At 71.5% G+C, this 57,671-nt stretch carries 47 protein-coding genes and 2 riboswitches (2 of these 49 only partly in view); of the genes, 24 read left to right on the top strand and 23 right to left on the bottom strand.

Annotated features, from left to right (window positions below; all coding sequences use genetic code 11):
• Nucleotides 1-484, bottom strand: partial view of a GH92 family glycosyl hydrolase gene (locus BJ971_RS36620; RefSeq protein WP_184997880.1) — the 5' end (the start) only. Its footprint begins 2,375 nt before the window's first position; the window shows 484 of its 2,859 coding nt (coding positions 1-484); it begins with the start codon at nucleotides 482-484; its stop codon lies off the left edge, out of view.
• Nucleotides 485-695: 211 nt separating this feature from the next.
• On the opposite strand from BJ971_RS36620, the gene BJ971_RS36615 reads away from it, so the two are divergent.
• Nucleotides 696-2,516: a sulfatase-like hydrolase/transferase gene (locus BJ971_RS36615; RefSeq protein ID WP_239087662.1), complete on the top strand. Its 1,821-nt coding sequence runs from the start codon at nucleotides 696-698 to the stop codon at nucleotides 2,514-2,516.
• On the opposite strand, the gene BJ971_RS36610 is transcribed toward BJ971_RS36615, so the two are convergent.
• From BJ971_RS36610 to BJ971_RS36600, 3 genes are all read right to left on the bottom strand, one after another.
• Nucleotides 2,485-3,831, bottom strand: coding sequence for an alpha-amylase family protein (locus BJ971_RS36610; protein WP_203709500.1), 1,347 nt, complete (start codon nucleotides 3,829-3,831; stop codon nucleotides 2,485-2,487). The two genes, BJ971_RS36615 and BJ971_RS36610, sit on opposite strands and share 32 nt — an antisense overlap.
• Before the next feature lie 84 nt (nucleotides 3,832-3,915).
• Nucleotides 3,916-4,722, bottom strand: a complete 807-nt coding sequence (locus tag BJ971_RS36605; RefSeq protein WP_184997878.1) for an RNA polymerase sigma factor SigF — start codon at nucleotides 4,720-4,722, stop codon at nucleotides 3,916-3,918.
• A 224-nt stretch (nucleotides 4,723-4,946) separates the two neighbouring features.
• Nucleotides 4,947-5,507: a copper resistance CopC family protein gene (locus BJ971_RS36600; RefSeq protein WP_184997877.1), complete on the bottom strand. Its 561-nt coding sequence runs from the start codon at nucleotides 5,505-5,507 to the stop codon at nucleotides 4,947-4,949.
• A 401-nt stretch (nucleotides 5,508-5,908) separates the two neighbouring features.
• Between BJ971_RS36600 and BJ971_RS36595 the strand changes: the two genes are divergently transcribed.
• The 3 genes from BJ971_RS36595 (at nucleotide 5,909) to BJ971_RS36585 (ending at nucleotide 13,241) form a co-directional block, all read left to right on the top strand.
• A complete protein-coding gene (locus tag BJ971_RS36595; protein ID WP_184997876.1) occupies nucleotides 5,909-8,872 on the top strand; it encodes a discoidin domain-containing protein in 2,964 nt (987 codons plus the stop codon).
• Between the two features lie 87 nt (nucleotides 8,873-8,959).
• A riboswitch (ZMP/ZTP riboswitch) is annotated at nucleotides 8,960-9,068 on the top strand.
• 19 nt (nucleotides 9,069-9,087) lie between these two features.
• Nucleotides 9,088-10,509: a glycine hydroxymethyltransferase gene (locus BJ971_RS36590; RefSeq protein WP_184997875.1), complete on the top strand. Its 1,422-nt coding sequence runs from the start codon at nucleotides 9,088-9,090 to the stop codon at nucleotides 10,507-10,509.
• A gap of 518 nt (nucleotides 10,510-11,027) precedes the next feature.
• Nucleotides 11,028-13,241, top strand: a complete 2,214-nt coding sequence (locus tag BJ971_RS36585) for a discoidin domain-containing protein (RefSeq protein ID WP_184997874.1) — start codon at nucleotides 11,028-11,030, stop codon at nucleotides 13,239-13,241.
• On the opposite strand, the gene BJ971_RS36580 is transcribed toward BJ971_RS36585, so the two are convergent.
• Nucleotides 13,228-14,208 (bottom strand): LacI family DNA-binding transcriptional regulator, encoded by a 981-nt coding sequence (locus BJ971_RS36580; protein ID WP_184997873.1) that lies wholly within the window; start codon nucleotides 14,206-14,208, stop codon nucleotides 13,228-13,230. The genes BJ971_RS36585 and BJ971_RS36580 overlap by 14 nt on opposite strands.
• A 165-nt stretch (nucleotides 14,209-14,373) precedes the next feature.
• Between BJ971_RS36580 and BJ971_RS36575 the strand changes: the two genes are divergently transcribed.
• From BJ971_RS36575 to BJ971_RS36565, 3 genes are read left to right on the top strand one after another with little or no spacing between them, the layout of a single operon-like run.
• A complete protein-coding gene (locus tag BJ971_RS36575) occupies nucleotides 14,374-15,426 on the top strand; it encodes a substrate-binding domain-containing protein (RefSeq protein WP_184997872.1) in 1,053 nt (350 codons plus the stop codon).
• 2 nt (nucleotides 15,427-15,428) lie between these two features.
• Nucleotides 15,429-16,460: an ABC transporter permease gene (locus BJ971_RS36570; RefSeq protein ID WP_184997871.1), complete on the top strand. Its 1,032-nt coding sequence runs from the start codon at nucleotides 15,429-15,431 to the stop codon at nucleotides 16,458-16,460.
• A complete protein-coding gene (locus BJ971_RS36565; protein ID WP_184997870.1) occupies nucleotides 16,457-17,230 on the top strand; it encodes an ATP-binding cassette domain-containing protein in 774 nt (257 codons plus the stop codon). Before BJ971_RS36570 ends, BJ971_RS36565 begins: the two co-directional genes overlap by 4 nt.
• A 52-nt stretch (nucleotides 17,231-17,282) precedes the next feature.
• Here the strand turns inward: BJ971_RS36565 and rhaI are convergent, their stop codons facing one another.
• The 6 genes from rhaI to BJ971_RS36535 all read right to left on the bottom strand — a co-directional run bounded on the left by rhaI (nucleotide 17,283) and on the right by BJ971_RS36535 (nucleotide 23,520).
• Entirely contained in the window at nucleotides 17,283-18,449 is a 1,167-nt protein-coding gene (rhaI, locus tag BJ971_RS36560; protein ID WP_184997869.1) for an L-rhamnose isomerase, read from the bottom strand.
• Between the two features lie 5 nt (nucleotides 18,450-18,454).
• Nucleotides 18,455-18,799 carry an L-rhamnose mutarotase gene (locus tag BJ971_RS36555; RefSeq protein WP_184997868.1) on the bottom strand — a complete coding sequence of 115 codons (345 nt, stop codon included), beginning with the start codon at nucleotides 18,797-18,799 and terminating at the stop codon, nucleotides 18,455-18,457.
• Nucleotides 18,800-18,809: 10 nt separating this feature from the next.
• The gene (gene rhaS / locus BJ971_RS36550) at nucleotides 18,810-19,883 is read right to left on the bottom strand and encodes a rhamnose ABC transporter substrate-binding protein (RefSeq protein ID WP_184997867.1); all 1,074 of its coding nucleotides are present in this window, start codon (nucleotides 19,881-19,883) and stop codon (nucleotides 18,810-18,812) included.
• 23 nt (nucleotides 19,884-19,906) lie between these two features.
• Nucleotides 19,907-20,920, bottom strand: coding sequence for an ABC transporter permease (locus BJ971_RS36545; RefSeq protein WP_184997866.1), 1,014 nt, complete (start codon nucleotides 20,918-20,920; stop codon nucleotides 19,907-19,909).
• Nucleotides 20,913-21,941: an ABC transporter permease gene (locus BJ971_RS36540; RefSeq protein ID WP_184997865.1), complete on the bottom strand. Its 1,029-nt coding sequence runs from the start codon at nucleotides 21,939-21,941 to the stop codon at nucleotides 20,913-20,915. The genes BJ971_RS36545 and BJ971_RS36540 overlap by 8 nt, the downstream gene beginning before the upstream one ends.
• 73 nt (nucleotides 21,942-22,014) lie before the next feature.
• Nucleotides 22,015-23,520, bottom strand: coding sequence for a sugar ABC transporter ATP-binding protein (locus BJ971_RS36535; RefSeq protein WP_184997864.1), 1,506 nt, complete (start codon nucleotides 23,518-23,520; stop codon nucleotides 22,015-22,017).
• A 167-nt stretch (nucleotides 23,521-23,687) separates the two neighbouring features.
• Here BJ971_RS36535 and BJ971_RS36530 point away from each other — a divergent pair, with 167 nt between their 5' ends.
• Complete coding sequence (locus BJ971_RS36530; protein WP_239087691.1) at nucleotides 23,688-24,722, top strand: LacI family DNA-binding transcriptional regulator; 1,035 nt, start codon at nucleotides 23,688-23,690, stop codon at nucleotides 24,720-24,722.
• Nucleotides 24,723-24,761: 39 nt separating this feature from the next.
• Here the strand turns inward: BJ971_RS36530 and BJ971_RS36525 are convergent, their stop codons facing one another.
• A complete protein-coding gene (locus BJ971_RS36525; protein WP_184997862.1) occupies nucleotides 24,762-25,991 on the bottom strand; it encodes a hypothetical protein in 1,230 nt (409 codons plus the stop codon).
• 273 nt (nucleotides 25,992-26,264) lie between these two features.
• On the opposite strand from BJ971_RS36525, the gene BJ971_RS36520 reads away from it, so the two are divergent.
• The 7 genes from BJ971_RS36520 (at nucleotide 26,265) to BJ971_RS36490 (ending at nucleotide 34,622) form a co-directional block, all read left to right on the top strand.
• Nucleotides 26,265-28,295 (top strand): bifunctional aldolase/short-chain dehydrogenase, encoded by a 2,031-nt coding sequence (locus BJ971_RS36520; RefSeq protein ID WP_203709534.1) that lies wholly within the window; start codon nucleotides 26,265-26,267, stop codon nucleotides 28,293-28,295.
• Entirely contained in the window at nucleotides 28,292-29,704 is a 1,413-nt protein-coding gene (locus BJ971_RS42410) for a rhamnulokinase (RefSeq protein WP_184997860.1), read from the top strand. The genes BJ971_RS36520 and BJ971_RS42410 overlap by 4 nt, the downstream gene beginning before the upstream one ends.
• 1 nt (nucleotide 29,705) lies before the next feature.
• Nucleotides 29,706-30,440 (top strand): (Fe-S)-binding protein, encoded by a 735-nt coding sequence (locus BJ971_RS36510; protein WP_184997859.1) that lies wholly within the window; start codon nucleotides 29,706-29,708, stop codon nucleotides 30,438-30,440.
• Nucleotides 30,437-31,867, top strand: a complete 1,431-nt coding sequence (locus tag BJ971_RS36505; protein ID WP_184997858.1) for a LutB/LldF family L-lactate oxidation iron-sulfur protein — start codon at nucleotides 30,437-30,439, stop codon at nucleotides 31,865-31,867. Before BJ971_RS36510 ends, BJ971_RS36505 begins: the two co-directional genes overlap by 4 nt.
• A 73-nt stretch (nucleotides 31,868-31,940) precedes the next feature.
• Nucleotides 31,941-32,543, top strand: a complete 603-nt coding sequence (locus BJ971_RS36500) for a LutC/YkgG family protein (RefSeq protein WP_184997857.1) — start codon at nucleotides 31,941-31,943, stop codon at nucleotides 32,541-32,543.
• A complete protein-coding gene (locus BJ971_RS36495; protein WP_184997856.1) occupies nucleotides 32,540-33,961 on the top strand; it encodes an L-fucose/L-arabinose isomerase family protein in 1,422 nt (473 codons plus the stop codon). Before BJ971_RS36500 ends, BJ971_RS36495 begins: the two co-directional genes overlap by 4 nt.
• Nucleotides 33,962-33,983: 22 nt before the next feature.
• Nucleotides 33,984-34,622: an aspartate/glutamate racemase family protein gene (locus BJ971_RS36490; RefSeq protein WP_184997855.1), complete on the top strand. Its 639-nt coding sequence runs from the start codon at nucleotides 33,984-33,986 to the stop codon at nucleotides 34,620-34,622.
• A 16-nt stretch (nucleotides 34,623-34,638) separates the two neighbouring features.
• On the opposite strand, the gene ahcY is transcribed toward BJ971_RS36490, so the two are convergent.
• Entirely contained in the window at nucleotides 34,639-36,099 is a 1,461-nt protein-coding gene (gene ahcY / locus BJ971_RS36485) for an adenosylhomocysteinase (RefSeq protein WP_184997854.1), read from the bottom strand.
• Nucleotides 36,100-36,116: 17 nt separating this feature from the next.
• Nucleotides 36,117-36,196: riboswitch (S-adenosyl-L-homocysteine riboswitch) on the bottom strand.
• A 148-nt stretch (nucleotides 36,197-36,344) separates the two neighbouring features.
• Here ahcY and BJ971_RS36480 point away from each other — a divergent pair.
• From BJ971_RS36480 to def, 4 genes are all read left to right on the top strand, one after another.
• Nucleotides 36,345-36,668, top strand: a complete 324-nt coding sequence (locus BJ971_RS36480) for a YciI family protein (protein WP_184997853.1) — start codon at nucleotides 36,345-36,347, stop codon at nucleotides 36,666-36,668.
• 4 nt (nucleotides 36,669-36,672) lie between these two features.
• Nucleotides 36,673-37,860, top strand: coding sequence for an RNA polymerase sigma factor (locus BJ971_RS36475; protein WP_184997852.1), 1,188 nt, complete (start codon nucleotides 36,673-36,675; stop codon nucleotides 37,858-37,860).
• 142 nt (nucleotides 37,861-38,002) lie between these two features.
• Complete coding sequence (locus BJ971_RS36470) at nucleotides 38,003-39,178, top strand: M48 family metallopeptidase (protein WP_184997851.1); 1,176 nt, start codon at nucleotides 38,003-38,005, stop codon at nucleotides 39,176-39,178.
• Between the two features lie 81 nt (nucleotides 39,179-39,259).
• The gene (gene def, locus BJ971_RS36465; protein WP_184997850.1) at nucleotides 39,260-39,805 is read left to right on the top strand and encodes a peptide deformylase; all 546 of its coding nucleotides are present in this window, start codon (nucleotides 39,260-39,262) and stop codon (nucleotides 39,803-39,805) included.
• 324 nt (nucleotides 39,806-40,129) lie between these two features.
• Here def and BJ971_RS36460 read toward each other — a convergent pair whose 3' ends face one another.
• The 5 genes from BJ971_RS36460 to BJ971_RS36440 form a co-directional block, all read right to left on the bottom strand.
• Nucleotides 40,130-41,341, bottom strand: coding sequence for a cytochrome P450 (locus BJ971_RS36460; protein ID WP_184997849.1), 1,212 nt, complete (start codon nucleotides 41,339-41,341; stop codon nucleotides 40,130-40,132).
• A gap of 23 nt (nucleotides 41,342-41,364) precedes the next feature.
• Complete coding sequence (gene nhaA / locus BJ971_RS36455) at nucleotides 41,365-42,591, bottom strand: Na+/H+ antiporter NhaA (RefSeq protein ID WP_184997848.1); 1,227 nt, start codon at nucleotides 42,589-42,591, stop codon at nucleotides 41,365-41,367.
• Nucleotides 42,592-42,655: 64 nt separating this feature from the next.
• The gene (locus tag BJ971_RS36450; protein ID WP_184997847.1) at nucleotides 42,656-43,402 is read right to left on the bottom strand and encodes an alanyl-tRNA editing protein; all 747 of its coding nucleotides are present in this window, start codon (nucleotides 43,400-43,402) and stop codon (nucleotides 42,656-42,658) included.
• 24 nt (nucleotides 43,403-43,426) lie between these two features.
• Nucleotides 43,427-44,215 (bottom strand): ABC transporter permease, encoded by a 789-nt coding sequence (locus BJ971_RS36445; protein ID WP_184997846.1) that lies wholly within the window; start codon nucleotides 44,213-44,215, stop codon nucleotides 43,427-43,429.
• The gene (locus BJ971_RS36440; RefSeq protein WP_184997845.1) at nucleotides 44,212-45,126 is read right to left on the bottom strand and encodes an ATP-binding cassette domain-containing protein; all 915 of its coding nucleotides are present in this window, start codon (nucleotides 45,124-45,126) and stop codon (nucleotides 44,212-44,214) included. Before BJ971_RS36440 ends, BJ971_RS36445 begins: the two co-directional genes overlap by 4 nt.
• 115 nt (nucleotides 45,127-45,241) lie before the next feature.
• Here BJ971_RS36440 and BJ971_RS42405 point away from each other — a divergent pair, with 115 nt between their 5' ends.
• The 4 genes from BJ971_RS42405 (at nucleotide 45,242) to BJ971_RS36420 (ending at nucleotide 49,705) form a co-directional block, all read left to right on the top strand.
• Nucleotides 45,242-46,474 (top strand): sensor histidine kinase, encoded by a 1,233-nt coding sequence (locus tag BJ971_RS42405; protein ID WP_184997844.1) that lies wholly within the window; start codon nucleotides 45,242-45,244, stop codon nucleotides 46,472-46,474.
• Nucleotides 46,471-47,148, top strand: coding sequence for a response regulator (locus BJ971_RS36430; RefSeq protein ID WP_184997843.1), 678 nt, complete (start codon nucleotides 46,471-46,473; stop codon nucleotides 47,146-47,148). Before BJ971_RS42405 ends, BJ971_RS36430 begins: the two co-directional genes overlap by 4 nt.
• Nucleotides 47,145-48,017, top strand: a complete 873-nt coding sequence (locus BJ971_RS36425) for a DMT family transporter (protein ID WP_184997842.1) — start codon at nucleotides 47,145-47,147, stop codon at nucleotides 48,015-48,017. The genes BJ971_RS36430 and BJ971_RS36425 overlap by 4 nt, the downstream gene beginning before the upstream one ends.
• Before the next feature lie 155 nt (nucleotides 48,018-48,172).
• Nucleotides 48,173-49,705, top strand: a complete 1,533-nt coding sequence (locus BJ971_RS36420; protein ID WP_184997841.1) for a methyl-accepting chemotaxis protein — start codon at nucleotides 48,173-48,175, stop codon at nucleotides 49,703-49,705.
• On the opposite strand, the gene BJ971_RS36415 is transcribed toward BJ971_RS36420, so the two are convergent.
• From BJ971_RS36415 to BJ971_RS36395, 5 genes are all read right to left on the bottom strand, one after another.
• A complete protein-coding gene (locus tag BJ971_RS36415) occupies nucleotides 49,702-50,826 on the bottom strand; it encodes a citrate synthase 2 (protein ID WP_184997840.1) in 1,125 nt (374 codons plus the stop codon). The two genes, BJ971_RS36420 and BJ971_RS36415, sit on opposite strands and share 4 nt — an antisense overlap.
• A gap of 73 nt (nucleotides 50,827-50,899) precedes the next feature.
• Entirely contained in the window at nucleotides 50,900-51,934 is a 1,035-nt protein-coding gene (locus tag BJ971_RS36410) for a WD40/YVTN/BNR-like repeat-containing protein (RefSeq protein ID WP_184997839.1), read from the bottom strand.
• 2 nt (nucleotides 51,935-51,936) lie between these two features.
• Nucleotides 51,937-55,056: an isoleucine--tRNA ligase gene (gene ileS / locus BJ971_RS36405; protein WP_184997838.1), complete on the bottom strand. Its 3,120-nt coding sequence runs from the start codon at nucleotides 55,054-55,056 to the stop codon at nucleotides 51,937-51,939.
• A 314-nt stretch (nucleotides 55,057-55,370) separates the two neighbouring features.
• Nucleotides 55,371-55,685, bottom strand: a complete 315-nt coding sequence (locus BJ971_RS36400; protein ID WP_184997837.1) for a transcriptional regulator — start codon at nucleotides 55,683-55,685, stop codon at nucleotides 55,371-55,373.
• A 268-nt stretch (nucleotides 55,686-55,953) separates the two neighbouring features.
• A complete protein-coding gene (locus tag BJ971_RS36395; protein WP_184997836.1) occupies nucleotides 55,954-56,574 on the bottom strand; it encodes an L-threonylcarbamoyladenylate synthase in 621 nt (206 codons plus the stop codon).
• 99 nt (nucleotides 56,575-56,673) lie between these two features.
• On the opposite strand from BJ971_RS36395, the gene BJ971_RS36390 reads away from it, so the two are divergent.
• On the top strand, nucleotides 56,674-57,671 hold the 5' portion of the coding sequence (locus tag BJ971_RS36390) for a zinc metalloprotease (RefSeq protein WP_184997835.1). It continues 928 nt past the right edge of the window; the window shows 998 of its 1,926 coding nt (coding positions 1-998); the start codon lies at nucleotides 56,674-56,676; the stop codon falls past the right edge of the window.

The following is a 57,671-nucleotide window of genomic DNA, read 5'->3' as shown; positions in this document are numbered from 1 at the left end:
TCACGGTCAGCTCGGCGCCGGCCCCGCTGTCCAGTCCGACCCGGTACCACCCGGGCTCGGCGGCCTCGTTGGCGTGCGAGAACGTGCTGGCGTAGACGGCGTCGGTGGCGTCAGCGGTCGGGGAGGTCGCGATGTCGCCGACGTGCGGCATGACCGGGATGTCGCCGTTCGCGCCCGAGCAGCCGACCCCGCTGAGGTGGGTCAGGCTGAGCCCGCGGATCCTGGTCGCCGTGTACTGGTAGCCGCCCGGCGCGGGCGTCGCGATCTGGTTGCCGCGCGAGGTCTGCGGGCTCCAGGCCAGCATCCCGAACGGGGTCACCGCGCCCGGGTAGGTGTTGCCCAGGTTCGTGGTGCCGATGAACGGGTTCACGTGCGCCGCGGGGTCCGCGACCAGCTCGGGCGGCGGCGCGGCCCGGGCGGCCGAGCCGATCGGCACGGCCAGGGCGACACCCATGAGCGCGGCAACGGTACGGAATCCGAGCATGCACTTCCCCCTGATGACATCGATGTCATTTCCCTGTCGAGGGGGAGCCTTTATCGACAGCCTCCGATATGTCAACCCTTCCGGCCGGACCTCGGACCGGTGTGGCGGCCCGTTCTTCCCGTTCGTACGGATCCGGCCGGGAGCGCCGATTGAACTACCTGCCGCCGAGATCCGTTCCTCTGTTGGGAATGTCCCGGAGGAGGGCCACGTCTTGTCTGGTTCGGTACGCGAAGCACTTGCCGCCCGGTTCCGCCGCGCTTCGAAAGCGGAGGCGGCGGTCGAGGCTGAGCCGAAAACGGACGCCGAGGCGGCGGCCGAGGCCGAGCCGATGTCGGAAGAGGCCACCCCGCCCGAGGCCGTCGCCGGGCCCGCGCGGGAGCGGGGCCGGGTCCGGCGGATCGCCGGGCACGTGCTCACCGTTTCGGCGGTCGTGCTGGTCTTCGCCGCGCTGATCATGCCGAACGTGATCAGCCGGCTGGAGCGCCCCGGCACCTACCTGCGGCTGCCCATCGAGGGCTTCGTCGCCGTCGGCCTGATCATCCTGCTGCCCGGCCGGTGGAAGCGGATCGTCGCGGGCGTGCTCGGCGCCGGGCTGGGCCTGCTGACCGTCTTGAAGACCATCGACATGGGCTTCTACGAGACCCTGAACCGGCCGTTCGACCTGGTGCTCGACTGGGTGCTGCTGGACGACGCGCAGTCCTTCCTCAAGGACACGGTCGGCGACGCCGGCGCCAAGGGCGCGCTGGTCGGGGTCGTCCTGCTGATCGCCGCCATCCTGGCCCTGACGAGCCTGGCGGCGATGCGGATCACCAAGGTCGCCGCCGCGCACCGCCGGGCCACCACGGGCACGGCCATCACCGGCACCGCGGTCTGGCTGGTCATGCTGATGCTCGGCGTGCAGGTCTTCAACATCCCGGTGGCCGCCCGCAGCTCGGCGCTCTACGTCTACGACCGGGCGGGCGCCGTCAAGGCGGGCCTGCGCGACGAGAAGGACTTCACCCGGGAGGCCGCGGACGACGCCTTCGCGAACACCCCGGGCGACCAGCTGCTGACCGGGCTGCGCGGCAAGGACGTCTTCTTCACCTTCATCGAGAGCTACGGCCGCTCGGCGATCGAGGACCCGAAGCTGGCCCGCGGCACGGTCGACGTGCTCAACGAGGGCACCGAGAGCCTGAAGAAGGCCGGCTTCGCGGCCAAGAGCGGCTTCCTCGCCTCGTCGACGTACGGCGGCAACAGCTGGCTGGCGCACTCGACCTTCCTGTCCGGCGTGTGGATCAACAACCAGCAGCGGTACCGCAACCTCATGGCCAGCGACCGACTGACCATGACCATGGCGTTCAAGAAGGCCGGCTTCGACACCGTTAGCGTGATGCCGGGCGCCACCCGGGCGTTCCCGGAGGGCAGCTTCTACGGCTACAACCGGGTCTACGACTCGCGCAACACCGGCTACGTCGGGCCCAAGTTCAGCTGGGCGCCGCAGCCGGACCAGTACACGATGTCCTGGCTCGAGAAGAACCTGCACGAGCCCGCGCACGCGCCGATGATGGTCGAGATGCCGCTGGTGTCGAGCCACACGCCGTGGGCGCCGATCCCGCAGTTCATCGACTGGGACGACGTCGGCGACGGCTCGGTCTACAAGCAGATCCAGAAGGAAGGCAAGCAGCCGAAGTCGATCTGGAAGGACCCGGCGAAGGTGCAGCGGGAGTACTCGCGGTCCATCCAGTACACGCTCACCACGATCACGAGCTGGCTGGAGCGGTACGGCGACGAGAACACCGTCATGGTCTTCCTCGGCGACCACCAGGCCTCGAAGATCGTGACGGGCGAGGGCGCCAGCCACGACGTGCCGATCACCATCCTCGCCAAGGACAAGACCGTGCTCGACAAGGTCGCCGACTGGGGCTGGACCGACGGACTCAAGCCGGACCCGGGTGCGCCGGTCTGGAAGATGAACGACTTCCGGGACCGGTTCCTGACCGCGTACGGGCCGTCGAGCGACGTCAGCCGGGCGCTCTCGCCGCCGCAGCGCTAGGTGTTCTGTCCAGCACCGCCCAGCCGGCGGCGGGCAGCGCCACCGTCGCGGCGGCGGTGCCGGGCTCGGTCAGCTTCGCCTCGCCGTGCAGGACGTTCTTCCCGTACGGCACGGGGAGCTCGGCGGGGGCGGCGCCGGCGTTCAGGGCCACCAGCAGTCGGTGGTCGCCCGCCGCGGCCTCGTAGGCGAACTGCTCGTTGGTCAGGTGCACGGTGCTCGTCCGGGCGCGGTGCAGCCACGGGTGCCGCCGGCGTAGCCCGATCAACTCCTGGTGCAGGTGATAGAGCGGCCGGCCGTACGGCGCGAGGCCGTCCGGGCGGGCGGGGAACGGCGGCCGGACCGCGTCGTCGCCGTGCTCGCGATCCTCCTTGACGCCGGTGAAGCCCTGCTCGTCGCCCGCGTACACCGACGGCGTGCCGCCGACAGTGAGCAGCAGCGCGAGGGCGTGCGGCAGGTGCCGCGCGTCGATGAGTCTGCTGGCCAGCCGCGTCACGTCGTGATTGCCGAGGAAGGTCTGCGGCACGAACGTGTCCAGGAACGTGTTGTGCCGGTCCAGCGCCCAGGCGAGCTCGAAGAAGTTGCCCTCGTTGAGCGCGCTCCACACGGCCTTCCAGAGCTCGTACTGCGTCACCGAGTCCACCGTGGAGCGCGCGACGAAGTCGCCGTAATCGCCGTGGATGACCTCGCCCACCACGTACGCGTCGGGGAACTCGGCGCGGACCCGCGGCAGCACGCCGGCCCAGAACTCGGCCGGGACCGCGTACGCGGCGTCCAGTCGCCAGCCGTCCGCTCCGCGCCGCAGCCAGTGGGTCATCACGCCGGCGACATAGTCGGCGACGGCCGGCTCGAGGTGGTTGAGCGCGACCAGCGCGTCGTGCCCCTCGAACGTCTCGTACCGCGGCTCTCCGGCCCCGTCGGGGCGGGTGGCCCGGAACCAGCGCGCGGTCGGCGCGTCGGCGCCCTGCGCGAGCACCGCCTGGAAGGCGGCGTGCCCCCGTCCGACGTGGTTGAACACGCCGTCGAGCAGCACCCGCAGCCCGCGGTCGTGCGCCGCGGCGATCAGGGCGTCGAAGTCGGCGTCGTCGCCGAGCCGGGGGTCGATCCGCAAGTGGTCGACCGTGTCGTAGCCGTGCGTCTCGGACGCGAAGACCGGGCCGAGCAGGATCCCCGAGGCGCCCAGCTCGATGGCGTAGTCCAGCCAGTCGGTGATCCGTCCGAGCCCGCCGCCGTCGCCGCCGGCCGGGTACGCGCCGGCGAAGCCGAGCGGGTAGACCTGCCACCACACGGCGTGCTCCACCCAGCCGGGCTCGCTCACAGCATCAACTCGCTTCCTCGCCCTGGAGAGCATACGCAGAACGCCGGCCCGAACCGGGCCGGCGTTCTACGTGTCCGGTGCAGGTCAGAGCAGCTCGCCGGCCAGGTGGCCGCGCAGCTTGGTCAGTGCCTTGGTGAGCAGGCGGCTGACGTGCATCTGGGAGATGCCGATCTGGTCGGCGATCTGGGACTGGGTGAGGTTGCCGTAGAAGCGCAGGGTGAGGATCTTCTGTTCGCGTTCGTCGAGGGTGGCCAGGGCGGGTCCGAGGGCGACGCGGGTCTCGGCGATCTCGAATTCGTGGTCGGTGTCGCCGAGGGTGTCGCCGAGTTCGGTGGTGCCGTCGGCGCTGATGGGGGTGGAGAGGCTGGTGGCGTTGTAGGCGCGGGCGCCTTCGAGGCCTTCCAGGACGTCTTCCTCGGTGACGCCGAGGTGGGTGGCGATGTCGGCGACGGTGGGTGAGCGGCCGAGGGTGTGTGTGAGGGTGCTGTTGGCTTCGGTGATGGCCAGGCGCAGTTCCTGGAGGCGGCGGGGTACGCGTACGGACCAGGTGCGGTCGCGGAAGTGGCGCTTGATCTCGCCGATGATGGTGGGGATGGCGTAGCCGGCGAAGTCGACGCCGCGGTCGGGGTCGAACTTGTCGACGGCTTTGATGAGGCCGACGGTGGCGGTCTGGATGAGGTCGTCGGTGGGTTCGCCGCGGCCGGAGTAGCGGTGGGCGAGGTGGCGGGCGAGTGGGAGCCAGGCCTCGATCGCCCGGTCCCGCAGCGACGCGCGGGAGGGGTGACCAGCCGGCATCGCGGCCATCGCGTTCAAGAGGTCGGCGGCGCTCTCCGGCGGTGCCGTGCTGAGCGCCGGCTTCGTCCTCGTCGCGGTGGACTGAATGACAGTCATCTCGTGTCCTCCTTGTCACCTGTCCGGAGAGCCGGCCCGGCGTTTCGCCGGGCCCGGGTCGGGCAAGGTATCGCTGTCGGTTCGCGCCGGCGACGATCGATGGATCGCCGCCGTCCGAACACGTATGGCCGTTCGGTTATGCAGAGGTTAGCCGAGTGGGCCATAGATGACTAGCCGAAAGTATGAGTCACGTTAAGTAGTCATTCGGTCACAGTAGACCGGGCTCAGGGGCGGCGGCGTCGGAGCAAGGCGGCGCCGACCGCTCCCACCAGGGCAATGACGCCGATTACCGCGACGATCGGCAGCCAGGAAGATCCGCCCTTCTCCTCCTTCTGGGCGACCGGAATCGGAGCCGCGGCCGTCGTCGTCGGCGCCGCGGCCGGCGACGACGGGGCCGCGGGTGCGGTCGACGGCGCGGCCACGTTCACGGTGAACGAGTACTTGCCCTGCACCGGGTGCCCGTCCTGCGAGACCACGCCGTAGGTCACGGTGTAGACCCCGTTCGGCAGGGCCTCCGGGAACGTGATCGAGCCCGTCTTGCCCTCGGCCTTCGGCGCGGAGGCCGGCACCTCGCGTCCACCGGCGTCCGTCACCACGATTGTCGTCCGGTCACCGTCCAGCTTCTGGAGGAACCTCAGCCGGACCTCTTCCGGTGCTGTCGTCAGCTTCGCGGCCTTGCCGGGCGTCGCCTCCACCAACGCGTTGTGTGCCCACGCGGGGCCTGCGGTCAGGACGGCGAGAAGCGCCGCGGCCAGGGCCGCGGCGACGATACGAAGGAGACGCATGCGTACTTCCTAGCCGAGAGGGTGCGCGGCGATCCACCCGCCCGGCCCCGGACACGGCCGTGGCGCCGGCCTCGGGTGGGGCCGGCGCCACGGCGCGGGGGAACGTGCTGCTGGGGACGGTGAAGTTATTCTCATCGATGAATTAGTTAACAAGCAAGCAATCTAAGTTCCGGAACTCACACCGCCGCGCCCGCGACGTGGGCGTATGTGGAGCCGCAGTGACCTGGCTCTCGCCAGGGACGGCCGAAGTGCCCGGTCGGGCATGCTGGACCGCGGGTTTCCGGCGGATCGAAGTACGTCGCGGCCATCGTGGAACAGCGTCGTGCCCAAATGGTGATTTGACAGTCTTTGGGGCGGACGCGAAGGCTGTCATCGGCATTCGGCTCCGCCGAGGAGGTTCCTTGCTCGCACTGTCCCGCCGCCAGCTGCTCGCGCTGGCGGGCGTCGGCGGTATCAGTGGTGCCCTCACCCTGCCCGAACGCGCCTCCGCAGCCACGCCGGACCCGGTCGCCGACCGCTACCGCGAGGTGCTGCACGCGCATACCCGCTGGGTGGAGGAGCAGTGGGACACCGGGATCGGCGCCTACCGCGCCGCCGACTTCTGCTTCGTCTCCGTCCTCGGCAACGCGGTCCTGCTCCGGATGGAGGACTACGACCCGCGGCTCGCCGACGTCGACGCGCCGACCCTGAAGGCCAAGACGCTCGCCACGATCCAGCGCTACGCCGCCACCAACCGGCTGGCCGGCGGCGCCGAGTGGGGCCGCCGCCTCTTCTGGGACTCCACCTTCGAGCTGTACTTCATCCTCGCCGCCCGGCTGCTCTGGGACGACCTGGACGAGCAGACCCGCGTCAACGTCGACAAGATCGCGGCGGGCCAGGCGTCGTACGCGTACGGCCTGGGCTCCGACGACGATCCGCTCAGCGACGGCTGGTCACCGCACGGCACGACCGGCGGCTGGACCGGCGACACCCGGCTGGAGGAGATGGGCGTCTACGCGCAGGCCCTCGCGCCCGGCCTCGCCTGGGCCGCACCCTCCGACGAGGCAGCCGACGGGTGGCGGGAGCGCTTCCTGCTGTGGGCGACGAACGCGAGCGGGCTGCCGGTCGCCGACCGCGCCAACCCCGCCGTCCTCGACGGCGAGCGGATCGACCAGCGGAACACCGCGCACAACCTCCACGACGCCTTCATCGTGGAGAACCACGGGTCGGTCAACCCGCACTACCAGGCCGAACTCTGGCGGATGGCCGGCCGCGCGGCGATCCACTTCCTGGTCGCCGGCCGCCCGCTGCCGCAGGTGCTCACCGCCGCGCCGAACGGCGAGCAGCTGTGGGCGACGCTGCGGCTGCTGGCCAGCGACGCGGGCGAGCCGGTCATGCCGATGGTCGCGGACCGCTACCACCTGTACGGCCGGGACGTCCTCCCGCTCGCGTTCCTCGCACAGGTGCAGGGCGACCGCGACGCCGCCCGCGCCGAGGCGGACCTGGCCGAGCGCCTGATGCCCTACCTGCGGTACGAGCCGAAGTACCGGCTGACGAAGTTCAGCGGCGAGGAGAAGTACGAGCCCGAGGCCCGCGCCGAGCTGGCCATCTCCTACCTGTTCCACCGCCTGCGCACGCGCCCGGTCCAGCCGGTCGGCCGGGCCGAGTTCTTCCGCCGGGCCAGCGGCACCCGGGACTTCGGCAAGGAGATCGGGCTGGTCGCGCACCAGTCCGAGCGCGCGTTCGCGGGCGCGGTCACCAAGGCCGGCTTCGTGAACTTCCTGTGGCAGCCCGGGCACGACAACTGGCTGATCGACACCCGGGCACCGGCCTTCCTGCCGGCCGGCAGCCGGCCGACAGCGAGCTGGACCCGGGCGTACCAGCGCAACCGCGACGGCCTGGACGCGACCGCGACCGTGCTCGCCTTGGACGGTGACCACGCCGCGGGCTTCGTCACCCTGCCCACCGGCACTGTCGTCTACGCGAGCACCGGCCTGCCCGGCGAGGGCCGCCTCACCCTCTTCAACCTCGACATGCCCGGGGTGTCCGGCCTGTCCGGCAAGCGCGGCTTCACCACGCCGGACGGCGCCGCGGTGCTCGGCGACCAGGGCGAGGCGGGCGTCACCTTCAGCCCGCGCGACGCCCGCTGGGTGCGGATGCTCGGCCGCGAGCCCGGCACCGAGTTCGGCTACTCGATCTTCACCTTCGCCGTGCTCGACACCAGGGGCGCCGACCTGGCGCAGGGCGCGATGCCGACGGCCTCCTCCGAGGACATCTGGAATCCGGCGCGCAACGCCACCGACGGCAATCCGGAGACCCGCTGGGCGGTCGCCCGCGAGGAGCGCGGCCGGGTCGACAGCTGGCTCGCGGTCGACCTCGGCTCCGCCGTGAAGGTGGCCGGCGTGCGGATCGACTGGGAGGCCGCGTACGGCAAGGGTTTCGTGATCCAGACCTCGACCGACGGTCTGACCTGGACCGACGCGGCCGCCGTTCCCGAGACCCGGTCCGCATCCGGCTGGGTCGGCATCGACGGCCGGGCCGGCATCGTCACGCACGGCACGTCCCGCGAGATCGTGGTGAGCGCGGGCGCCGTGTCCGCGCCGGCGCCCATCATCGAGGGTTACCCGGGCGGCACGACGAACCTGGCCGCGGCCGCCGCCCGCACCCTGCCCACCGCCGAGGGCCTGCTGATCAGCGACGCCGACGGCTACCTCAGCGTCTTCAACCTCACGCCCGAACGGGTGGAGGCCGTCGTCGGCCTCCCGTCCGGCCGCCGCCTCTACCGCGGCACCCAGATCGCCCGCGGCAAGGGACTCCAGTGGGCGACGAGCCTGGCGGGCGGCACGGCGCTGGTCGAACCGCCGCGCTTCCTGCTCGACGAGCCGGCACCGGACGGCACCCGGTTCGAGGCGCGGGACTCGAACCACCTCAAGATCACCGCGCCGGGCCGGCGCCGGGTCGACCTGACGATCCGGGCCGGTTCCTGGTCCACCCGGGTGCGGCTGCGGGCCGGCCGATCCCGCAGCCTGGTCGTGCCGGGCTTCCCGGTGACGCCGACCGCCGACCTGGCCCGCGGCCGCGTCACCTTCCCGACCTCGCCGCTGCCCGCCGGCATGAACCCGCCCGCCCGCGCGGTCGACGGCGACCCCCGCACGACCTGGCGGCCGGGCGGGTCCGGCCGGATGGTGGTGGACCTCGGCGCGGTCGTCGCGGTCGCCGACACCCGCCTGACCTGGACCAGGGGGCGCCGCAGGAAGTGGCGCATCGAGGCCTCCGAAGACGGCCTGACCTACTCCGCTCTCGGCGAGCGGGCCCGCTATCTGGCGGTGGCGGTCGAGGGCTGGCGCCCCGGCGACGCGGAGCTGATCGAGTTCGCGGCGTTCTGACCGGCCCTCCGCGCCCGAAATGTGGGGCGGCGCACCGAGGCGACCTGGGCAAGCGATCGCGTGGCGCGGACGACGCCGGTATGCTGTTCGGCGGGCCGTGACTGGCGCGTTCGGATGGGCCAACCATCGTGGAGCGGCCCCGTCGTGGTGGAGACCGGTCCGCTGGACGACCCTGCCGTGCGCCTGGGCCTCTTCACCTGTGATAGGGAGGTCCGATGTCCGCACTGAATGCCGAGTCGACCGCTTTCCGTTCCGCCCTCGAGGCGGTACGCGCCGTTGAGCCCCGCATCGCCGACGCGATCGCCAAGGAGCTCACGGACCAGCGCGAGTCCCTCAAACTGATCGCGTCCGAGAACTACGCCTCTCCCGCCGTGCTGCTGGCCATGGGCAACTGGCTCAGCGACAAGTACGCGGAGGGCACCATCGGCCGCCGCTTCTACGCCGGCTGCCAGAACGTCGACACCGTCGAGACCGTCGCGGTCGAGCACGCCAAGGCCCTGTTCAACGCGCCGTACGCGTACGTGCAGCCGCACTCCGGCATCGACGCCAACCTGGTCGCGTACTGGGCGATCCTCGCCGACCGGGTCGAGGCGCCGGCGCTGGCCAAGGTGCAGAAGCGCAACGTCAACGACATGACCGACGCCGAGTGGGCCGAGCTGCGGGCCGCGTTCGGCAACCAGCGCATGCTCGGCATGTCGCTCGACGCCGGCGGGCACCTCACCCACGGCTTCCGACCCAACATCTCGGGCAAGATGTTCGACCAGCGCAGCTACGGCGTCGACCCGGCCACCGGCCAGATCGACTACGCGGCGCTGCGCGCCTCGGCCAAGGAGTTCCGGCCGCTGGTCATCGTCGGCGGCTACTCGGCGTACCCCCGCAAGGTGAACTTCCGCATCATGCGGGAGATCGCCGACGAGGTCGGCGCGACGTTCATGGTCGACATGGCGCACTTCGCGGGCCTGGTCGCCGGCAAGGTCTTCACCGGCGACTTCGACCCGATCCCGAACGCGCACATCGTCACCACGACGACGCACAAGAGCCTGCGCGGGCCCCGCGGCGGCGCGGTCTTCTGCCAGCCGGAGCTCTCCGACCAGGTCGACCGCGGCTGCCCGATGGTCCTCGGCGGCCCGCTCTCGCACGTGATGGCGGCCAAGGCGATCGCGTTCGCCGAGGCCCGCCGCCCCGAGTTCGCCGACTACGCGCAGCGCATCGTCGACAACTCCCAGGCGCTCGCGGCCGGCCTGACCAGCCGTGGCGCCACGGTCGTCAGCGGCGGCACCGACAACCACCTGGTCCTGATCGACGTCGACAAGTACGGCCTGACCGGCCGCCAGGCGGAGCAGGCGCTGCTCGACTCGGGCATCGTCACGAACCGCAACTCGATCCCGCAGGACCCGAACGGCGCCTGGTACACCTCCGGCATCCGCATCGGCACGCCGGCGCTGACCACCCGCGGCCTCGGCACGGCGGAGATGGATCAGATCGCCGAGCTCATGCACACGGTGCTGAGCAGCACGAAGGCCGGCGCGTCGAAGGCGAAGTTCAACCTGGACTCCGCGGTGTCCGACCGCATCTCGAAGCAGGCGACCGAGCTGCTCGCGGACTTCCCGCTCTACCCGAGCGTCGACCTCGGCTGATCTTCGACCATGAGGGGCCGCGTCCGCCGGGCGCGGCCCTTCGTCGTCTGACGGCCACGCGGGGAAGCGCTTCCCCAAATTCTATCGTACTGTCCTATTTGCACAGCATGCCGGTAATGATCGTCTTGCAAGTTCAAGCCTATTCGGGCACGTCGATTTCTCGTCGAACAACCGTTATCGAGACCGGGTCGAGCCCGTCGTGGCTGCCCGTAAGGCCGCTCGGGTGCCCGGTTCCGCCGGGCGCTCCCCGGCCGTCGCCTCAACGTATTCGCAGCTCGGCGCCGGTCCGGGCGACTTATCGGGCGCGCCGGTGACCGAAAGTAGGGCGGTCGTCGCGTTCGGGCGCGACCCGATTCACTTTTGGACACTCCTTTGACACATGAGCGTTACGAACCTAGCGTCCAGGACGCGGGGGAGCGCTCTCTCCGGGTTCCCCCGTCATCCCCATCGGGAGCTTTCCCCGGCTCCCACCCGGACGCGCATCCCCCGCGCCCGTACCGCCGTGTCTAGGAGACGCAATGGTCATCCCCGATCTCTCCGCCGTCCCCGAAAGACGAACCCGCACCGGATGGCGCCTGGCCGCCACCGGCGCCCTGGTCGCCGTCGTCGTCGCGGGCTTCGGCGCGGTCACCGCGCTGAGCGCCTCGGCCGCCGAGACCCTGCTGTCGCAGGGCAAGCCGGCGACCGCCTCGTCGTCGGAGAACCCCGGAGTGTTCCCGGCCACCGCCGCGGTGGACGGCGACGCCGGCACCCGCTGGTCCTCGGCCTTCGCCGACCCGCAGTGGCTACAGGTCGACCTCGGCGCCGACTCGGCCATCACCCGGGTCGAGCTGAACTGGGAGGCGGCGTTCGCCAGGACCTTCCGGATTCAGACCTCCACGAACGGCAGCACCTGGACCGACGCGACCGCGGCCACCGCGGGCGTCGCCGGCGTGCAGAGCCTCGCGGTCTCGGCAACCGCCCGCTACGTGCGGATGTACGGCACCGAACGGGCCACCCAGTACGGCTACTCACTCTGGGAGTTCAAGATCTTCGGCGGCACCACCACCCCGACGACGCCCCCGACCGGACCGACCGTGCCCGGCGGCGGCAGCCTCGGCGCGAACGTGATCGTCTTCGACCCGTCGATGTCGAGCGCCTCGATCCAGAGCCAGGCCGACACAATCTTCCGGCAGCAGGAGTCGAACCAGTTCGGCCTCCAGCGCTACGTGCTCGCGTTCAAGCCGGGCACCTACAACGGCCTGAACATCCAGGTCGGCTTCTACACCTCGGTGCTCGGCCTCGGCCAGAACCCGCAGGACACCCGGATCAACGGCGACATCACCGTCGACGCGGGCTGGTTCCAGGGCAACGCCACCCAGAACTTCTGGCGCTCGGTCGAGAACCTGTCGGTCTACCCGGTCTCCGGCGCCAACCGCTGGGCCGTCTCGCAGGCCGCGCCGTTCCGCCGGATGGACATTCACGGCGACCTCAACCTCGCGCCGGCCGGCTACGGCTGGGCGTCCGGCGGCTACATCGCCGACTCGCGGATCAGCGGCTCCGAGCAGCAGTACTCGCAGCAGCAGTGGTTCACCCGCAACAGCACCATCGGCTCGAGCCTGAACGCGGTATGGAACCAGACGTTCGTCGGGGTGCAGGGCGCGCCGGCGTCGAGCTTCCCGAACCCGCCGTACACCACGATCGGCACCACGCCGGTCATCCGGGAGAAGCCGTACCTGTACCAGGCCGGCGGCGCGTACCAGGTGTTCGTGCCGAACCTCCAGACCAACGCGGCCGGCGTGACCTGGGCCAACGGCAACACCCCGGGCACGGCGATCCCGCTGACGCAGTTCTACGTCGCCAAGCCGGGCGACAGCGCCGCGACGATCAACAACGCCCTCGCGCAGGGCCTCAACCTGCTGTTCCAGCCGGGCGTCTACCACGTCAGCCAGACGATCAACGTGAACCGGGCGAACACCGTGGTGCTCGGCCTCGGCTACGCCACGATCATCCCGGACGGCGGCGTCACGCCGATGCAGGTCGCCGACGTGGACGGCGTGAAGATCGCCGGCCTGCTCTTCGACGCGGGCACGACAAACTCGGCGAACCTGCTGGTGATCGGCCCGAACGGCTCCTCGGCGAGCCACGCCGCGAACCCGACGACGGTCCAGGACGTCTTCTTCCGGATCGGCGGCTCGATCGCGGGCAAGGCCACCAACAGCCTGCTGGTGAACAGCAACAACACGATCATCGACCACATCTGGGCCTGGCGCGCCGACCACGGCAACGCCGGCACCTACGGCTGGACTGTCAACACCGCGGACAGCGGCCTGATCGTCAACGGCCAGAACGTCACCGGGTACGGCCTGTTCGTCGAGCATTACCAGAAGTACGAGGTGATCTGGAACGGCAACGGGGGCCGCACGTACTTCCTCCAGAACGAGCAGCCGTACGACCCGCCGAACAACGCCACCTGGCGCACCGGCGCCAACGGGTACGCGGCGTACAAGGTCGCCGACAGCGTGACCAGCCACGAGGCCTGGGCGATGGGCAGCTACTGCTACTTCAACGTCAACCCGCAGGTGCACTCGGACCGTGGCTTCGAGGTCCCGGTCAACTCCGGGGTGCGGCTGCACAACATCTTCACCGTGTCGCTGGGCGGCAACGGGGTCATCGACCACGTCGTCAACAACACCGGCGGCCCCGCGCAGGGGACGGCGACGGTGCCGGTCAACGTCGTCAACTTCCCGTAGGGGGCATTTCTCCGGAGCCGCGCGGGATCAGCGTCGTCGCCACGCTGATCTCGCGCGGCTCCTCCGCGTACCCGTCGATGCGCTCGAAGAGCGCCCGAGCCGCCGCGCCGCCCATCGCGGCCGGGTCCTGCGCGACAACCGTGACCGCGGGTTCGAGCAGGTCGGCCAGGGGGAAGTCGTCGAAGCCGACGAGGGCCGCGTCGAGGTGCCGGCCGAGCCCGTGCAGCGCCCGCACGGCGCCGATGGTGATCAGATTCCGGCCGGTGAACAGGGCGGTCGGCGGCCGCGCGCGCCCGAGCAGGCTCCGGGTGGCCGCCTCGGCGGCCTGTGAACCGCGCAGTCCGTCGATCATGACCGGGTGCAGCCCGAGGGCTTCGAGCGCGGTGAGGTAGCCCTCGCGGCGCTCGTGGGTCGCCGGGTCTCCGAGGTACGCGATGCGGCGATGCCCGTGCCCGATCAGGTGCCGGACGGCCCGCAGCGCGCCGGAGGCGTCGCCGGCCAGCACCGCGTCGCCGGCGAATCCGGCGGCCGGCCGCTCCACGAACACGATCGGGATGTCCGGCGGCAGCTCCGCGGCGAGATAGCCCTGGTCCGCGCCGGCCGGCGCGAGGATCAGGCCGTCGGCGTGCCGCCGCGCGAAGGCCCGGACCAGCTCGCGCTCGCGGTCGGGATCCCCGTCGAGGCTGCCGGCCAGCACGTGTACGCCGCGCGCGCGGGCCGCGTCCTCGACCGCCCGGTGCAGGGCGGCGGAGAACGGGTTGCCGACGTCGTCGATCAACAGCCCGATGGTCCCGGTCCGCCGGTCCATGCGGCGCAGCATGCTCGCGCCGAGGTGCCGGCGGTAGTTCAGCGCGGCGACCGCGGCGCGGACCCGCGCGACCAGAGTGGGGTCGACGGTGGTCTCGCCGTTCACGACCCGGGAGACGGTCTTGAGGCTGACCCCGGCGGTCCGGGCGACGTCGTTCATCGTCGGCCTCCCCTCCGTCATGATCCCCCCTGAATTGATCGACATCTAATGATGATCACGTAATGCAACGATACGGAAACTAATTGTTGACACTCGATGCGGCGAGACGTCTACTGCAAGACAACGTTGTCTCGCTATTTCGGCTAAATCGATTTGGAGGGGGACATGCGCCAATCAATGCTGATCAAGCGCGGGCGCCTCGGGCCCGCGCTGGTCGCGGTGGCCGTGGTGATCGCAACCGCGGCCTGCGGCGGCGATGACTCCGGCGGCGAACAGATCGTCGGGCTGATCACCAAGACGGACACGAACCCCTTCTTCGTCAAGATGAAGGAGGGCGCCCAGCAGGCCGCGGACGACGCGGGCCTGTCGCTACAGACCTTCGCCGGTAAGCAGGACGGCGACAACGAGGCGCAGGTGCAGGCGATCGAGAGCCTGATCTCCGCCGGCGCCCGGGGCTTCCTGATCACCCCGAGCGACTCCAAGGCGATCGTCCCGGCGATCGACAAGGCCAAGCAGCAGGGCATGCTCGTCATCGCCCTGGACACGCCGACCGACCCGGCCGACGCCGCCGACGCCACCTTCGCCACCGACAACTACCAGGCCGGCAAGCTCATCGGGCAATGGGCGAAGGCGAAGTTCGAGGCCGACGGCAAGCAGGCGAAGATCGCCATGCTCGACCTCAACGCCAACCAGGTCTCCGTGGACGTCAAGCGCGACCAGGGCTTCCTGGACGGCTTCGGCATCCCGGTCGGCGACCCGAACAAGATCGGCGACGAGAGCGACCCGCGGATCTCCGGACACGACGTGACCGACGGCGCCGAGGACGGCGGCCGCACGGCGATGGAGAACCTGCTGCAAAAGGACCCGTCGATCAATCTCGTCTACACGATCAACGAGCCCGCGGCGGCCGGCGCCTACCAGGCGATCAAGGCGGCCGGCAAGGACAAGGCCGTCACCATCGTCTCGATCGACGGCGGCTGCCCCGGCGTCGACAACGTCAAGGCCGGCGTCATCGGCGCGACCTCGATGCAGTTCCCGCTCAAGATGGCGTCGCTCGGCATCGAGGCGCTCGACAAGTTCATCGACAACGGCACCAAGCCGCAGGCGACCGCGGGCAAGGACTTCGTGGACACCGGCGTCACGCTGATCACCGACCAGCCGCAGACCGGACTCGATTCCGAGGACTCGGCCTGGGGCAAACAGAACTGCTGGGGCTGACGATGACGACCGTCACGAAGGAACCACCACCGCCGCAGGACTTCGAGGTCCGGCACAACGACTCGCTCGGGCTGCGCCTGCAACACCTGCTGCACGGCAACCCGACGCTCGGCCCCCTGGCCGTGCTGATCGTGGCGATCATCGCCTTCTCGATCGCCAACCAGCGGTTCTTCTCGGCACCGAACCTGTCCCTGGTGCTGGCCCAGGTCACCGTCATCGCGGTGCTCGCGCTCGGGCAGACCCTCATCATCCTGACCGCGGGCATCGACCTGTCGGTCGGCGCGATCGCGGTCTTCTCGTCGATCCTGATGGCCAACTTCGCCACCAAGCTCGGCATGCCCGGCGTCCTGGCGCTGCTGCTCGGCCTTGCCTGCGGCACGGCGATGGGCGCGCTCAACGGCTTCCTGGTCACCAAGATCAAGCTGCCGCCGTTCATCGTCACGCTGGGCACGCTGAGCATCTTCTTCTCGCTGAACTCGGTGGTGTCCAAGAGCGAGACCGTCCGCGGCTCGGACATGCCGGACATCCTCACGTGGACCGGCACCACGATCCCGATCGGCGGCTTCCGGCTCACCTACGGCTCGATCATCATGCTGCTGCTCTTCGCGGTCTTCTTCTACGCCCTCGGCTCGACGGCCTGGGGTAAGCACGTCTACGCGACCGGCGACGACCTGGAGGCGGCCCGGCTGGCGGGCATCCGGACCAACCGGGTGCTCTTCTCGGTCTACACGGTGGCCGGCCTGCTGTACGCGGTCGGCGCGTGGATCCTCATCGGCCGGCTGGCGTCGGCGAGCCCCAACGTCGGCATCGACTACAACCTCGACTCGATCACGGCGGTCGTGCTCGGCGGGACCAGCCTCTTCGGCGGTCGCGGCGGCGTGCTCGGCACCCTGATCGGCGCGCTGATCGTCGGCGTGTTCCGCAACGGCCTGCAGCTCGCGGGCGTCGAGGTCGTCTGGCAGGGCTTCGCGATCGGCCTGCTCGTCCTGGTGGCCGTCTCGCTGGACCAGTGGATCAGGAAGGTGAAGGCGTGACTACGGCGGTCCTGGAAGCACGCGGCATCACCAAGCGGTACGGCCGCGTCACAGCCATCGAGAACAGCGACCTGGAGCTGTACCCCGGCGAGATCCTCGCGGTGATCGGCGACAACGGCGCGGGGAAGTCAAGCCTGATCAAGGCGCTCTCGGGGGCGCTGATCCCGGACAGCGGCGAGATCTACCTGGACGGCGAGCGCGTCCAGTTCCGCAATCCGATGGACGCCCGGGCGGCCGGCATCGAGACGGTCTACCAGACCCTCGCGGTGGCGCCGGGCCTGGACATCGCCGACAACCTGTTCCTCGGCCGCGAGGAGCGCAAGCCGGGTGTGCTCGGATCGGTGTTCCGGCTGCTGGACAAGTCGCACATGCGCTCCGAGGCGAAACGCCACATGAGCGAGCTCGGCGTGGCGACTCTCCAGAACATCGGCCAGGCGGTGGAGTCCCTGTCGGGAGGCCAGCGCCAGGCGGTCGCGGTGGCCAGATCGGCGGCCTTCGGCAGCAAGGTGGTGATCCTCGACGAGCCGACGGCGGCACTGGGCGTCAAGGAGGGAAACCGGGTACTGCAACTGATCCGGGACGTCCGCGCCAAGGGCCTGCCGGTGATCCTGATCAGCCACAACATGCCGCACGTCTTCGAGGTGGCGGACCGGATCCACATCCAGCGCCTGGGCCGGCGGGCGACGGTGATCACCCCGAAGAGCCACTCGATGTCGGAGGCGGTGGCCATCATGACGGGTGCGGCCGAGCCGCCACCGCACGCCGCCTAGGCGACACCGGTGCGGTAGGCCGCCGCCTGACGAGGCGGCGGCCTACCCAGGTCTACGCGCCCCAGCCGGCCTGCTCGCCGCCCACCCGGTCCCGCACGATCTGTTCCTGGTACCCGCTGCGGCGGTACGCCGCGACCGGGTCCGGGTCCAGGCCCGCGTCCGCGCGTACCTCGCCGAGCAGCGGCCTGACGTCGGTGTTGTACGCGTCCATCAGCACCGCGTTCGCCGCCAGCACGTCGCCCTCGTTCTGCGCCTCGGCGAGGGCGTCGCGGTCGACAAGCAGCGCCTTCGCCGTCGCCTCCTGGATGTTCATGACCGAGCGGATGATGGCCGGGATCTTCGCCTCGATGTTGTGGCACTGGTCGAGCATGAAGTTGATGCCGTACGCCGGGTCGAGGGCGTCCCCGCGCACGATCTCGTACATGATGCGGAAGAGCTGGAACGGGTCGGCCGCGCCGGCCATCAGGTCGTCGTCGGCGTAGAAGCGGCTGTTGAAGTCGAACGCCCCGAGCCTGCCCTGCCGCAGCAGGAAGGCCACGATGAACTCGATGTTCGTGCCCGGCGCGTGGTGCCCGGTGTCGATGCACACCGTCGCCTTGGCGCCCAGTTCAACGCAGTGCGCGTACGAGGTGCCCCAGTCCGGGACGTCGGTCGCGTAGAAGGCCGGCTCGAAGAGCTTGTACTCCAGCAGGATGCGCTGGTCGTCGCCGAGCCGGTCGTACGCCTCGCGCAGCGCCGTCGCCAGGCGGTCCTGGCGGTTGCGCAGGTCGTCTTGCCCCGGATAGTTGATGCCGTCGGAGAACCACAGCTTCAGGTCCCGCGACCCGGTGGCGTCCATGATGTCGACCGCCTCCAGGAGGTGGTCGGTCGCCTTGCGGCGGATGCCCGGGTCCGGGTTCGTCACCGAGCCGAGCTTGTAGTCATCGTCCTGGAAGACGTTGGTGTTGATGGCGCCCAGCCTGACCCCGAGCTCCCGCGCGTACCCGGCCAGCGCCGCGTAGTCGTCGACCTTGTCCCACGGGATGTGCAGCGCGACCGACGGCGCCACGCCCGTGAATCTGTGCACGGCCGCGGCGTCGGCGATCTTCTCCTCGGGGTTGCGGGGGACGCCGGCCTGCGCGAAGACCTTGAACCGGGTGCCGGAGTTGCCGAAGGCCCACGACGGGGTCTCGATCCGCTGCGCGGCGAGCGCCCTCTTGACGGCGGCCAGGTCAGCCATGTGTATCACTTACCTTCTCTGTCTGCTTCTGTGTCTTCGTCTGCGTAGAGGTGGAAAACCTCGGTGAGCAGGGGGAATCCGTCGTCGGGCGTGGTGCCGGCGAAGAACGGGGCCATCTCCGCCTGCCAGCGGGCGTTCACGTCGGTGGCCTCCATCGCGGCCCGGGACGCCTCGAGGTCGTCGGCCTCGACGTAGCCGATCAGCAGCCCGTCGGACCGCAGGAACAGGGAGTAGTTGCGCCAGCCGGTGGCCCGCAATGCCTGAAGCATCTCGGGCCACACGGCCTGGTGCCGCTCCACGTACTCCGCCATCCGCTCGGTGCGGACCTGGAGGTTGAAGCAGTAGCGCATGCTTTACCGCTCAGAAGTTGAACTGGTCGATGTTCGCGGCGGTGAACTCGGTCGGCGGGCCGAGCACGATCTCGCCGTCCGCGCCGACGGTGTAGTCCTTGAGCTTGCCGGCGGTGAACTTCTCGCCCTCCTTGCCGGTGATCTGGCCGGAGGCCAGCGCGGCGCCCGCGTATCCGGCCAGGTAGCCGATGTCCGCCGGGTTCCAGAGCGCGAACTTCTTCACGGTGCCGTCCTTGACGTACTCGCGCATCTGGTTCGGCAGCCCGAGGCCGGTGATGCCCACCTTGCCCTTGTAGTTCGACCCGCTGACGTAGCGTGCGGCCGCGGCGATCCCGACGGTGGTCGGCGAGACGATGACCTTCAGGTTCGGGTACGACTGGAGCAGGCCCTGTGCCTCCTGGAAGGACTTCTGGTCGTCGTCGTTGCCGTACACGGTCTTGACCAGCTTGAGCTTGGCGTTCTCCGGCTTGGCCAGCTCGGTCTTCATGACCTCGATCCAGGCGTTCTGGTTGGTGGCGTTGGGGGTCGCGGAGAGGATCGCGATCTCGCCCTCCCCGCCGGCCATCTCGCTGGCCATCTTGACCAGGCTCTCGCCGATGCCCTGGGTGGTGGCCTGGTTGATGAAGACGTCGCGGCACTCCTTGGCGGCGTCGGAGTCGAACGCGACGACGTTGATGCCGGCCTGGCGTGCCTGGTTCAGCGAGGGGCACACCGCGTTCGGGTCGTTCGCCGCGATGACGATCACGTCCTGCTGCTGCTGGATCAGCGTGTTGATGTAGCTGACCTGCGAGGAGGCGCTGGCGTCGTTCGGGCCGACGAGCTTGTACTCGCCCTTGAGCTCCCCGACGGCCTCCTTGCCGCCGCTGACCTCGACGTCGGAGTACGGGTTGTTGAGCTGCTTGGGGAGGTAGGCGATCTTCAGGCCCTCCTTGAGCTTCGCGTTGGGGTCGGCGCTGGCACCGGCCTGTGCGGCCGTACCGGAATCGGAGGAGTTGTCCTTGGTGGTGCCGCCGCAGGCGGCGATGCCGAGGACGAGCAGTGAGGCCGCGCTTGCACAGAGTAGGCGTCGGTGGGAACGAAGCATGGCGAACTCCTATGAGGGGGAGGTTAAACAGCGGCGGCGCGACGGAGCTTCCGTCTTTGCCAGTTACTGCGGATCGAGGAGGCGATATTGGGAAGGAGCACGGAGAGCACGAGCAGGGCGCCGGTGACGATGTTCAGCGCCTGGCCCGAGACGTCCTGTAGGCGCAGCGCGTTCTGGAGCGCGGCGAGCAGGACCACGCCGGCCAGGACGCCGGGGAGGCTGCCCTTGCCGCCGAAGATGGAGACGCCGCCGAGCAGGACCGCGGCGACCACGGCCAGCTCGAGACCGGCGCCGTTGTCCGCGCGGGCGCTGGAGTAGCGCAGCGTCCACAGCACACCGACGAGCCCGGCGACCGCACCGCTGACCACGTACAGCCAGAACTTGGTGCGGGCGACCCGGATGCCGGAGAAGTGGGCGGCCTGTGCGTTCGCGCCGATCGCGTACAGGGAGCGGCCGAACGGGGTCGCGTGCAGGATCACCCCGAAGATCACCGCGAGCGGGACGATCAGGATGAGGACGTTGGGGATGACGCCGCCGCCGAGGGTTCCGGTGACCCAGCCGGTGTAGTTGAACGGGAAGTCCGCGACGGCGCTGTCGCCGAGAACCACGAAGGCGAGGCCGCGGTACAGGGCGAGCGTGCCGATCGTGACCGCCAGCGACGGCAGACCGAGCCCGGTGACCAGGAAGCCGTTGAGGGCGCCGAGCAGCGCGCCGGCGACGATGCAGATCGGGATGATCGACTCGATCGACAGGCCCTGGTTCCACAGGTAACCCATGATCGAGCTGGCCAGGCCGAGCGTGCTCGCCACCGACAGGTCGATCTCCCCGGTCACGATGATGAAGGTCATCGGCAGCGCGACCAGCATGATCGGCATCAGGTCCAGGACCAGGAAGGTGAAGTTGCGGCCGGTGCCGAAGTTGCTGATCGACAGCGAGGCGACCACCAGCACCGCGACCGTGAGCAGGATGATGATGCTGTCCCAGCCGGCCAGCCGGCGCTTGAGATCCCGCTTGGTGTCGCCGGCGAGCTCAGACATGGGAGTCCTTCCTCCGCAGCGCGCGGGCGATGCGGACCGCGACCAGGCGGTCCGCGCAGATGGCCAGGATGATCAGGGCGCCCACGATGGCCTGCTGCCAGAACTGGTTGATGTCCAGGACCGCCAGGGCGCTGCCGATGACGGTCAGCAGCAGCGCGCCGAGGCCGGCGCCCCAGACCGTTCCGCTGCCGCCGAAGACGGCCACCCCGCCGACGACCACGGCGGCGACGACGTTGAGCTCAAGGCCGGTGCCGGCGGCGGCGTCGACCGTGCCGAACCGGGCGGCGAAGAGCACGCCGGCCAGGCCGGCCAGCGCGCCGCTGAGGATGAAGACGCCCAGCAGGTTGCGGGCCACCCGGATGCCCGCCAGCTCGGCGGCCTCCGGGCTGGAGCCCATCGCGTACAGCTCGCGGCCGACCCGGTAGTTACGCATCAGCACCGAGACGCCGCCGACCACGATCAGCGCGATCAGCACCAGCCACGGCAGGAAGCCGAGGAACGAGTCGTTGGCGAAGGTCAGGAAGTGCCGGGGCAGTTCGTCGGCGTTCACCTGCTGGCCGCCCGCCCAGGAGTAGGTGATGCCGCGGAAGATGTAGAGCGTGCCGAGCGTGACCACCAGGGCCGGCACCCGGCCGAAGCGGACCAGGACGCCGTTGACCAGCCCGGCCACGCCGCCGATGGCGAGTCCGGCGAGGATCGCCACCACCATGGGCAGGCCCGGGTTGGCGCTCATCATGGTGGCGACCGCGAACGCGCTCAGCCCCAGCACCGACCCGACGGACAGGTCGATGTTGCGGGTGATGACGACAACGGCCTGCCCGGCCGCCATCACCGCGAGGATCGCCGTGTTCAGCAGGATGTCGCGGATGCTCTGCCCGGAGAGGAAGCGCGGGTTGCCGGCGGCGGTGTAGCCGACAAGCGCGGCGAGGGCCAGGATGATGCCGAGCTCGCGCGTCCTGACCAGCCCACCGATGAGCCGTCGGGCCGGAGAGGGCGTTGCGGTCGCCAATGCCGCGCTCATGCCATCGCCTCCGCTGGCGCTCCGGCGATGACATGAGTCAGACGCTGAATTGATGATTCGCTCGCAAGCTCGCTCATGAGGCGACCTGCTGTCCCATGGCGGCGTACATGACGGACTCCTCGGTGGCTTCTTCTCGGGTGAGCTCGGCGACGAGGTGGCCCTCGCGCAGGACGAAGATCCGGTCGGCCATGCCCAGCACCTCGGGAAGCTCGGACGAGACCATCACGACGGCCAGGCCGCGGGCCGCGAGCGACGACATCAGCCGGTGCACCTCGGCCTTGGTGCCGACGTCGATGCCGCGCGTCGGCTCGTCGACGATCAGCAGCTTCGGGTCGGTGGCCAGCCACTTGGCCAGCACGACCTTCTGCTGGTTGCCGCCGGAGAGCGTGCCGACCGGGTCGGAGAGCCGGCCCAGCTTGGTGTGCAGCTGCCGGGTCCAGCTCCGCGCCTCGCGCCGCTCGGACCCGCCGAGCAGCAGGCCAAGCCGGGCGAGCGCGCGGCTGCGCGGCAGCGTCACGTTGCGCTCGACGGAGAGTTCCATGATCAGCCCCTGCTGGCGGCGGTCCTCGGGCACCAGCGCCATGCCGGCCGCCATGGCCGCCCGGGGCGAGCCGGCCCGCAGCGGCCGGCCGAGGAAGCGGACCGAGCCGGTGTCGTACCGGTCGACGCCGAACACCGCCTGCATGACCTCGGAGCGGCCCGCGCCGACCAGCCCGGCCAGGGCGACGATCTCGCCGGCCCGGACCGTGAAGCTGATGTCGCGGAAGACGCCCTCGCGGCCGAGGCCCTCGACCTCGAGCACGGTCTCGCCGATGACGGCGTCCTGCTTGGGGAAGAGCGCGCTCAGGTCGCGGCCGACCATCCGGCGGATCATGTCGTCGACGCTGAGGTCGGCGACGAGCTCGGTGCAGACGTGCCGGCCGTCGCGCATGATCGTGACCCGCTGGCAGAGCGCGGTGATCTCCTCGAAGCGGTGCGAGATGAACATGATCGCGGCGCCCTCGTCGCGCAGCGCCCGGGTTACCGAGAAGAGCCGCTCGACCTCGACCGCGCTGAGCGCGGCGGTCGGCTCATCCATGATCAGGATGCGGGCCTCGCTGGAGAGGGCCTTCGCGATCTCGACGAGCTGCTGGTCGGCGATCGACAGGCCGCGGGCCGGCCGGTCGGGGTCGATGTGCACGCCGAGCCGGGCGAAGAGCCGGGTCGCGTTGGCGTGCATCGCGCGGCGGTCGATCTGCCGCAGCCGGGTCAGCGGCTGGTTGCCCATCGAGATGTTCTCGGCGACCGACAGGTCGGGGAAGAGCGTCGGCTCCTGGTAGATGACGGCGATGCCGGCGGCCTTGGCGTCGGCCGGGCCGCCGAAGTCGGCCGGGGCGCCGCCGACGGCGAGGGTGCCGGTGTCGGGCCGGTAGACCCCGGCGAGCATCTTGACGATTGTGGACTTGCCCGCGCCGTTCTCGCCCACCATCGCGTGCGCCTCGCCCGCGTACAGGGTGAAGCTGACACCCTGCACGGCCGCGACGGCGCCGAAGGACTTCGTCACCTCGCGTACCTCGAGTGCCGGGGGCGCTGTCGCCACGGGCCACCTCCACAAGGGTGTTTGAAATGTTTCATACGCCGTGTGACGAAGGTAGGTGGCGCCGATCACACGTGTCAAGGTTTCCGGCGGAAACGAAGATGTAACAGGCTCCGAGCAGGGGCGGCCGGTACCGTAGGATGTCGCTTCAACGTTTCAAAGGGGGAGTCTTGGTCAACGGCAGGACACCGTCCGTCAAGGACGTCGCCCGCTCGGCCGGCGTCTCCCTTGGCACGGTTTCAAACGTGATGAACCGGCCCGAGGTGGTCAGCCCGGCCACCCGCGAGCGCGTCGAGCGCGCCATGGCCGAGCTCGGCTTCGTGCGCAACGAGTCGGCACGCCAGCTGCGCGCCGGCACCAGCCGCACCCTGGCGTACGTGATGCTCGACGGCACCAACCCGTTCTTCCACGACGTCGCGCAGGGCATCGAGCTCGCCGCCGAGGACGCCGACCTGTCGCTGTTCATCTGCAACAGCAACAGCCGCGCCGAGCGCGAGGAGGTGCACGTCGACCGCCTCATGCAGCAGCGGGTGCAGGGCATCCTGATCACCCCGGTCAACCCGGAGGCCGCCTACCTCGCCGAGATCGCCCGCCGGGGCATTCCGGTGGTCATCGTCGACCGGGTCGGCGCCGGCGGGGTGTTCTGCTCGGTGGCCGTCGATGACGTGCTGGGCGGCCGGATCGCGGTCGAGCACCTGGCCGAGCAGGGGCACACCCGGGTCGCGGTGGTCGGCGGGCCGGAGTCGATCGGCCAGGTCCGCGAGCGGGTGGAGGGCGCCCGGCAGGTCTGGGCCGAGCTGGGCCTGCCGCCCGACGATCTGATCCACCTGCCCACCGCCGCGCTGACGGTCGCCGAGGGGCGTTCCGCGGGTGAGCGGCTGGCCGGCATACCGGCCCGGCGCCGGCCGACCGCGGCGTTCTGCGCCAACGACCTGCTCGCGCTCGGCCTGCTCCAGCAGAGCATCGGCGCCGGCCTGCGGGTGCCGGAGGAGCTGGCCATCGTCGGCTTCGACGACATCGAGTTCGCCGCGGCGGCGGCGGTGCCGCTGACCTCGGTGCGCCAGCCGCGCCAGGAGCTGGGCCGGGCCGCCGCCCAGCTCGTGCTGGACGAGGCGGGCAACCCGGACCACGAGCACCAGCAGCTCACCTTCGTCCCGGAGCTGGTCGCCCGGGCCTCCACCGTGGTGCGGCCCCGCGCGTACTGATGGCTGTGCCGGGCGACGCCCGGCACAGCATCTCGTGCGTCACGCCAGCGGCTGCGGGGCCTTGGCCTTGATCTTCGCGGTGCCGGTCTGTGAGAGGCCGCTGACCTGGTACGCCGTGACCGAGCCGGCCGAGACGCCCCAGATGTCCGCCACGCCGTCCGCGTCGAAGTCGGTGAGCCGCAGCGTGGTGCCGTTGGCGCCGGTGAGGAAGTTCGCCGACAGCTTGTACTGCGTGTACGACAGCCGGCCGCTCTCGCTGTCGAAGGTGACACCCTCCCAGAGGTAGAGCGCGCCCGTCGACGGGTTCCACAGGCTCACCGCCGTGCCGCTCGGCAGCAGCTTCGTGGCGAGCTGCCAGTTCTCCCAGTCGCTGCCGCCGTCCGGCGTGCTCGCGGTGGTGTCGACCGGCGACTGGTAGAAGCCGGTGCCCCAGCCGAACGAGACGTAGTACTCCAGGTGGTATCCGCTCTCCGCGTTGCCCAGAACGCCGAGGAGGTCGGGAATGCTCTGGTGGGCGCCGGCGGCGTCGTAGGCGTTGACCAGCTGGGTCGGGTTGTTGCCGTCCCAATCGGAGAACATGCCACCGGACACGGTGTGTTCGTGCTTCGCCACCAGCCCGGGGTTGTTCTGGTCGGCCTCGCCGAGCCCGTCGTAGATGAAGGCGTAACCGTCGCTGGGGCGGTAGGCGAAGTAGTCCTCGAACGGGCCGCCGCGGAACTTGCCGGTGATGAGCTGCAGGCCGGCGAAGGTGCCGCCCACCCCGTTGCCGTCCGGCGCGAGGTCGATCGCCGGGACGCGGACCTTGCCGCCGGTGCCCTTGCCGTCGGCCTCCAGCAGCGTCTCGCCGACCACCGCGGCGAGGTCGGGCCGGCCGTCCCCGTCGAGGTCCTGGTCCGCGTACGCGGCGGGGTCGGAAGCGGCGTAGAGGACGTTCGCGTCGTCGCCGACGCTGCCGTCCGCACCGACCGCGTAGACCTGGAGCTGGTTGAACGCGCGGGTGGAGAGGATCTTCGCGGTCGCCTTGCCATCGGTCGCGATGGCGGTACCGGTCAGCTCGCCGCCGTTGATCATCCAGTGGTACTCGGCGGGCTCGCTGCCGTCGGCCTCGGTGAACTTGAACTTCGTCGTCTGCCCGATCACGGCCGTGGTGCCGACCTGGGTGATGGTCGGTGCGGCAGGGGCGGCCGCGAAGGCGGGAGCGGCGGCGAGGGGGGCGAGCAGCACGGCGACGGCCGGGAGGCTCAGGCGGAGCAGGATTTTGCGCTTCATGGAGTCTCCTCGTGGGGACGCCGCGCGATGGGTCGACCGACCACATGCGAGGGGGAGGGGTTGCGGAAGATCGATGACGATGCCGCCCGATCATGGCACGGTTCGCGCCGGCCGGGTGTCCCGTGGACGGTCGTCGCGGCAAGCCCGAGCGTCGGGAGCAGGCATTACAGAAGCTGCGCTGCTCGGCTGGTTCGGCCGGGTATTGACTGGCATCGCCGTGGAACTTAGCCTGCTTGCGATGAAACGTTTCATGGCGGATTGGCGAGGATGCTCATGTCGGACTCCGTAGTGCGTGATCTCCTGGCCCGCAGCAACCGCCTCGGCGCCGATCCTCGCAACACCAACTACGCCGGCGGCAACACCTCGGCGAAGGGTACGGAGATCGATCCCGTCACCCAGGCACCCACCGAGTTGCTCTGGGTGAAGGGCTCCGGCGGTGACCTCGGCACGCTGCGGGAGTCCGGCCTGGCGGTGCTGCGGCTGGACCGGCTGCGGGCCCTCGCCGGCGTCTTCCCGGGCGTCGACCGCGAGGACGAGATGGTCGCCGCCTTCGACTACTGCCTGCACGGCCGCGGAGGCGCCGCACCCTCGATCGACACGGCGATGCACGGCCTGGTGGACGCGCCGCACGTGGACCACCTGCACCCGGACGCGGGCATCGCGCTGGCCACGGCGGCCGAGGGCGCCATGCTGACCAAGGAGATCTTCGGCGATCGGGTGCTCTGGGTGCCCTGGCGCCGGCCCGGTTTCCAGCTCGGGGTCGACATCGCGGCCGTGCACCGGGCCAACCCGCAGGCCATCGGCGTCATTCTGGGCGGGCATGGGATCACCGCGTGGGGCGCCACCAGCGCCGAATGCGAGGCGAACTCGCTGGAGATCGTCGAGACCGCCGCGGCCTGGATCGCCGCGCACGGCCGCGAGGCGCCGTTCGGCCCGGTGATCCACGAGCCACTACCCGATTCCGTACGCCGGGAGCGCGCCGCCGCCCTCTTCCCGATCGTCCGTGGCCTCGTCTCGACGGACCGCGCACAGGTCGGCCACTACACCGACAGCGAGGTCGTCCTCGACTTCGTCGGGCGCGCGCGGATGCCCGAGCTCGCGGCGCTCGGCACCTCCTGCCCGGACCACTTCCTGCGCACCAAGGTGAAGCCGCTGGTGCTGGACACCGCGCCGGACGCGCCGACGGCGCAGGTCGAGGCCCGCCTGAGGGAGCTGCACGCGGCCTACCGCGAGGACTACCAGGCCTATTACGAGCGGCACGCCCTCCCGGACAGCCCGGCCATGCGCGGCGCCGACCCGGCCATCGTGCTCGTGCCCGGCGTCGGCATGTTTAGCTTCGGGGCGAACAAGCAGACCGCCCGGGTGGCCGGCGAGTTCTACGTCAACGCCGTCAACGTCATGCGCGGCGCCGAGTCCGTCTCGACCTACGCGCCGATCGACGAGGCGGAGAAGTTCCGGATCGAGTACTGGGCCCTCGAGGAGGCCAAGCTGCGGCGGATGCCGAAGCCGAGGCCGCTGGCCACCCGGGTCGCGTTCGTGACCGGCGGCGGCTCCGGCATCGGCCGGGCGATCGCGCTGCGGCTCGCCGTCGAGGGCGCCTGCGTCGTGGTCGCGGACCGCTCGTTCGAGTCGGCCGCGGCGGTCGCCGCCGAGATCGGCGGGCCGGACGCGGCGCTGGCCGTCGACGCCGACGTGACCTCGCCGGCCGCCGTCGCCGCCGCGCTGCGGGAGGCGGTGCTCGCGTTCGGCGGGGTCGACCTGATCGTCAACAACGCCGGGCTGTCGATCTCCAAGCCGCTGCTCGAGACCACGGAGGCCGACTGGGACCTCCAGCACGACGTCATGGCGAAGGGCTCGTTCCTGGTCGCCAAGGCCGCGGCGGCGGTGCTGATCGCGCAGGGCCTCGGCGGCGACATCGTCTACATCTCCAGCAAGAACTCGCTCTTCGCGGGCCCGAACAACGTCGCGTACGGCGCGGCCAAGGCCGACCAGGCGCACCAGGTCCGGCTCCTCGCCGCCGAGCTGGGCGGCCACGGCATCCGGGTGAACGGCATCAACCCCGACGGCGTGGTGCGCGGCTCCGGCATCTTCGCCGGCGGCTGGGGCGCCAAGCGCGCCGCGGTGTACGGCGTACCCGAATCGGAGCTCGGCGCCTACTACGCCCAGCGCACGCTGCTCAAACGCGAGGTGCTCCCGGAGCACGTCGCGAACGCGGTGTTCGTGCTGACCGGCGGCGAGCTGTCGCACACGACGGGCCTGCACATCCCGGTGGACGCCGGGGTGGCCGCGGCGTTCCTGCGGTGAGCACGTTCGCGGCGGTCGACCTCGGCGCGTCAAGCGGGCGCGTCATGGTCGGCCGCGTCGAGGCCGGCGCCGTGTCGCTCGCGGCGGTCAACCGCTTCGCCAACGAGCCGGTGCGGGTCGGCGGGACGCTGCACTGGGACATCCTCGCGCTGTACCGCGGCGTCCTCGACGGACTCCGCCGTGCCGGAACGGTCGACGGGATCGGCATCGACTCGTGGGCGGTGGACTACGGGCTGCTGGACGCGACCGGATCGCTGCTCGGCAATCCGGTGCACTACCGGGACAGCCGCACCGACGGCGTGCCGGAGCGGGTCGGCGCCCTGCTCGGCGAGGACAAGCTGTACGCGCTGACCGGCCTGCAACGGCAGCCGTTCAACACGATCTACCAGCTGGTGGCGGCGGCGGGGACACCGCAGCTGGAGGCGGCGCGGCGGCTGCTGCTGATTCCGGACCTGCTCGCGTACTGGCTGACCGGCGAGGCGGGCGCCGAGTTCACCAACGCCTCCACGACGCAGCTGCTGGACCTGGGCGCGGGCGCCTGGGCCGGCGAGCTGATGGCCTCGCTCGGCATCCCGCCCGCCCTGTTCCCGCCGCTGCGGTCGCCGGGAACGGTCATCGGCCCGGTGCTGCCTGCGATCGGCATCGGCACGCCCGACGTCATCGCCGTCGGCTCGCACGACACGGCCTCGGCGGTGGTCGGCGTACCCGCCGCCGGCCCGGACTTCGCCTACATCTCCTGCGGCACGTGGTCGCTGGTCGGCGTCGAGCTGCCCGCGCCGGTGCTGACCGAGGCGTCCCGGCTGGCCAACTTCACAAACGAGGGCGGTGTCGACGGGACCGTGCGCTACCTGCGCAACGTGATGGGGCTCTGGCCCCTCCAGGAGTGCCTGCGGGAGTGGGGCTCGCCGGACCTGCCGGCGCTGCTCCGCGAGGCCGCCGCCGAGCCCGCCTTCGGCGCCGTCGTCGACCTCGACGACCCGGTGTTCCTGGCGCCGGGTGACATGGTCGGCCGGCTCACCGCGGCGAGCGGACGCAGCGCGTTCTCGTCGCCGGCCGAGGTCGTCCGGTGCATCCTGGACAGCCTGGCGCTCGCACATCGGCGTGCGGTGCGCCAGGCGCAGGAGCTCTCCGGCCGGCACGTGGACGCCGTGCACATCGTCGGCGGCGGCGCCCGCAACGAGCTGCTCTGCCGGCTCACCGCCGACGCCTGCGGGCTGCCCGTGCTGGCCGGCCCGGTCGAGGCCACCGCGCTGGGCAACGTGCTCGTGCAGGCCCGGGCGGCCGGTGCGATCGGCGGCGGCCTCCCGGCATTGCGGGCCGTCCTGCGGGAGACTCAGCAGATCGTGCGTTACGAGCCGCGCGGCGACGCGGCGGCGTGGCGGTCGGCCGAGCGGCGGTTGGAGGCCTGACATGCGCATCGCCTTGTTCGTGACCTGCCTGGCGGACACGATGTTCCCGGCCGCGGCCAAGGCGACCGTGCGCCTGCTGGAGCGCCTCGGCCACGAGGTGGTCTTCCCGGCCGGGCAGACGTGCTGCGGGCAGATGCACATCAACACCGGATACTCCCGCGACGCGCTGCCGCTGGTCCGGCGGCACGTGCGGACCTTCGCACCGTACGACGTGGTGGTCGCGCCCTCCGGGTCGTGTGTCGGCTCGGTGCGGCACCAGCACGCGGCGCTGGCCCGGTCCGCGGGCGACGGCGGGCTGGCGGCCCGCGCCGAGGAGGTCGCCGCGCGGACCTACGAGCTGTCCGAGCTGCTCGTCGACGTGCTCGGGGTCACCGACGTCGGCGCGTACTACCCGCACCGCGTCACGTACCACCCGACCTGTCATTCGCTGCGGATGCTCCGGGTCGGCGACCGGCCGCTGCGGCTGCTGCGCGGCGTGCGCGGGCTGGAGCTGGTCGAGCTGCCCGCGGCCGAGCAGTGCTGCGGCTTCGGCGGCACGTTCGCGCTGAAGAACGCGGACACCTCGGCCGCCATGCTCGCCGACAAGATGCGGCACGTGCTCGACACCGGCGCGGAGGTCTGCGCCGCCGGCGACTCGTCCTGCCTGATGCACATCGGCGGCGGGCTGTCCCGGCTCGGCGCCGAGGTCCGGACGGTGCACCTCGCGGAGATCCTCGCGGCTACGGAGGAACCATGACCACCTTCCTGGGCATGCCGGCAACGGCGCCGCGCGGCGTCGGGAACCTGCGCGGCGAGGAGCCGTTCCCGGCGGCCGCCCGCAAGGCGCTGGGCAACGAACAGCTGCGCCGCAACCTCGGGCATGCCACCGCCACGATCCGCGCGAAGTCCGGCGCGGTCATCGCCGAGCTGCCCGACTGGCAGGAGCTGCGCTCGGCCGGGTCGGCCCTGAAGGCGGACACCATGGCCCGGCTGCCGGAGCTGCTGCTCCAACTGGAGGAGAACGTCACCCGGGCCGGCGGGGTCGTGCACTGGGCCGCGGACGCCAACGAGGCCAACCGGATCGTCACCGAGCTGGTCCGGGCCACCGGCCACGACCGGGTCATCAAGGTCAAGTCGATGGCGACCCAGGAGATCGGGCTCAACGAGGCGCTGGAGGCGGCCGGGATCGAGGCGGTCGAGACGGACCTGGCCGAGCTGATCGTCCAGCTCGGACACGACCGGCCCAGCCACATCCTGGTGCCGGCGATCCACCGCAACCGCGCCGAGATCCGTGAGATCTTCCTGCGCGAGATGCCGGGCGTCGACCCGGCGCTCACCGACGAACCGGCGGTGCTGGCCGCGGCCGCCCGGCGCTACCTGCGCGAGACGTTCCTGCGCACCCGGGTCGCGGTGTCCGGCGCGAACTTCGCGATCGCCGAGACCGGGACGCTTGTGGTGCTGGAGTCGGAGGGCAACGGGCGGATGTGCCTGACCCTGCCCGAGACCCTGATCACCGTGATGGGCGTCGAGAAGCTCGTGCCGACCTGGCGGGACCTCGAGGTCTTCCTCCAGCTGCTGCCGCGGGCGTCGACCGGCGAGCGGATGAACCCGTACACGTCGATGTGGACCGGGGTGACGCCCGGCGACGGGCCGCAGAGCTTCCACCTCGTGCTGCTCGACAACGGTCGCAGCGCGGTGCTCGCCGACGAGGTCGGGCGGCAGGCGCTGCACTGCATCCGGTGCTCGGCCTGCCTGAACGTCTGCCCGGTGTACGAGCGGACCGGCGGGCACGCGTACGGGTCGGTGTATCCGGGTCCGATCGGCGCGGTGCTGTCGCCGCAGCTCACCGGGGTGGAGGACAACGCCTCCCTGCCGTACGCGTCGTCGCTCTGCGGTGCCTGCTTCGACGCCTGCCCGGTGAAGATCGACATCCCGTCGATCCTGGTGCATCTGCGCGGCGAGCACGTGCGGGCGAGGCGGCGGCCGACGCCGGAGTCAATCGCGATGGCCGCCGCGGCGTACACGATGGACCACCCGCGGCTGTTCGCGGCCGCGCAGCATGCCGCGCGGCTCAGCCGATTCGCCGGCCGGCGCCTGCCACGGCCGTTCAACGGCTGGACCGCGAGCCGGGACCTGCCACCGCCACCACCGGAGACCTTCCGCGACTGGTGGGCCAAGCGATGAGCGAGCTTGCGAGCGAATCATCAACTCGGCGCCCGACGAATGTCATCGCCGGAGCGCCAGCGGAGGCGATGGCATGAGCGGCCGGGATGTCGTGCTGGGGCGGATCCGGGCCGCGCTCGGTGACGGCGCGGCGAACGCGGCGGCCGAGATACCGCGCGGGTACTCCCGCGGCGGGGGCCCGGCCGACCTCGACCTGCTCGTGCGCCGGCTGGAGGACTACAAGGCCGTCGTGCACCGCGGCGTCGCGATCGCGAAGACCGTGGCCGGCCTGGCGCCCGGGCCGCTGATCGTGCCGCCCGGCATCGACCCCGCCTGGCTGCCCGCCTCGGTCGAGGTGCTGCCCGACGACGGCCTGAGCGCGGACACGCTGGCGGTCGCCGGCGGCGTGCTCACCGCCGCCACCGTCGCCGTCGCCGAGACCGGCACGATCGTCCTGGACGGCTCGCCCGACCAGGGCCGCCGGATCATCTCGCTCCTGCCCGACCTGCACATCTGCGTGGTCCGCGCGGACCAGGTGGTGGCCTCGGTGCCGGAAGCCTTAGCCCGGCTCGACCCGCGCCGGCCGCTCACCTGGATCAGCGGCCCGTCCGCGACCAGCGACATCGAACTCAACCGCGTCGAGGGCGTACACGGCCCGCGCCGCCTGCACGTCATCCTCACGGAGGCCGGCAAATGATCGAACTATTACCCGAGCGGAGGCGCCGCCGTACCCGCATCGGCCTGGTCGCCGGCGGGCTCGGCACGTACTGGCCGCAGTTCCCCGGCCTGTTGCCGCAGTTGCAGGAGTCCGCCCGCTACGTCTCGCAGCGGCTGAAGGACATGGACGCCGAGGTGACCGACGTCGGCTTCATCTCGGACGCGCAGGAGGGCGCGGCCGCGGCCGAGGAGCTGCGGCGGGCGGACTGCGACCTCATCGTGCTGTTCCTGACGACGTACCTGACCGCGTCGATGGTGCTGCCGATCGCCCGGCGGGCGAACACGCCGGTGCTGGTCATCGACCTGCAACCGACCGAGAAGATGGATCACGCGTCGTTCGACACCGGCGCCTGGCTGGCGTACTGCGGGCAGTGCCCGGTGCCCGAGATGGGCAACACGTTCCGCCGGGCCGGCATCGAATTCCGGTCGGTCTCCGGCTGGCTGCGGCAGGAGTCGGCCTGGCGGCGGATCGGGCGGTGGATCCGCGCCGCGCACGTCCGCGCGGCGCTGCGGCACGCGCGGCACGGCCTCATGGGCCACCTGTACCCGGGGATGCTCGACGTCTCGACCGACCTGACGCTGCTGCCGGCGACGTTCGGCTCGCACGTCGAGGTGCTCGAGTTCGACGACCTGCGGCAGCGGGTCGAGAAGGTCACCGAACCGGAGATCAAGGCGCGGGTTGACCTGGCCCGGGAGGTCTTCACCCTCGACGAGACGGTGCGGGAGGAGGACTTCGCCTGGGGCGCGACGGTCTCGGTGGCGCTGGACCGGCTGGTGGAGGACTTCGAGCTGGACAGCCTCGCCTACTACCACCGCGGGCTCGACGGCGAGCAGCACGAGCGGCTCGCCGCGGGGATGATCCTCGGGGCGTCGCTGCTCACCGCCCGGGGCATACCGGCCTCCGGCGAGTACGAGCTGCGTACGACGGTGGCGCAGCTGGCGACGCAGGCCGCCGGGGCCGGTGGCACGTTCTGCGAGCTCCAGGCGCTGAACTTCGAGGACGACGTGGTGGAGATGGGCCACGACGGCCCGGCGCACCTGGCGCTCGGCGCCCGGGACCCGCTGCTGCGCGGCCTCGGCGTCTTCCACGGCAAGCGCGGCTGGGGCGTCAGCGTCGAGGCCGACGTGCGGCCCGGCCCGGTCACGCTGCTGGGGCTCGGCCAGGACCGGGACGGCTCGCTGTCGTTCATCGCCGCCGAGGGCGCGGTCGTGCCGGGGCCGCTGCTGGCGATCGGCAACACGACGAGCCGGGTCGACTTCGGCCGCGACCCGGGCGAGTGGGTGGACGACTGGAGCGCCTCCGGGGTCGGCCACCACTGGTCGCTGTCGCTGGACCACCGCGCGGCGGACTACCGGGCGGCCGCGAGCCTGCTGGGCATCGAGTTCCGCCAGGTCTGACGCGGTGCGGCAGACTTGCGGCGTGACCACCATCGGGTTCCTGCACACCGCCGAAGCGCACGTGCCCACCTTCCGCGGCCTGGTCGCGGAGCTGGCGCCGGGCGTGCGCGACCTGCATGTCGTCGACGAGCGGCTGCTGGCCGACGCCGCGGCGCCCGGCGTCGATTCCCGGATCGCCGAGCGGCTGCGCTCGCTTGCCGACTCCGGGGCGGACCTGGTGGTGTGCACGTGCTCGACGATCGGCGGGCAGACGGAACGGGTCGGCGCCGGGGTGCCGGTGCTGCGGCTGGACCGCCCGATGGCCGAGGCGGCCGTCGCGATCGGCGGGCGCATCGCCGTTGTCGCCACGGTGGAGTCGACGCTCGCGCCGACCCGCGCGCTCCTGCTGGAGTGCGCGGCGGGCCCGGTGGAGATCGTGGACGCGCCCTGCCTGGACGCCTGGGCGCTCTTCGCGGCCGGCGACCTGGCGGGCTACGCGCGGCGGGTGGCGGCGCACTGCCGCGGCCTCACCGCGGACGTGATCGTCCTGGCGCAGGCCAGCATGGCGCCCGCGGCCGATCTCCTTGCCGACCTGCCGACACCGGTCCTGACCAGCCCGCGGACGGCGGTCCTGCGCGCGGCGGCGGCACTGAAAGACCCAGGTCACCCGGGTTCCGGGTGACCTGGGCCGCGGTGGATCAGTAGCGGTAGTGGTCCGGCTTGAACGGGCCCTCGACCGCGACGCCGAGGTACTCGGCCTGCCGCTTGGTCAGCTCGGTCAGCCGCACGCCCAGCGCGTCGAGGTGCAGGCGGGCCACCTTCTCGTCCAGGTGCTTCGGGAGCACGTAGACCTGCTTCTCGTACTCGCCCGGCTTGACCCAGAGCTCGATCTGCGCGATGACCTGGTTGCTGAACGAGTTGGACATCACGAAGCTCGGGTGCCCGGTGGCGTTGCCCAGGTTCATCAGGCGGCCCTCGGAGAGCACGAGGATCGCGTGCCCGTCCGGGAAGTGCCACTCGTGCACCTGCGGCTTGACCTCGACCTTCTTGATGCCCTCGACCTTGGCCAGCCCGGCCATGTCGATCTCGTCGTCGAAGTGGCCGACGTTGCCGACGATCGCGTTGTGCTTCATCTTGGCCATGTGGTCGACGGTGATGATGTCCGTGCCGCCGGTGGTGGTGATGAAAATGTCGGCCTGGGAGACCACGTCCTCGAGCCGCACGACCTGCATGCCGTCCATCGCCGCCTGCAACGCGCAGATCGGGTCGATCTCGGTCACCACGACGCGGGCGCCCTGGCCGCGCAGCGTCTCGGCCGAGCCCTTGCCGACGTCGCCGTAGCCGCAGACCACGGCGAGCTTGCCGCCCAGCATGACGTCGGTGGCGCGGTTGAGGCCGTCGACGAGCGAGTGGCGGATGCCGTACTTGTTGTCGAACTTGCTCTTGGTGACCGCGTCGTTGACGTTGATCGCCGGGAAGAGCAGCTCGCCGGTCTTGGCGAACTTGTAGAGCCGGGCCACGCCCGTGGTGGTCTCCTCGGTGACGCCGCGGATCTCGGCGGCGATCTTGGTGAAGCGCCCGCTGTCCGAGGCCAGGCTGCGGCGCAGCGTGTCGAGGATGATCGTGTATTCGTGGTTGTCCTCGGCGGTCGTCGCGGGGACCGCGCCGGCCTTCTCGAACTCGACGCCCTTGTGCACCAGCAGGGTGGCGTCGCCGCCGTCGTCCAGGATCATGTTCGGGCCGAGGCCGTCACCGAAGTCGAACAGCTGCTCGGTGCACCACCAGTACTCCTCGAGCGTCTCGCCCTTCCAGGCGAAGACCGGGGTGCCGGTGGGCGCCTCGACCGTGCCCTCGGGGCCGACGACGATCGCCGCGGCGGCCTCGTCCTGCGTCGAGAAGATGTTGCAGGAGACCCAGCGCACCTGCGCGCCGAGCGCGACGAGCGTCTCGATCAGCACGGCGGTCTGGATGGTCATGTGCAGCGAGCCGGCGATGCGCGCGCCGCGCAGCGGCTGAGCCTGCGCGTACTCGGCGCGGATGGCCATGAGGCCCGGCATCTCGTGCTCGGCGAGGCGCATCTGGTGCCGGCCGAAGCCGGCCAGGGACAGGTCGGCGACGGCGAAGTCGAGACCGTTGATCCGCTGAAGTCGATCGGACATGAAGAAGGGCACCCCCTCTTAAGGAGGCGCCCTTACGTCTTTTGGCCCGCGGCCGAGCGTGGCGGACAAGGAGTCCGTCGCAGCGCCTCTCGACCGGGTCCCGCCATCATAACGTCGGCGTCTCATGATCGCCTCTCCCCGTCGGCCGTCGGGGACGATGGTGAGCCGCGACACATCGAGAGTTGTCCGGAACCCCGTCGCCCGTTCGTCACGGTGCTGAGATCACGAAACAAGGGAGCGCTGAGATGAAGTACATGATGTTCGTCTGCACCGACACCGAGCCGGAGGCCGACGAGTCCCAGGTGCCCGACATCCACGCGTGGGTGGCGGAGAACGACGCGGCGGGGCGCCGGTTGCAGGGCAACGAGCTCGCCTCGCCGGCCGCGGCCACCACGGTCCGGGTACGCGGCGGCGAACTGCTCCTCTCCGACGGGCCGTTCGCCGAGACCAAGGAGGTGATCGTGGGCTTCGACATCCTCGAGTGCGCCGACCTGGACGAGGCGATCGAGATCGCCCGGGCACACCCGATGGCCTGGAACGGCCGCGTCGAGCTGCGCCCGTTCGCGTGACGCGATGAGCGCCGGGCGGGCGGTCGCCGAGGCGGGCGCGGAGGCGCGCCCGCGGATCGTCGCCGCGTTGATCCGGATCACCGGCGACTGGACCCTGGCGGAGGACTGCGCACAGGAGGCGCTGGCGCTCGCCCTGGAACGCTGGCCGCGGGACGGGGTGCCGGCGAACCCGGGCGGGTGGCTGATGACGGTCGCGCGCAACCGCGCGATCGACGTGCTGCGGCGCGCGACCGTCGAACGCCGCAAGCTCGAGGAGCTGGCGCGGCTGTCGCCCGCGCCCGAGGCGGCGGCGGGGGAGGGCGTGGTGGACGACCGGTTGCGGCTGATCTTCACCTGCTGCCATCCCGCGCTGCCGCTCGAGGCGCGGGTCGCGCTGACGCTGCGGACCATCGCCGGCGTGCCGACCGGCGACATCGCGCGGGCCTTCCTTGTCACCGAGTCCACCATGACCCGGCGGCTGACCCGGGCGAAGACGAGGATCGCCGACGCTGGCATCCCGTACCGGGTGCCGGCCGGCGCCGCGCTGACCGAGCGGCTGCCCGGCGTGCTTGCGGTGCTCTACCTGCTTTTCACCCGGGGCTACGACGCGGACGGCGAGCCCGCCTTCGCGGAGGAGGCGATCCGGCTCGCCCGGCTGCTGGACCGGCTCATGCCCGGCGATCCGGAGATCCGGGCGCTGCTGGCGCTGTTCCTGCTCCAGCACTCGCGCCGCGCCGCGCGGCGCGACGACGCGGGCGAGCTGCGCACGCTGGACCGGCAGGACCGGTCCCGCTGGGATCACGCGGCCATCGCCGAGGCGCTCGCGCTGCTGCCGGCCACGGGCGGCCAGTACGCGCTACAGGCGCGGATCGCCGCCTGCCACGTCCGCGACCCGGCCGACTGGCCGGCGATCGCCGCGCTCTACGACGAGCTGGCGCGGCTGCTGCCCTCGCCGGTGGTCGCGCTGAACCGGGCGGTGGCGCACGGGTACGCGCACGGCCCGGACGCCGGGCTCGTGCTGCTCGCCGAGGCCCGCGCCGGCGGCGCTCTGGACGGGTACCCGTACGCGGTGGCCGCCGAGGCCGACCTGACCGCACGCGCGGGCCGCGCCGACCGCGCCGTGGTCCTCTTCGAACAGGCGGCCGCGGCGGCACACTCCGAGCCGGAGCGGCGGGCCCTGCTCGCCCGCGCCGAGGAACTGACCGCACGGTGACGTCGTCACGACACTCGGTGCCCGAGTCGGCCGAAAGTCTGACCTGAAAGCGCGGAAGTCCCGCTCCGAGCCGATGTGCCCGGGACTCCTTGACCCGCAGGCTTTTGCTTGGAGCAGGAGACCGAGTCACGGAGGGGAACCCATGACGATCGACGATGAGAATCGGCCGGCCCGGCAACGGATCACGCTGACCGATATCAGCTCCCGAGCCTGGGAACACCCCGCCGACCGCGGCGCGCTCACCGCCCTGCGCGAGCTGCGCGGCTTCGACGACATCGTGCGGGCCTTCTTCGGCATGTGGAACGAGCGCGGTTTCCGGCTCTCGTACCTGGCCGGCTCGATCCGCGTCGACCACCGCCAGTACCCGCGGGTGCACCAGCGCTTCGTCGAGGCCGCGACCACCATCGACGTGGCCGAGCTGCCCGAGCTGTACGTCTCGCAGTCCCCGATGATCAATGGCCAGGCGATCGGCATGGACAAGCCGTTCATCGTCATCACCACGGGCGCGGTCGAGAAGCTCGACGACGAGGAGCTGCGCGCCCTGCTCGGCCACGAGATCGGCCACGTGCGCAGCGGCCACGCGGTCTACAAGACGATCATGATGATCCTGACCAGGTGGGCGGCGAACGTCAGCTGGCTACCGATCGGCGCGATCACGCTGCGGGCGATCATCGCGGCGATGTACGAGTGGTGGCGCAAGGCCGAGCTGTCGGCGGACCGCGCGGGCCTGCTCGCCGGCCAGGACCCGGCCGCCTCGACCCGCCTGCTGATGAAGCTCGCGGGCGGCGGCGACCTGTCCCAGATCGACACGGCGGCCTTCCTGGAGCAGGCGGCCGAGTACCAGGGCGGCGGCGACCTCCGCGACAGCATCCACAAGATCGGCATGACGGCGTGGAGCAGCCACCCGGTGCCGGTCGCCCGCGCGGCCGAGCTGCGCCGCTGGATCGACTCGGGCGAGTACGGCCGCATCCTCGGCGGCGACTTCCCGCGCCGCGACTCGGACGGCAACGCGTCGGTCTCGGGCGACGTGAAGGCGGCGGCGGGTCACTACCGGGAGGCCTTCGAGAACTCGCCGGACCCGCTGGTCACGCTGCTCCGCCGGTTCGGCGGCGGCGCGGCCGACCTGGGCGGCTGGGCCGGTGCGCAGACCGGGAAGGCGTGGGCCTGGGCGAGCACTGCCGCCGAGGCCGCCGGCCGGGCGGCCCGCCGGGAGAGCCGGCCCGCCGACCGCCCCGGTGACGGCCCGGCCGACGGTGCCGACAGCGGCAACGGTGGCAACGGCGGCAACGGCTCGGCCGGGGAGAATCCGCCGGCCTGATTGACCGTCGCCCGCGCTTCCGGCCCCCATGGAAGCGCGGGCGACTTCGTGTCCGGGCGCCGTGGGTCTTAAAATCGCGGGGTGCAGACCCGCGCCGGAACCCCGCGACCCATCACCCGCTACGGCAACCCCGTGCTGCATCGGCGGTGCGCCGAGGTGACCGTCTTCGACGACGATCTGCGGCAGCTCGTCGCCGACATGTTCGCGTCGATGGCCGCCGCCGAGGGCGTCGGGCTCGCCGCCAACCAGATCGGCGTCGACGCCCGGGTGTTCGTCGTCGACTGCCCCGACGCGACCGATGCCCACGTCGTCGCCCATGTCGTCAACCCCGTGCTGCACCTGCCCGAGGGCCGCGACCTCGAGGTCGACAGCGAGGGCTGCCTCTCGGTGCCCGGCGTCCGCGCCGACGTCGGCCGTCCCACCGTCGCGTACGTGACCGGGGTCGACATGCACGGCGAGCCGGTGCGCATCGACGGCACCGGACTGCTCGCGCGCTGCCTGCAACACGAGACCGATCACCTCGACGGGCTGCTCTACGTCGACCGGCTGCCCGCGAAGAAGCGCAAGAAGATGCTCGCCGAGAGCGCGGAGGCGCCCGGAGTCGGCGTTTCCGGCGCCCCGGACTAATAGATGTCGCCCCGCAACTATTAGCCCGGCGTCCGCGACGAACGTCAATGTCGTTTGTGAGGTGCCGCCCTCGGCCGACCGGTTCGCCCCGGCCGTCGTGACGGCGGCATCCGGGTGCTGACCGGCGAGGGTGGCATCGGAGTTTCGGCTCGGGCGTGATGATCGACGGTACGGATGGACAACAACCGCCGTGGTCGATACTCTTGCCTACGACGCCGTTGCGAGTTCTTCCCCCGTGGAATTCGCAGCGGCGTTCTTATTTCACCGCGCGGTGCTATGGCCGGCGAGGATTTTCATCCGCCGGCCACACCGCCGCGGGTGGGCTCAGCCGACCGAGATGGGAATGCTGGTGTAGCCGCGGATCGCGAGGCTGTCGCGCCGCCCCGGCTCACCGGCCAGGGCCAGGCGGGGGAAGCGGGCCAGCAGCGCCGGCACCGCCAACTGTGCCTCCAGTCGGGCCAGCGGCGCGCCGAGGCAGTAGTGGATGCCGCCGCCGAACGACAGGGGCGCGTTGTCCGCGCGGGCGAGGTCGAGCCGGTCCGGGTCGGCGAAACGCTCCGGGTCGCGGTTGCCCGCACCCAGGTACGCCACGATCCGGTCGCCGCCCGACATCGGCACGCCGGCGATCTCGAGGTCGTCCCAGGCCACCCGGCTGAGCAGCTGCACCGGCGTGTCGAAGCGCAGCAACTCCTCGACCGCGCCGGCGGCGAGGCCGGGCTGCCGGCGCAGCGACTCGAGCTGGTCCGGGTTGCGCAGCAGCGCGACGATGCCGTTGCCGAGCAGGTTCGTCGTCGTCTCGAAGCCGGCCGCGAACAGCAGGGCCGCCATGGTGAGCAGCTCTTCCTCGGTGAGCTTGTCGCCGTCCTCCTCGGCGGCCACCAGCGCACTGATCAGGTCGTCGCCCGGGTCCTTGCGGCGCTCGGCCGTCAGGGCGGCCAGGTATTCGCGGATCGTCGCGGCCGCCGGGTCCGCCGTCTCGAGCACCTCCGGCGTGATCACCTCAAGCACCTGCGTCCAGTCCCGGACCAGGGTCTGGAACTGTGCCCGGTCCGGCTCGGGAATGCCGAGCAGCTCGCCGATGACGTTGACCGGCAGCGGAAAGCCCAGCGCCTGGACGAAGTCGACCTCGCCGCTCATCCGGTCGAGCAGGTCCTCGACCATCTGGGCGATCCGCGGCCGTAGCGCCTGCACGCGGCGGGCGGTGAACGAGGAGCTGACCAGGCGCCGCAGCCGGGTGTGGTCCGGCGGGTTCTTGGCAAGGACGCTGGTGAACAGCTGGTGCAGCGCCGGATGGTCGGCCCAGTCGGGCCGGACGAACTCCATCATGTGCGACGGCAGATGCCCGAGCTTCGGATGCCGGGTGACCGCGACGCAGTCGGCGTGGCGGGTGACCACGAGCGCGCCGTCCTCGGCGCGGACGACCGGCGAGATCTCCCGGAGGCGTCGATAGCGGGGGTACGGATCCTCGCGGCCCGGCAGCCGGGTCAGCTCATCGAGCAGCGTCGTCGCCTCAACACTCTCCACAATGTCCGTCACATCGACGAGGGTACCGGGGCCGTTCAGCGCTGATACACATCCGGAATTCCGTCGTGGTCCGAGTCGACCGACTCCTCGGCCTCGAGCGCCCGGTAGTGCTGGTTACGCACCCGGAGCACGATCGCGGCGAGGAGGGCCGCCAGCAGGGAGCCGAGCAGGACACCGATCTTGGCGTTCCCGTCACGGGCGGTTCCGGGCCCGAACGCGAGCTCCCCGATCAGCAGCGACACCGTGAAGCCGATGCCGCCGAGCAGGGCGACCCCCACGACGTCCCACCAGCTCAGGCCCGGATCCAGCCGGGCCCGGGTGAAGCGCTGCACCAGCCAGGTCGCGCCGGTGACGCCGACCGTCTTGCCGACGACCAGGCCGGCGATCACGCCGATGGTCACCGAGTCGCGCAGACTGGCACCGAGGCCGCCGGCCGCGGCGACCGAGACGCCGGCGGCGGTGAACGCGAAGACGGGTACGGCGAATCCGGCCGACAGCGGCCGGAAGCGGTGCTCGAAGTGCTCCGCCAGCCCAAACCTACGCACCGGAACCGTGAAGGCGAGCAGGACGCCGGCCACGGTCGCGTGCACGCCGGACTCGTGCACCAGCACCCAGGTCGCCGCCGCCAGCGGCAGCAGCAGCCACCACCTGCGGACCCCGCGCTGGACGAGCAGCCCGAACAGCGCCAGCGGAATCAGCGCGAGCAGCAGCGGCAGGGGATGCAGCGACGACGTGTAGAAGACCGCGATGATCACGATGGCCAGCAGGTCGTCGACCACGGCGAGGGTCAGCAGGAACGTGCGCAGGGCCGTTGGCAGGTGCGTGCCGAGGACGGCGAGGACCGCGAGGGCGAAGGCGATGTCCGTCGCGGTCGGCGTCGCCCACCCGGCGAGCGCACCGCTGTCCAGGTTGATCAGCGCGAAGATCGCCGCGGGGACGACCATGCCGCCGACGGCGGCCACCACCGGCAGGGCCGCCCGGCGCGGGTCGCGCAGGTCGCCGGCGACGAACTCCCGCTTCAGCTCGAGCCCGGCGACGAAGAAGAAGATCGCCAGCAGCCCGTCGGCCGCCCACTCCGACAGGGTCAGCGGCCCGAGGTGGACGGCGCAGAGGGTGCGGTAGGCGGCGCTCCACGGCGAGTTCGCCCAGCCGATGCCGATCAGCGCGGCCACCAGGAGCAGCATCCCACCGATGGTCTCGGTGCGCAGCAGGTCGCCGATGCGACGGGTCTCGGACCAGGTACCACGCCCAAAAAGGGACATTCTCGGCCTCCGGCTTCCCGCCACACCTGACCTGATCCGACCCTATCGGCTCGCGGGCCCGGCGTCAGGCGACGAGTTTGATCCGCACCCGCCGGTTCTGCCGGCCCTTGCTCTCGACCTTGACCACCTGGACCCGGCCGACCTGCGCGGTCGACGCCACGTGGGTGCCGCCGTCGGCCTGCACGTCCAGGCCGACGATGTCCACCACCCGGATCTCGGGGTTCTCCAGCGGCGGCAGCGCGTCCTGGGTGCGGACCAGGTCGGGGATGGCGAGCGCCTCCGCGCGCGACAGCACCCGCGCGACGATCTTGCGGTCGGCGGCGACCTCCGCGTTCACCGCGTCCTCGAGGGCCTGCTTGAAGCCCGGCGGTACCTCCGGCAGGTTGAAGTCCATCCGGGCCTCGCCCGGCTGCATGTTGCCACCGGTGACCAGCGCGCCGAAGTCGCGGAACACCGTGCCACAGAGGATGTGCAGCCCCGAGTGGGTGCGCATCAGCGTGGTGCGGCGCTCGTCGTCGACGGCGCCGCGCACGCTCGCGCCGGCCGGCGGTACCGGGTCGCCGGGCGCGGGGATCAGGTAGTGCTCGTCGCCCTTGCGGGTGTCCACGATCCGGGTCCGCACGCCCTGCCAGATCAGCACGCCGTGGTCCGGCGGCTGGCCGCCGCCGCCCGGGTAGAACGCCGACCGGTCGAGCACGATCCCGGCTTCGGGATCGGCGGGATCGGACCAGACGACGGTGCAGTCCCACTCCCGGATCGTGGGGTCGGCCCAGTCCAGGCGATGCGTGTGTCCATGCTGATCGAACGCCATGGTCCGAGCCTAAGGGCTGTGGCGTCAGGCGTCGGAGCGCCGGAGCCGCCACGCGCCGGCGATGACGACCGCCGCGACGTAGGCCACGAAGACGCCGAGCCCGACCCACGGGCCGAGGGCGTCGGAGTCCGGGGTCACCGCGGTGAACGCCTCACCGGCGTTCGCCGGCAGGAACCGCACGACGTCGTCACGCCAGGCTGCGGGCAGCAGTAGCTGGGCCACCCCGCTGAGCAGGAACATCGCGCCGAACAGCGTGCTGATGGCGGCCGGCGTCGAGCGCAGCAGCGCGCCGAGGGCGAGGCCGAGCACGCCCGAGCCGGCCAGGATCACCGCCGAGCCGATCACCGCACGGGCCACGCCGGTGCCGGACCAGGACGCGCCGCCGCCGCCGATGACGGCCTGGCCGCCGGTGAAGGCGATCGCCGCGGCCGCGAGGCCGACGACCAGGACGACCCCGCCGAAGACGGCGATCTTGCCCCAGAGGACCGGGAGCCGCCTCGGCACGGCGGTCAGCGACGAGCGGATCATCCCGGTGCCGTACTCGCTCGCCATGAACAGCACGCCCAGCGTGCCGAACGCCAGCTGGGCGAACGTGAGCCCGGCCAGGCTGGCGGCGACCGGGCCGAGGTTGCCGGGCCCCGGGCCCGGGCCGCCGATGTCGCCCGAGCCGAGCATTCCCGCGGCGAGCAGCCCGATGCCGACCAGCAGGGCGACCGCGGTGGCCAGCGTGACGGTGGTCGAACGCAACGACCAGAATTTGATCCACTCGGACCGGATCACCCGGGCCTGTGTCACCCCGGCAAGCTCGGTCATGAGGCCGCACCCAGGCTCTGGTACTCGACCACGTCCCTGGTCAGCTCCATGAAGGCCTCCTCGAGCGACGGTCGCAGGAGGGTCAGTTCGTGCAGGGCGATGCCCGCCGCCGCGGCGCGGTCGCCGATCTCCGCGGCCGAGAGCCCGGAGACCTCGAAGGCGCCGCGCTCGACGCCGAGCACTGTCACGCCCGGGCCGGCGACGAGGTCGTGCAGCTCGACGGCGCGCGGCGTGCGGACCAGCACGGTGTCGCGTGCGGCCCGCTCGATGAACTCGGCCACCGAGACGTCGGCGATCAGCCGTCCACGGCCGACGACCACGAGGTGCTCGGCGGTCAGCGCCATCTCGCTCATCAGGTGCGACGAGACGAAGACGGTGCGGCCCCGCGCGGCGTGCCCCTGCATCAGGCGCCGGATCCAGAGGATGCCCTCCGGGTCGAGCCCGTTCACCGGCTCGTCGAGGATCAGCACCTCCGGGTCGGCGAGCAGGGCCGAGGCGATGCCGAGCCGCTGGCCCATGCCGAGGGAGAAGGCGCCGGCCCGCTTGCGGGCGACCTCGCGCAGGCCGACCAGGTCGATGACCTCGTCGACCCGGGCGCGTGGCACGCCGGTCGTCGCCGCCATCGCCAGCAGGTGGTGGTACGCGGACCGGCCGGTGTGCACGGCCTTCGCGTCCAGCAGCGCGCCGGCCTGCCGCAGCGGCGCGGCGTGCTCCGCGTACGGGCGGCCGTTGATCGTCGCCGTGCCCGACGTCGGTCGGTCCAGCCCCAGGATCATCCGCATGGTGGTGGACTTCCCGGCGCCGTTGGGGCCCAGGAAGCCGGTGACTGTGCCGGGCCTGACGGTGAACGTCAGTGAGTCGACGGCGGTCTTGGCGCCGTACCGCTTGGTGAGTTGTCTGACCTCGATCATGGGCATCAGGCTGGCCGGTGGCCGGCGTGATCCGCGTCCTCCCCCGGCGGGCGGATCGGCGTACTGCGACGGTGGTATGCGGGGTCACGTTCTTACCGCGCGGGGACGACGTCCGGTGGCACCCTCCGCGCGTAACGTGATCGTCATGGAGATGAGCGGGCTGCGGCACACGCGGGCCGGGCTGGCGATAATTCGCCATCCGCTGCTCTGCGACGTCGTGCTGGGCCTGTTCCTGGCGGGCGCCGCGCTCGCCGCCCTGCGCATCGGACCGCACGGCGAGCAGCCGCGGGCACCCGGCGCCGCCGAGGTCATCGCGATCGGCGTCGCCTTCCTGGGGGTCTCGGCCCGCCGCGTGCGCACCCGGCCGGCCCTGATCGTCGTGGTGCTCACCTGGATCGCGCTCGTCGCCGTCGACAACGAGCGGCAGCCGGTCCTGACCGTCGCCGCGATCGTGCTGCTGTTCACGTTCGCGAGCCGCAACGACCGGCGCACGGTCTGGGGTACCTCCTGCTGCATCGGCATCGCGGTGTACCTGGCGGGGGTGGCCTGGGGCGGCGGCGGATGGTGGGCGCCGGAGAACCTGGGCACGCTCGCCTGGATCGGCATGGCCACCGCGGTCGGTGACGCCGCCCGCAGCCGCCGGGCGTACGTGGCGGAGGTCGAGGAGCGCGCCCGGCGCGCCGAGCAGAGCCGCGACGAGGAGGCTCGGCGCCGGGTGGTCGAGGAGCGGGTGCGCATCGCCCGCGAGCTGCACGACGTCGTCGCACACCACATCGCCGTCATCAAGGTGCAGGCCACCGGCGCGAAGCACATCCTTGCGCACCGCCCGGAGCAGGTCGCGCCGGCGCTTGACCACATCAGCCGCTCGTCGGACGCGGCGCTCAAGGAGATCGCGTCCGTGGTCGGGCTGCTGCGCGGCACCGACGGCATCGAGGCGCCGGCCACCGAGCCGACCCGGGGGCTGGCGCGCCTCAGCGGGCTGCTCGACGATCTCGCCGCCGCGGGCCTGCGGGTGGACCACCACCAGCACGGCGAGCCCCGGGAGCTGCCCGCGCTCGTCGACCTCGCGGCATACCGGATCGCACAGGAGGCGCTGACCAACGCGCAGAAGTACGGCGACGGCACGGCCCGGCTCGCGGTGTCCTACGCGGCGGGCGGCGTGCGGCTGGAGATCACCAACCGGGTCCGGCCCGGTGTCGCGCCGGCCGGCTCCGGGTACGGCATCGTCGGCATGCGCGAGCGCGCCGCGTCCACCGGCGGCGCGCTGACGGCGGGCCAGGGTGACGACGGCCGGTTCACGGTCCTCGCCGACCTGCCGGCCGCCGACCTTGAGCGGGTCCCTTCATGACCATCCGGGTGCTGCTCGCGGACGATCAGCCGCTGATCCGGGCGGGCTTTCGGATGTTCGTCGAGCCCGACCCCGAGGTCGAGGTCGTCGGCGAGGCGGGCACCGGCCGGGAGGCCGTCGAGCTGGCCCGCTCCGAGCGCGCGGACGTGGTGCTCATGGACCTGCGGATGCCGGGAATGGACGGCATCGAGGCCACCCGCCGCATCGCCGAGTCCGAGGACCTGGCGGGCGTCCGGGTGCTGGTGCTGACGACGTTCGAGAACGACGACAACGTGGTGCTGGCGCTGCGCGCCGGTGCCAGCGGCTTTCTCGGCAAGCACGTCGACCCCGCCGAACTGCTGCGCGCGATCCGTGTCGTGGCGGCGGGGGAGTCGTTGCTCTCCCCGGCCGCCACCCGCGGTCTGGTCAGCCGCTTCCTGAGTCAGCCGGTGCCGAGCGCGCTGCCGGCGGCGCTGGAACTGGGCGCCCTGACGGAACGCGAACGCGAGGTGCTGGCGCTGGTGGCGCACGGGCTGTCGAACGACGAGATCGGCGAGCGGCTGTACGTGTCGCCGCTGACGGTGAAGACGCACATCAACCGGGCGATGACCAAGCTCGGGGTACGGGACCGGGCGCAGCTGGTCGTCATCGCGTACCAGAGTGGTCTGGTCCGGCCCGGTGAGCAGCAGCCGTGAGCGCGCCGATCACCGCGGTCCTGCTCTGCGTCGCGTCGGCCGCGGGTTACGCGGCCGCGGCGGTCCTGCAGGAGCGGCTCGCGCAGCGGCCGATCGGCGTGCTGGTCCGGATGCCGCTGTGGTGGCTCGCGATCGCGCTGAACGGCGCCGGCGCGGCCCTGCACGTGGTCGCGCTGCGCTACGGCCCGCTCTCCCTGGTCCAGCCGTTCGGCGTGCTCACGCTGGTGCTTGCGGTTCCGCTGGCCGCGGTGATCGCCCGGCGTGCGGTCACGCGGGTCGAGGGGCGCGGCATCGTCCTGACGGTGGCCGGCCTGCTCGGCATCCTGATGCTGGCCGGCACGGCGAAGGGCGTCGCGGTGCTGAGCACCGGGCAGCTTCTCGGCCTGCTGATGGCGACCGCGGTGGTGCTCACGACGCTCGGCGGCTGGGGCGCGGTGCCGGGCGCCTCGGTCCTCTGGTCGGCGGCCGCCGCGGGCGTAGCCTTCGGCGTCTCGTCGGCGCTGACCCAGACGGTGGCGGTGCACGTCACCGGCGACGGCCCGGCCGCGCTGCTGAACCCGGCGGTCGTCGTCGCGGGCGTGGCGATAGTGGTGTTGTCGTCGGCCGGAACGCTGTTCACCCAGCGGTCCTACCGCGGCGGCCTCGGGGCCCCGCTGGCGGTCAGCACGCTGGCCAACCCGGTCGCGGCCGCGGCGATCGGCATGGTGCTGCTGGGCGAGCGGATCGCCGGCGGCGGGGTGGGCGCCCTGGTCGCGGTGGCCAGCGCCGGCGCCGCGGCGCTTGGCGTGAGCCTGCTGACCCGCGCCCAGCTCGGGCCGAGGACGCCGGCGAAGATCGCGCCGCAGCTCGGCCAGGCCTGCCCGAGCTAGGCACTCCGGCACTCTTTCTGCTCCCTCGCGGTAAGCCGTTCGCAACTCGCGCCGAATGGGTTAATGGACACGGCGAAATCGGGTGAAGGGGTGTAACAGTGGCAGGTCTCAACAGATGGGCACGCAACCGCAGGGTGTCGACGAAGGTTCTCACGGTGGCCGGTGTCGCCATTGCGGGCATGCTCGTCACCGGGATCATGAGCCTCATCGGCATCTCCGGCCTCAAGACCACCCGCACGGACGAGCTCAACCGCGCCGTTCCGTACATCACCGCGCTGCACGACGCCGAGCTCGCGGCCAAGGCCGCCGCGAACGACGAGCGGGGATTCCTGATCGCGGGCGACAAGTCGTTCGCGGCCGAGGCCCTCGGGCGCAAGGAGACCGTCGACGAGCGCCTCGCCGCCGCGCGCGCACTCGGCACCCCCGCCGAGCAGGCCACCATCGACGAGATCAAGGCGGGGACCGACGCCTGGTTCGCCGCGCTCGACGCCGAGTTCAAGAGCTACGCGGCGAACCCGAAGGCGGCCATCGACGCCTCCTTCGGCGCGAACCGCGACCTGCGCAAGGCCTACGAGGGGCAGCTCGCCGCCGAGACCGACCGGGCCGACGCGGCCCTGCTCGCGGGCGAGGAGTTCGACGCGACGGTGCAGAAGACGCGGACCACGGTGATCGTGGCCATGTGCGTCGCCTTCCTGCTCTCGGTGCTGCTCGCGCTCTGGGTGGCCCGGATGATCATCACGCCGCTGCGGCGGGTGTCGGCGGTGCTGGACGCCGTCGCCGACGGCGACCTCTCCAAGGATCCCGAGGTGGATCAGAAGGACGAGCTCGGCGGCATGGCCCGCTCGCTGCGGCAGGCCATCGCGAACCTGCGGACGACCATCACGGACCTGGCCGCGCACTCGCAGAACCTGAACACCGCGGCCGGCGCGCTGGCCTCGACCAGCCGGGACAGCGCGGCGAGCGCCGCGACCGGCGCCCGGCAGGCGAACACCGTCGCCGAGTCCGCCGCGGTGATGTCGTCGAACGTGCAGACGGTGGCCGCCGGCGCCGAGGAGATGGGCGCCTCCATCCGCGAGATCAGCCAGAGCGCCACCCAGGCGGTCGGCGTCGCCGCCCGGGCCGTCGAGGTCACCGCCACGACGACCACGGTGATGTCCAAGCTCGGCGAGTCGTCCGCCGAGATCGGCAACGTCATCAAGGTGATCACCGCGATCGCCGAGCAGACCAACCTGCTAGCCCTCAACGCCACCATCGAGGCCGCCCGGGCCGGCGAGATGGGCAAGGGTTTCGCCGTGGTGGCCAGCGAGGTCAAGGACCTGGCACAGGAGACCGCCCGGGCGACCGAGGACATCGGTAAGCGGGTCGCCGCCATCCAGTCCGACACGCAGGGGGCGGTCGAGGCGATCGACGAGATCAGCGGGATCATCGGCCGGATCAGCGAGTACCAGACCACCATCGCGTCCGCGGTCGAGGAGCAGACGGTGACCACCAACGAGATGAGCCGCAGCGTCACCGAGGCCGCCGACGCCGGCGGCCGGGTGGCCGAGACGATCACCGAGGTGGCCGCCTCCGTGCAGCAGACGACGGTCGGCGTCACGGAGGCGACCCGGGCCGCCGGACAACTCGCGGAGATGTCCGACGACCTGCGCGCGATCGTCAACCGCTTCCGGCTGGAGCCGGCGGGCTAGAGGTAGGCGCGGCCCGCGTTGCGCTTGAGGGCGTCCTCCCAGCCCGGTACGTCGGTCGGCTCGAGGTCGGTGCCGCCGACGTACTCGGCCGACGGGCGGATGATCTTGCCGAGGCGCTTCTGCTCGAGGATGTGGCTGCTCCAGCCGGCCGTCCGGGCGCAGGTGAACATCGACGTGAACAGCGGGGCGGGTACCTCGGCGAAGTCCAGGATGATCGCCGCCCAGAACTCGACGTTGGTCTCCAGCACCCGGTCCGGCTTGCGCTCGCGCAGCTCGGCAAGCGCCGCGTCCTCCAGCGCCTTCGCGACCTCGTAGCGCGGCGCGCCCAGCTCCTTGGCGGCCGCGCGCAGCAGCCGGGCCCGCGGGTCCTCGGCACGGTAGATCGCGTGACCGAAGCCCATCAGGCGCTGGCCGCTGTCGAGGAGCTGCTTCACGTACGCCCGCGCGTCGCCGGAGCGCTCGACGGCCTCGACCATGTGCAGGGCCCGCGACGGCGCGCCGCCGTGCAGCGGCCCGGACATCGCGCCGACCGCCGCCGAAACGGACGCGGGTACGTCCGCGCCGGTGCTGGCCACGACCCGCGCGGTGAAGGTGGACGCGTTCATGCCGTGCTCGGCGGCCGAGATCCAGTAGCGGTCGATCGCGCTCACGTGCCGCGGGTCGGGCTCGCCGCGCCAGCGGATCATGAAGCGCTCGACGATGCTCGTCGCCTCGTCCACCCGGCTCTCCGGCACGGCCGGCAGGTCGGTGCCGCGCGCGCCCTTCGCGACCAGCCCGAGCAGCGTCGCGGAGGTGCGCGCCAGGTCGGCGCGGGCCTGCGCGTCGTCGATGTCGATGATCGGGCTGAGGCCCCACTTCGGTGCCATGGTGGCGATGGCGGCCTGTACGTCGGCGCGGATGTCGCCCGAGCGCACGGTCAGGGTGACGGGCTCCTCGGCCGGCAGCGGGGCGCCGAAGTCCCCGTCCACGAGCAGGCCCCAGATGTCGGCATAGGACACCCGGCCGACGAGCTTCTCGATGTCGATACCGCGATAGCGCAGGGCGCCACCGTCACGATCGGGCTCCGCGATCTCTGTGGAGAACGCAACGACGCCGGCCAGGCCAGGGGGAACGGTCAGCATGGTGACTCCCGTTAACACATCGGTGGAGGTCGAACATTACCCGCGAGTAGCCACCGTGTGGATGGGGAAAATGTCACACCCCGTTAGCCAGCCAGACTCGATCGGTGGCGACGAGAAGTACCTGATCATCGCGGGCGGCGACCGCCGCCGGGAGCCCGGCGCCGCGCGGCGTGATGACGCTGAGCCATGACCTGCCGCCGTCGGTCGAGCGCCAGAGGCCGCCGGCCACCGCGTACAACCGTCCACCGGCGACGGCGAGCGAACGGACGCCGCCGCCGTCCGCCCGGCCGAAGCGCCCGGCGGGCGTCCACGCCGGACCGCGCCACGCGCCGAAGGTGTCGTCCCGGGTGCCGACCGCGATCAGGTCAGGGCCGAGCGGGACCACCCGCTGCAACTCCGCGACGCCCGCCCGGACCGGCACGCCGGATCGCGTCCACGCCGTCCCGTCGCGGGAGGTCCAGGCGGCCGGCGCGGCACCGAGGGCGCCGACCAGGACGAACCGCCCGTCCAGGACGGCGCCGGCGCGGGCGAGCGTGCGCGGCGACCGGCCGGCCAGGCCCGGCGCGCCCTCGAAGAGGCGGAAGTCCGTGCCGTCCGCCGAGATCCAGGCGGCCGCCCCGCTCGTCCGGTTACCCGCGATGAGGAAGCCCGCCGGGCCGCCCGAGATCGGGCCGACGTCCACGGCGGTGTCGCCGCCGTACGTCTCGAACGGCGCCGGCGCCTCGGCGAGCACCTCGCCGCGCTGGTACCAGGTGCTCACCCGCGGATTGCCGTGCGCGCCGCCGCCGCGCGAGCCGACCGCGGCGATCCGCCCGTTCGCGCAGGCGACCGAGCGGAGCACGCTGCGCGGGCCGTAGTAGCTGCCCGGCAGCGGCGCGAGTTCGAGGCTGCGCCAGGTCCGGCCGTCCGCGCTGTCCCAGGCGGCTGGGCTGGTCTCGCCGCCGGCACCGGCCCGGCCGCCGACGGCGTACCAGCGGCCGCCGCAGGCGGTCGCGTCCCGGACCAGGTGCGGGCCGGGCCCCGGCAGCGTCGCCTGCGCCCAGGCGTTGCCCACCGCGGCCGAACAGCCGGCGACCAGCAGCACCAGGGCGAGGCAGGCCCGCAGCACGCTCAGGCCCTGCGCAGCCAGAACGTGAGGCCGATCGCCTCCTCGTGGTGCGGTGTCGCGCCGGGCCAGTCGGGCTCGCCCGCCGCGTACCCCGTCGCCAGCACCTCGTCGGCGACCAGGCCGGCGTGCTCGCCGAGCGCGGTGGCCGTCTCGTCCCGCGTGGCGGTATAGCGCAGCACGATCCGGTCGGAGACCTCGAGGCCACTGGACTTGCGGGCCTCCTGGATCAGCCGGATCGCGTCCCGGGCCACGCCGGCGCGGCGCAGCACGGGCGTCAGGTGCAGGTCGAGCGCGAGCGTCGCGCCCGCCTCGGCGGCGACGGCCCAGCCCTCCCGCGGCGTCTCGGTGATGATCACCTCGTCGGGGCCGAGCGAGACGGTCTCGCCGTCCACCACGACCGAGGCGCTCGCGCCCGCGCGCAGCGACTCCTTCAGCGCGGTCGCGTCGGCCGCGGCGACCGCGGCGGCGACCTGCTGCACCCGCTTACCGAAGCGCCTGCCGAGCGGCCTGAAGTTCGCCTTCGCCGTGGTGTCCACGAGCGAGTCGCCCGCGGACCCGACCGGGAGCACGACGCCGACGTTGAGCTCGGCGGCGATCTCGGCAAGCAACTCCTCGGACAGGTCGGCGAAGCCGTGCGCCGAGGCCAGCGCCCGCGACAGCGGCTGCCGGGTCTTCACGCCCGAGTCCGCCCGCGCCGCCCGGCCGAGCTCGACCAGCCGCCGCGCGAGCGCCATCCGCTGCGACAGCGCCGGGTCGATCAGCGACTCGTCGGCGACCGGGTACGCCGCTAGGTGCACGGACTGCGGCGCGGTCGGGGTGACCGGCAGGACCATGTCCTGCCACACCCGCTCGGTGACGAACGGCGTGATCGGGGCCATCAGCAGCGTCACCGCCGACAGGACCTCGTGCAGCGTGGCGAGCGCGGCCGGGTCACCGCGCCAGAAGCGGCGGCGGCTGCGGCGCACGTACCAGTTGGAGAGGTCGTCGACGAACGTGGCCAGCAGCTTTCCGGCCTCGTGGGTGTCGAACGCGGCGAGCGCGGCGTCCACGTCCCGGACCAGCGCGTGCAGCTCGGACAGGACCCAGCGGTCCATGACCGGCCGGTCGGCGGGCGCCGGGTCCGCCGCCGACGGCGACCAGCGCGCGGTACGCCCGTACAGCGACTGGAAGGCGACCGTGTTCCAGTAGGTGAGCAGGGTCTTCCGCACCACCTCCTGTAGCGTGCCGTCCCCGATCCGCCGGGATGCCCAGGGCGATCCGACGGCGGCCATGAACCAGCGCACCGCGTCGGCGCCGTGGCGGTCCATCAGCGGCATCGGCTCCACGATGTTGCCCAGGTGCTTGGACATCTTGCGACCGTCCTCGGCCACGATGTGCCCCAGGCAGACCACGTTCTCGTACGCGGACCGGTCGAACACCAGCGTGCCGACCGCCATCAGCGTGTAGAACCAGCCGCGGGTCTGGTCGATCGCCTCGGAGATGAACTGCGCGGGGTAGCTGCGCTCGAAGACCTCGACGTTCCGGTACGGATAGCCGAACTGGGCGAACGGCATGGCACCCGAGTCGTACCAGGCGTCGATGACGTCGGGCACCCGGGTGGCGGTGGCGCCGCAGTCGCAGGCGAACGTGACCTCGTCGATGAACGGCCGGTGCGGGTCGAGGTCGGACAGGTCCGCGCCGGCGCGCTCGCCCAGCTCCTTCAGCGAGCCGATGCAGGTCAGGTGGTTCTCCGGGCAGCGCCAGATGGGCAGCGGCGTGCCCCAGTAGCGCTGCCGGGACAGGGCCCAGTCGACGTTGTTGGTCAGCCAGTCGCCGTAGCGGCCGTGCTTGATCGTCGACGGCTGCCAGTTCGTCCGCTCGTTCTCCTCCAGCAGCCGCTCGCGGACCGCGGTGGTGCGCACGTACCAGGACGGCTGGGCGTAGTAGATCAACGGCGTGTGGCAGCGCCAGCAGTGCGGGTAGCTGTGCTCGTAGGAGAGCTCGCGGAAGAGCAGGCCGCGCGCCTGGAGGTCGGCGACCAGCGCCGCGTCCGCTGCCTTGAAGAACTGGCCGCCGACCAGCGGCACCTCCGGCGCGAACGTGCCGTCGGGCCGGACCGGGTTGACCATCGGCAGCCCGTACGCCCGGCAGCTCGCCAGGTCGTCCGCGCCGAACGCGGGCGACTGGTGCACGAGCCCGGAGCCGCTCTCGGTGGTGACGTACGGCGCGAGGATCACGATGTGCGCGCCCGGCACCTCGACCAGGTCGAACGGGGGCCGGTAGGTCCACCGCTCCAGCTCCTTGCCCGGCAGCGACGCCACCCGGCGCCACCCGTCGCCGAGCACGGACTCCAGCAGCGGCTCGGCGACGACGAGCTGCCCGTCGCCGTCGGTGGCCACCACGTAGGTGACGTCGGCGTTGACCGCGACGGCGGTGTTGGAGACCAGCGTCCAGGGCGTCGTGGTCCACACCAGCAGCGAGGCCTTGCCGGCGTACGGGCCGGAGGTCAGCGGGAATCGCACGAAGACCGACGGGTCGACGATCTGCTCGTAGCCCTGCGCCAGCTCGTGGTCGGACAGCGCGGTCTGGTCCCGCGGGCACCAGGGCGCGACCCGGAAGTCCTCGACCAGCAGGCCCTTGTCGAAGATGCGCCGCAGCGACCACCACACGGACTCGATGTACGCGGGATCCATGGTCCGGTACGCGTCGTCCATGTCGACCCAGTAGCCCATCCGCCGGGTGAGCTCGGCGAACGCGTCGGTGTGCCGGGTGACCGACTCGCGGCACCTGGCGTTGAACAGCTCGATGCCGTACGCCTCGATATCCTGCTTACCGGTGAATCCGAGCTCCTTCTCCACGGCGAGCTCGACCGGCAGCCCGTGGCAGTCCCAGCCGGCCTTGCGGGCGACGTGGAAGCCCTTCATGGTCTTGTACCGCGGGAAGACGTCCTTGAAGACGCGGCTCTCGATGTGGTGAGTGCCCGGCATGCCGTTCGCGGTCGGCGGGCCCTCGTAGAAGATCCACTCGGGTCGCCCCCGCGACTGCTCGAGGCTGCGGTGGAACACGCTGTTGGCCTGCCAGAAATGCAGCACCTCGCGGTCCAGCTCACCCAGCTCGACCTGGGCCGGCACGGGCTTGTACATCGCCATCCTCCGTCGGAACAGTTGTTCTCCAACGGAGGGACGAGGCAACGCCCCGCGGTACCACCCTCCTTGACCGCCCGGGCAGGCGCGGCCCTCTCTTCGGTCGCGGCCGGTTCTACTCGGCCCGGGGGCCTTTCCTCCGGCGGCTCCGGGGTGATCTTCGCGCCGCGCACACCCCCGGGCTTCCACCGTCCCCGGGTCTCTGCTGGCTGCGTGCGGCGTTACTCGTCCCCATCAGCGCCTCGCGGTCCGAATTCTAGTGCAGCCACTCCGCCCCGGTCCCGCAATTTCCGTCGGCCCGGAACGGGTGCCCGTCAGGCGATCTGGCGTAGATCGTTGCCGTAGTCGAAGATGATCCGCATCCGAGCACCCAGTGCTCGCGCGTACCGGCTCAGGGTCGCCACCTCGTTGGCGTCGAGGTCACCGTTCTCGATCTGGCTGACCCGCCCGGGCGAGACACCCATCAGCTCGGCGACCTGCCGCTGCGTCATTCCCAGCCGCTTGCGTTCCTCGGCGAGATGGTAGGCACTGATCCAGGCTTCGGTCCGCGCCCGCTCCGCGGACAAGGCCTCCTCGTCCCCGTCGTGCAACTCCGCACGGAGGTCGTCCCAGTCGTGGAACTCGCTCATGAGTCGTCCCTCTTTGCAGCGTGTCGACCATCGGGCGGCCGAGCGCCGGGCCGATCTCGGCGAGCATGTCGATGGCGACGTTCACCGATCGAAAGACGTCCGGATCCGCCTGCCGAAGCGCCCGCAGCCAGGTCCGCACCTCAGACGTGGTCTTGATCGACCAGCGGCGTTGCGCGTCCTGCGGCATGGGCAAACTATAGCCCGAGCTAAACATGGGTGGAAGCGGTCGCGTGCATCCCGACAGATCGGTGGAGAGGTCGGCCGCGGGCTACTCGAAGCGGGACGGGTCGCCGGCGCCGACTCGGAGGATCTCGGGTTCGCCGCTGGAGAGGTCGATGACGGTGGTCGGTACCGTGCCGCACTCGCCTGAGTCGATCACCGCGTCCACGGAGTGGTCGAGCCGATCCTTGATCTCCCAGCCCTCGGTCAGCGGCTCCTCGTCGCCGGGCAGCAGCAGCGTGCTGGAGAGCAGCGGCTCGCCCAGTTCGGCCAGGATGGCCTGGGTCACCGTGTGCTCCGGGATGCGTACCCCGACGGTCTTCTTCTTGGGGTGCAGCAGCCGGCGCGGCACCTCGCGGGTCGCCGGCAGGATGAACGTGTAGCTGCCGGGTGTCGCGGCCTTGACCGACCGGAAGACCGCGTTGCTGATCTGCACGAGCTGACCGAGCTGCGCGAAGTCGCGGCAGACCAGGGTGAAGTGGTGGTCGTCGCCGAGGTGGCGGATCTCGCGGATCCGGTCGAGGCCCTTGGCGTTGCCGATGCGGCAGCCGAGGCCGTAACAGGAGTCGGTCGGGTATGCGATCAGCCCGTCGTCCCGCAGGATTCCGACCACCTGGGAGATGGCCCGCTGCTGCGGATTGTCGGGATGCACGTCGAAATACTTCGCCACCACCCGAGCCTAGATCGCGAGCTGCCGAAAATGCCGGAAGTCGCGGCTAAAGCCAAACAAGGTCCCACCAAGGGTGGTATCGAGTGGCAGCGTGACCACATGAGACGGACAGTCGCGCTCGTAGCAGCGCTGATCACGGCGATGGTAGGTGCGTCCGCGGGACCGGCGGGCGCCGCACCGAAGTCCTCCTATACCTTCCTGCACCCCGGCGGTCAGCCACGGCTGGCCGAGAAGGTGCCGGTCAACGTGGTGTTCCTCGGCTACGAGCCGAACGAGGTCGGCAAGGCCGCGTACCTGTCCGGCCTGCCCCGGGCGTACGAGCCGGTGGTCCGCTCCCGGCTGATCTACGGCCAGACCGAGAAGCTGGGCATCCGGTACACCTACGACTACCGGGTCACCTACGCGAACCGGTCCTATGAGGACAAGTTCTTCAAGCGGCTCGGCGCGCTGGCCACGCCCGCGCCGCTGACCGCCTTCCAGACCGCGTACAACGAGCAGGCGAAGAACGTCAAGGACATCACGTCCAACAACTTCATCGATGCGCCGAGCGTGGAGAAGTGGCTGGCGACGCACCCGCCCGCCGGCGTCGACACCCGGCGCAACACCGTCTTCTTCATCAACTGGTACGGCCGCGCGGACTTCAAGTTCCACGTCTACACCAAGATCGGCGAGCCGGACCCCGACACCGGGTACGACTTCGGCAAGCAGCGGGACAGCCGCAAGATCATCGCCTGGGGCGGCACCACCGCCGACGACGAGGAGACCGGCCTCGGCAGCACCCGGCGGGTCTGGTTCCACGACCTCTCCGCCGGTCCCGAGTCGTGGACCAGCAACTTCGACGTCGACAACCCGGACCTGGACGGCGACGGCGTCGTCGACTACCGCATGCCGCCGAGCTGGGAGTACACGGCGGGCGGCTTCCGGTCGCCGTCGGCGCTGGCCGGCGACCTCTCGCTGATCACCCGCTACGTGGCGCTGAACCTGCTGATGACCACCTCGCCGCTCTACCCGGTCGAGCTGCCGACCCCCGAGCCGCCCAAGTCGATAAACATCGACAGCAACACGTACGAGGGCTGGCCCGGCGTCGACGCGTCGCG

It is taken from the genome of Amorphoplanes digitatis (genome assembly GCF_014205335.1).
GTDB lineage: Bacteria > Actinomycetota > Actinomycetes > Mycobacteriales > Micromonosporaceae > Actinoplanes > Actinoplanes digitatus.
This window is presented reverse-complemented; position numbering and strand designations above follow the sequence as displayed.

Coding starts and splice junctions, on each gene's coding strand:
- BJ971_RS36605 (WP_184997878.1), bottom strand. CDS start 4,722: ATGACTGTCATTCAGTCCACCGCGACGAGGACGAAGCCGGCGCTCAGC.
- BJ971_RS36600 (WP_184997877.1), bottom strand. CDS start 5,507: ATGCGTCTCCTTCGTATCGTCGCCGCGGCCCTGGCCGCGGCGCTTCTC.
- BJ971_RS36590 (WP_184997875.1), top strand. CDS start 9,088: ATGTCCGCACTGAATGCCGAGTCGACCGCTTTCCGTTCCGCCCTCGAG.
- BJ971_RS36585 (WP_184997874.1), top strand. CDS start 11,028: ATGGTCATCCCCGATCTCTCCGCCGTCCCCGAAAGACGAACCCGCACC.
- BJ971_RS36580 (WP_184997873.1), bottom strand. CDS start 14,208: ATGAACGACGTCGCCCGGACCGCCGGGGTCAGCCTCAAGACCGTCTCC.
- BJ971_RS36575 (WP_184997872.1), top strand. CDS start 14,374: ATGCGCCAATCAATGCTGATCAAGCGCGGGCGCCTCGGGCCCGCGCTG.
- BJ971_RS36570 (WP_184997871.1), top strand. CDS start 15,429: ATGACGACCGTCACGAAGGAACCACCACCGCCGCAGGACTTCGAGGTC.
- rhaI (WP_184997869.1), bottom strand. CDS start 18,449: ATGGCTGACCTGGCCGCCGTCAAGAGGGCGCTCGCCGCGCAGCGGATC.
- BJ971_RS36555 (WP_184997868.1), bottom strand. CDS start 18,799: ATGCGCTACTGCTTCAACCTCCAGGTCCGCACCGAGCGGATGGCGGAG.
- rhaS (WP_184997867.1), bottom strand. CDS start 19,883: ATGCTTCGTTCCCACCGACGCCTACTCTGTGCAAGCGCGGCCTCACTG.
- BJ971_RS36545 (WP_184997866.1), bottom strand. CDS start 20,920: ATGTCTGAGCTCGCCGGCGACACCAAGCGGGATCTCAAGCGCCGGCTG.
- BJ971_RS36540 (WP_184997865.1), bottom strand. CDS start 21,941: ATGAGCGCGGCATTGGCGACCGCAACGCCCTCTCCGGCCCGACGGCTC.
- BJ971_RS36525 (WP_184997862.1), bottom strand. CDS start 25,991: ATGAAGCGCAAAATCCTGCTCCGCCTGAGCCTCCCGGCCGTCGCCGTG.
- BJ971_RS36520 (WP_203709534.1), top strand. CDS start 26,265: ATGTCGGACTCCGTAGTGCGTGATCTCCTGGCCCGCAGCAACCGCCTC.
- BJ971_RS36510 (WP_184997859.1), top strand. CDS start 29,706: ATGCGCATCGCCTTGTTCGTGACCTGCCTGGCGGACACGATGTTCCCG.
- BJ971_RS36505 (WP_184997858.1), top strand. CDS start 30,437: ATGACCACCTTCCTGGGCATGCCGGCAACGGCGCCGCGCGGCGTCGGG.
- BJ971_RS36500 (WP_184997857.1), top strand. CDS start 31,941: ATGAGCGGCCGGGATGTCGTGCTGGGGCGGATCCGGGCCGCGCTCGGT.
- BJ971_RS36495 (WP_184997856.1), top strand. CDS start 32,540: ATGATCGAACTATTACCCGAGCGGAGGCGCCGCCGTACCCGCATCGGC.
- ahcY (WP_184997854.1), bottom strand. CDS start 36,099: ATGTCCGATCGACTTCAGCGGATCAACGGTCTCGACTTCGCCGTCGCC.
- BJ971_RS36480 (WP_184997853.1), top strand. CDS start 36,345: ATGAAGTACATGATGTTCGTCTGCACCGACACCGAGCCGGAGGCCGAC.
- BJ971_RS36475 (WP_184997852.1), top strand. CDS start 36,673: ATGAGCGCCGGGCGGGCGGTCGCCGAGGCGGGCGCGGAGGCGCGCCCG.
- BJ971_RS36470 (WP_184997851.1), top strand. CDS start 38,003: ATGACGATCGACGATGAGAATCGGCCGGCCCGGCAACGGATCACGCTG.
- nhaA (WP_184997848.1), bottom strand. CDS start 42,591: ATGTCCCTTTTTGGGCGTGGTACCTGGTCCGAGACCCGTCGCATCGGC.
- BJ971_RS36450 (WP_184997847.1), bottom strand. CDS start 43,402: ATGGCGTTCGATCAGCATGGACACACGCATCGCCTGGACTGGGCCGAC.
- BJ971_RS36445 (WP_184997846.1), bottom strand. CDS start 44,215: ATGACCGAGCTTGCCGGGGTGACACAGGCCCGGGTGATCCGGTCCGAG.
- BJ971_RS36440 (WP_184997845.1), bottom strand. CDS start 45,126: ATGATCGAGGTCAGACAACTCACCAAGCGGTACGGCGCCAAGACCGCC.
- BJ971_RS36430 (WP_184997843.1), top strand. CDS start 46,471: ATGACCATCCGGGTGCTGCTCGCGGACGATCAGCCGCTGATCCGGGCG.
- BJ971_RS36415 (WP_184997840.1), bottom strand. CDS start 50,826: ATGCTGACCGTTCCCCCTGGCCTGGCCGGCGTCGTTGCGTTCTCCACA.
- ileS (WP_184997838.1), bottom strand. CDS start 55,056: ATGTACAAGCCCGTGCCGGCCCAGGTCGAGCTGGGTGAGCTGGACCGC.
- BJ971_RS36400 (WP_184997837.1), bottom strand. CDS start 55,685: ATGAGCGAGTTCCACGACTGGGACGACCTCCGTGCGGAGTTGCACGAC.